70 protein-coding genes (1 of these 70 cut by a window edge) are annotated in these 53,189 nt (G+C 64.9%); 66 read left to right on the top strand and 4 right to left on the bottom strand.

Annotated elements, in window-relative coordinates:
- Positions 1–110 precede the first annotated feature (110 nt).
- From ABIB45_RS03610 to ABIB45_RS03430, 37 genes are all read left to right on the top strand, one after another.
- Positions 111–458, top strand: a complete 348-nt coding sequence (locus ABIB45_RS03610) for a hypothetical protein (protein WP_354214567.1) — start codon at positions 111–113, stop codon at positions 456–458.
- A complete protein-coding gene (locus ABIB45_RS03605) occupies positions 458–1,096 on the top strand; it encodes a hypothetical protein (protein ID WP_354214566.1) in 639 nt (212 codons plus the stop codon). The genes ABIB45_RS03610 and ABIB45_RS03605 overlap by 1 nt, the downstream gene beginning before the upstream one ends.
- Positions 1,093–1,851: a hypothetical protein gene (locus tag ABIB45_RS03600; protein WP_354214565.1), complete on the top strand. Its 759-nt coding sequence runs from the start codon at positions 1,093–1,095 to the stop codon at positions 1,849–1,851. The genes ABIB45_RS03605 and ABIB45_RS03600 overlap by 4 nt, the downstream gene beginning before the upstream one ends.
- A complete protein-coding gene (locus tag ABIB45_RS03595) occupies positions 1,848–2,306 on the top strand; it encodes a hypothetical protein (protein WP_354214564.1) in 459 nt (152 codons plus the stop codon). The genes ABIB45_RS03600 and ABIB45_RS03595 overlap by 4 nt, the downstream gene beginning before the upstream one ends.
- Positions 2,299–2,574, top strand: a complete 276-nt coding sequence (locus ABIB45_RS03590; RefSeq protein ID WP_354214563.1) for a hypothetical protein — start codon at positions 2,299–2,301, stop codon at positions 2,572–2,574. Before ABIB45_RS03595 ends, ABIB45_RS03590 begins: the two co-directional genes overlap by 8 nt.
- Entirely contained in the window at positions 2,571–3,473 is a 903-nt protein-coding gene (locus ABIB45_RS03585) for an AcrVA2 family anti-CRISPR protein (RefSeq protein WP_354214562.1), read from the top strand. The genes ABIB45_RS03590 and ABIB45_RS03585 overlap by 4 nt, the downstream gene beginning before the upstream one ends.
- A gap of 32 nt (positions 3,474–3,505) precedes the next feature.
- Entirely contained in the window at positions 3,506–4,138 is a 633-nt protein-coding gene (locus tag ABIB45_RS03580; protein WP_354214561.1) for a hypothetical protein, read from the top strand.
- On the top strand, positions 4,138–4,482 hold the full coding sequence (locus ABIB45_RS03575) for a hypothetical protein (RefSeq protein WP_354214560.1): 345 nt from the start codon (positions 4,138–4,140) through the stop codon (positions 4,480–4,482). Before ABIB45_RS03580 ends, ABIB45_RS03575 begins: the two co-directional genes overlap by 1 nt.
- A gap of 3 nt (positions 4,483–4,485) precedes the next feature.
- Positions 4,486–4,854 carry a hypothetical protein gene (locus tag ABIB45_RS03570; protein WP_354214559.1) on the top strand — a complete coding sequence of 123 codons (369 nt, stop codon included), beginning with the start codon at positions 4,486–4,488 and terminating at the stop codon, positions 4,852–4,854.
- Entirely contained in the window at positions 4,851–5,120 is a 270-nt protein-coding gene (locus tag ABIB45_RS03565; RefSeq protein ID WP_354214558.1) for a hypothetical protein, read from the top strand. The genes ABIB45_RS03570 and ABIB45_RS03565 overlap by 4 nt, the downstream gene beginning before the upstream one ends.
- Positions 5,117–5,458: a hypothetical protein gene (locus ABIB45_RS03560; RefSeq protein WP_354214557.1), complete on the top strand. Its 342-nt coding sequence runs from the start codon at positions 5,117–5,119 to the stop codon at positions 5,456–5,458. Before ABIB45_RS03565 ends, ABIB45_RS03560 begins: the two co-directional genes overlap by 4 nt.
- Positions 5,455–5,733, top strand: coding sequence for a hypothetical protein (locus ABIB45_RS03555; RefSeq protein WP_354214556.1), 279 nt, complete (start codon positions 5,455–5,457; stop codon positions 5,731–5,733). The genes ABIB45_RS03560 and ABIB45_RS03555 overlap by 4 nt, the downstream gene beginning before the upstream one ends.
- Positions 5,726–6,061 (top strand): hypothetical protein, encoded by a 336-nt coding sequence (locus ABIB45_RS03550; RefSeq protein ID WP_354214555.1) that lies wholly within the window; start codon positions 5,726–5,728, stop codon positions 6,059–6,061. Before ABIB45_RS03555 ends, ABIB45_RS03550 begins: the two co-directional genes overlap by 8 nt.
- A 10-nt stretch (positions 6,062–6,071) precedes the next feature.
- Positions 6,072–6,464, top strand: a complete 393-nt coding sequence (locus ABIB45_RS03545) for a hypothetical protein (protein WP_354214554.1) — start codon at positions 6,072–6,074, stop codon at positions 6,462–6,464.
- Positions 6,406–6,840 carry a hypothetical protein gene (locus ABIB45_RS03540; RefSeq protein WP_354214553.1) on the top strand — a complete coding sequence of 145 codons (435 nt, stop codon included), beginning with the start codon at positions 6,406–6,408 and terminating at the stop codon, positions 6,838–6,840. Before ABIB45_RS03545 ends, ABIB45_RS03540 begins: the two co-directional genes overlap by 59 nt.
- A gap of 106 nt (positions 6,841–6,946) precedes the next feature.
- Positions 6,947–7,294 carry a hypothetical protein gene (locus ABIB45_RS03535; protein ID WP_354214552.1) on the top strand — a complete coding sequence of 116 codons (348 nt, stop codon included), beginning with the start codon at positions 6,947–6,949 and terminating at the stop codon, positions 7,292–7,294.
- A 71-nt stretch (positions 7,295–7,365) separates the two neighbouring features.
- The gene (locus ABIB45_RS03530; protein WP_354214551.1) at positions 7,366–7,704 is read left to right on the top strand and encodes a hypothetical protein; all 339 of its coding nucleotides are present in this window, start codon (positions 7,366–7,368) and stop codon (positions 7,702–7,704) included.
- The gene (locus ABIB45_RS03525) at positions 7,704–8,081 is read left to right on the top strand and encodes a hypothetical protein (protein WP_354214550.1); all 378 of its coding nucleotides are present in this window, start codon (positions 7,704–7,706) and stop codon (positions 8,079–8,081) included. Before ABIB45_RS03530 ends, ABIB45_RS03525 begins: the two co-directional genes overlap by 1 nt.
- A 42-nt stretch (positions 8,082–8,123) precedes the next feature.
- A complete protein-coding gene (locus ABIB45_RS03520) occupies positions 8,124–8,462 on the top strand; it encodes a hypothetical protein (protein WP_354214549.1) in 339 nt (112 codons plus the stop codon).
- Positions 8,455–8,880, top strand: a complete 426-nt coding sequence (locus ABIB45_RS03515) for a hypothetical protein (RefSeq protein WP_354214548.1) — start codon at positions 8,455–8,457, stop codon at positions 8,878–8,880. Before ABIB45_RS03520 ends, ABIB45_RS03515 begins: the two co-directional genes overlap by 8 nt.
- Before the next feature lies 1 nt (position 8,881).
- A complete protein-coding gene (locus tag ABIB45_RS03510; RefSeq protein ID WP_354214547.1) occupies positions 8,882–9,289 on the top strand; it encodes a hypothetical protein in 408 nt (135 codons plus the stop codon).
- Between the two features lie 83 nt (positions 9,290–9,372).
- Complete coding sequence (locus tag ABIB45_RS03505) at positions 9,373–9,858, top strand: Clp protease N-terminal domain-containing protein (RefSeq protein WP_354214546.1); 486 nt, start codon at positions 9,373–9,375, stop codon at positions 9,856–9,858.
- Positions 9,859–9,879: 21 nt separating this feature from the next.
- A complete protein-coding gene (locus tag ABIB45_RS03500) occupies positions 9,880–10,110 on the top strand; it encodes a hypothetical protein (RefSeq protein WP_354214545.1) in 231 nt (76 codons plus the stop codon).
- Positions 10,103–10,921, top strand: a complete 819-nt coding sequence (locus tag ABIB45_RS03495; protein ID WP_354214544.1) for a Clp protease N-terminal domain-containing protein — start codon at positions 10,103–10,105, stop codon at positions 10,919–10,921. The genes ABIB45_RS03500 and ABIB45_RS03495 overlap by 8 nt, the downstream gene beginning before the upstream one ends.
- Entirely contained in the window at positions 10,918–11,334 is a 417-nt protein-coding gene (locus ABIB45_RS03490) for a hypothetical protein (RefSeq protein WP_354214543.1), read from the top strand. Before ABIB45_RS03495 ends, ABIB45_RS03490 begins: the two co-directional genes overlap by 4 nt.
- Before the next feature lie 50 nt (positions 11,335–11,384).
- Positions 11,385–12,122: a hypothetical protein gene (locus tag ABIB45_RS03485; RefSeq protein ID WP_354214542.1), complete on the top strand. Its 738-nt coding sequence runs from the start codon at positions 11,385–11,387 to the stop codon at positions 12,120–12,122.
- A complete protein-coding gene (locus tag ABIB45_RS03480) occupies positions 12,115–13,014 on the top strand; it encodes a Clp protease N-terminal domain-containing protein (RefSeq protein WP_354214541.1) in 900 nt (299 codons plus the stop codon). Before ABIB45_RS03485 ends, ABIB45_RS03480 begins: the two co-directional genes overlap by 8 nt.
- Before the next feature lie 127 nt (positions 13,015–13,141).
- Positions 13,142–13,489, top strand: coding sequence for a hypothetical protein (locus ABIB45_RS03475; RefSeq protein ID WP_354214540.1), 348 nt, complete (start codon positions 13,142–13,144; stop codon positions 13,487–13,489).
- A gap of 49 nt (positions 13,490–13,538) precedes the next feature.
- Positions 13,539–13,730 carry a hypothetical protein gene (locus tag ABIB45_RS03470; RefSeq protein ID WP_354214539.1) on the top strand — a complete coding sequence of 64 codons (192 nt, stop codon included), beginning with the start codon at positions 13,539–13,541 and terminating at the stop codon, positions 13,728–13,730.
- A 1,679-nt stretch (positions 13,731–15,409) separates the two neighbouring features.
- Positions 15,410–17,887 (top strand): type IV secretory system conjugative DNA transfer family protein, encoded by a 2,478-nt coding sequence (locus ABIB45_RS03465; protein ID WP_354214538.1) that lies wholly within the window; start codon positions 15,410–15,412, stop codon positions 17,885–17,887.
- Positions 17,881–19,281, top strand: a complete 1,401-nt coding sequence (locus ABIB45_RS03460) for a hypothetical protein (protein ID WP_354214537.1) — start codon at positions 17,881–17,883, stop codon at positions 19,279–19,281. Before ABIB45_RS03465 ends, ABIB45_RS03460 begins: the two co-directional genes overlap by 7 nt.
- Positions 19,282–19,422: 141 nt before the next feature.
- Positions 19,423–19,884 (top strand): hypothetical protein, encoded by a 462-nt coding sequence (locus tag ABIB45_RS03455; RefSeq protein ID WP_354214536.1) that lies wholly within the window; start codon positions 19,423–19,425, stop codon positions 19,882–19,884.
- A gap of 97 nt (positions 19,885–19,981) precedes the next feature.
- The gene (locus ABIB45_RS03450) at positions 19,982–20,872 is read left to right on the top strand and encodes a hypothetical protein (RefSeq protein ID WP_354214535.1); all 891 of its coding nucleotides are present in this window, start codon (positions 19,982–19,984) and stop codon (positions 20,870–20,872) included.
- A 79-nt stretch (positions 20,873–20,951) separates the two neighbouring features.
- Complete coding sequence (locus ABIB45_RS03445; RefSeq protein WP_354214534.1) at positions 20,952–21,107, top strand: hypothetical protein; 156 nt, start codon at positions 20,952–20,954, stop codon at positions 21,105–21,107.
- Complete coding sequence (locus ABIB45_RS03440; RefSeq protein WP_354214533.1) at positions 21,107–21,766, top strand: nuclease-related domain-containing protein; 660 nt, start codon at positions 21,107–21,109, stop codon at positions 21,764–21,766. The genes ABIB45_RS03445 and ABIB45_RS03440 overlap by 1 nt, the downstream gene beginning before the upstream one ends.
- A 12-nt stretch (positions 21,767–21,778) precedes the next feature.
- Entirely contained in the window at positions 21,779–22,480 is a 702-nt protein-coding gene (locus ABIB45_RS03435) for a hypothetical protein (RefSeq protein ID WP_354214532.1), read from the top strand.
- A gap of 33 nt (positions 22,481–22,513) precedes the next feature.
- On the top strand, positions 22,514–26,803 hold the full coding sequence (locus ABIB45_RS03430; RefSeq protein ID WP_354214531.1) for an FtsK/SpoIIIE domain-containing protein: 4,290 nt from the start codon (positions 22,514–22,516) through the stop codon (positions 26,801–26,803).
- Between the two features lie 8 nt (positions 26,804–26,811).
- On the opposite strand, the gene ABIB45_RS03425 is transcribed toward ABIB45_RS03430, so the two are convergent.
- Positions 26,812–27,876 carry a PASTA domain-containing protein gene (locus ABIB45_RS03425; protein ID WP_354214530.1) on the bottom strand — a complete coding sequence of 355 codons (1,065 nt, stop codon included), beginning with the start codon at positions 27,874–27,876 and terminating at the stop codon, positions 26,812–26,814.
- A 139-nt stretch (positions 27,877–28,015) separates the two neighbouring features.
- On the opposite strand from ABIB45_RS03425, the gene ABIB45_RS03420 reads away from it, so the two are divergent.
- From ABIB45_RS03420 to ABIB45_RS03410, 3 genes are all read left to right on the top strand, one after another.
- Positions 28,016–28,684: a hypothetical protein gene (locus ABIB45_RS03420; RefSeq protein ID WP_354214529.1), complete on the top strand. Its 669-nt coding sequence runs from the start codon at positions 28,016–28,018 to the stop codon at positions 28,682–28,684.
- 104 nt (positions 28,685–28,788) lie between these two features.
- Complete coding sequence (locus tag ABIB45_RS03415) at positions 28,789–29,469, top strand: DNA-binding protein (RefSeq protein WP_354214528.1); 681 nt, start codon at positions 28,789–28,791, stop codon at positions 29,467–29,469.
- Positions 29,462–30,283, top strand: coding sequence for a hypothetical protein (locus tag ABIB45_RS03410; RefSeq protein ID WP_354214527.1), 822 nt, complete (start codon positions 29,462–29,464; stop codon positions 30,281–30,283). Before ABIB45_RS03415 ends, ABIB45_RS03410 begins: the two co-directional genes overlap by 8 nt.
- Here the strand turns inward: ABIB45_RS03410 and ABIB45_RS03405 are convergent.
- Positions 30,270–30,440 (bottom strand): hypothetical protein, encoded by a 171-nt coding sequence (locus tag ABIB45_RS03405; protein ID WP_354214526.1) that lies wholly within the window; start codon positions 30,438–30,440, stop codon positions 30,270–30,272. The genes ABIB45_RS03410 and ABIB45_RS03405 overlap by 14 nt on opposite strands.
- A 9-nt stretch (positions 30,441–30,449) precedes the next feature.
- Here ABIB45_RS03405 and ABIB45_RS03400 point away from each other — a divergent pair, with 9 nt between their 5' ends.
- The 4 genes from ABIB45_RS03400 to ABIB45_RS03385 all read left to right on the top strand — a co-directional run bounded on the left by ABIB45_RS03400 (position 30,450) and on the right by ABIB45_RS03385 (position 33,131).
- Positions 30,450–30,746 carry a hypothetical protein gene (locus ABIB45_RS03400; protein ID WP_354214525.1) on the top strand — a complete coding sequence of 99 codons (297 nt, stop codon included), beginning with the start codon at positions 30,450–30,452 and terminating at the stop codon, positions 30,744–30,746.
- A 90-nt stretch (positions 30,747–30,836) separates the two neighbouring features.
- The gene (locus ABIB45_RS03395) at positions 30,837–31,715 is read left to right on the top strand and encodes a metal-dependent hydrolase (protein ID WP_354214524.1); all 879 of its coding nucleotides are present in this window, start codon (positions 30,837–30,839) and stop codon (positions 31,713–31,715) included.
- 87 nt (positions 31,716–31,802) lie between these two features.
- Positions 31,803–32,420: a hypothetical protein gene (locus ABIB45_RS03390; RefSeq protein ID WP_354214523.1), complete on the top strand. Its 618-nt coding sequence runs from the start codon at positions 31,803–31,805 to the stop codon at positions 32,418–32,420.
- A 117-nt stretch (positions 32,421–32,537) separates the two neighbouring features.
- A complete protein-coding gene (locus tag ABIB45_RS03385; protein WP_354214522.1) occupies positions 32,538–33,131 on the top strand; it encodes a DNA-binding protein in 594 nt (197 codons plus the stop codon).
- Here the strand turns inward: ABIB45_RS03385 and ABIB45_RS03380 are convergent.
- A complete protein-coding gene (locus ABIB45_RS03380; protein WP_354214521.1) occupies positions 33,115–34,551 on the bottom strand; it encodes a hypothetical protein in 1,437 nt (478 codons plus the stop codon). The two genes, ABIB45_RS03385 and ABIB45_RS03380, sit on opposite strands and share 17 nt — an antisense overlap.
- 86 nt (positions 34,552–34,637) lie before the next feature.
- Between ABIB45_RS03380 and ABIB45_RS03375 the strand changes: the two genes are divergently transcribed.
- Positions 34,638–35,237 (top strand): hypothetical protein, encoded by a 600-nt coding sequence (locus tag ABIB45_RS03375; protein ID WP_354214520.1) that lies wholly within the window; start codon positions 34,638–34,640, stop codon positions 35,235–35,237.
- 55 nt (positions 35,238–35,292) lie between these two features.
- Here ABIB45_RS03375 and ABIB45_RS03370 read toward each other — a convergent pair whose 3' ends face one another.
- Positions 35,293–35,778 carry a hypothetical protein gene (locus tag ABIB45_RS03370; protein ID WP_354214519.1) on the bottom strand — a complete coding sequence of 162 codons (486 nt, stop codon included), beginning with the start codon at positions 35,776–35,778 and terminating at the stop codon, positions 35,293–35,295.
- 131 nt (positions 35,779–35,909) lie between these two features.
- Here ABIB45_RS03370 and ABIB45_RS03365 point away from each other — a divergent pair, with 131 nt between their 5' ends.
- From ABIB45_RS03365 to ABIB45_RS03265, 21 genes are all read left to right on the top strand, one after another.
- A complete protein-coding gene (locus ABIB45_RS03365; protein ID WP_354214518.1) occupies positions 35,910–36,491 on the top strand; it encodes a 5' nucleotidase, NT5C type in 582 nt (193 codons plus the stop codon).
- Between the two features lie 110 nt (positions 36,492–36,601).
- Positions 36,602–37,030 (top strand): hypothetical protein, encoded by a 429-nt coding sequence (locus ABIB45_RS03360; RefSeq protein WP_354214517.1) that lies wholly within the window; start codon positions 36,602–36,604, stop codon positions 37,028–37,030.
- A gap of 587 nt (positions 37,031–37,617) precedes the next feature.
- Positions 37,618–38,499: a hypothetical protein gene (locus tag ABIB45_RS03355; protein ID WP_354214516.1), complete on the top strand. Its 882-nt coding sequence runs from the start codon at positions 37,618–37,620 to the stop codon at positions 38,497–38,499.
- Between the two features lie 102 nt (positions 38,500–38,601).
- Positions 38,602–39,144 carry a hypothetical protein gene (locus ABIB45_RS03350; RefSeq protein ID WP_354214515.1) on the top strand — a complete coding sequence of 181 codons (543 nt, stop codon included), beginning with the start codon at positions 38,602–38,604 and terminating at the stop codon, positions 39,142–39,144.
- Between the two features lie 56 nt (positions 39,145–39,200).
- Entirely contained in the window at positions 39,201–39,725 is a 525-nt protein-coding gene (locus ABIB45_RS03345) for a hypothetical protein (RefSeq protein ID WP_354214514.1), read from the top strand.
- 126 nt (positions 39,726–39,851) lie between these two features.
- Positions 39,852–40,802: a DUF7007 domain-containing protein gene (locus tag ABIB45_RS03340; RefSeq protein WP_354214513.1), complete on the top strand. Its 951-nt coding sequence runs from the start codon at positions 39,852–39,854 to the stop codon at positions 40,800–40,802.
- 1 nt (position 40,803) lies between these two features.
- Positions 40,804–41,772: a DUF7007 domain-containing protein gene (locus ABIB45_RS03335; protein WP_354214512.1), complete on the top strand. Its 969-nt coding sequence runs from the start codon at positions 40,804–40,806 to the stop codon at positions 41,770–41,772.
- 84 nt (positions 41,773–41,856) lie between these two features.
- A complete protein-coding gene (locus ABIB45_RS03330) occupies positions 41,857–42,588 on the top strand; it encodes a hypothetical protein (protein ID WP_354214511.1) in 732 nt (243 codons plus the stop codon).
- Positions 42,589–42,681: 93 nt separating this feature from the next.
- On the top strand, positions 42,682–43,704 hold the full coding sequence (locus ABIB45_RS03325; RefSeq protein ID WP_354214510.1) for a DUF2958 domain-containing protein: 1,023 nt from the start codon (positions 42,682–42,684) through the stop codon (positions 43,702–43,704).
- A gap of 26 nt (positions 43,705–43,730) precedes the next feature.
- A complete protein-coding gene (locus ABIB45_RS03320) occupies positions 43,731–44,933 on the top strand; it encodes a hypothetical protein (protein ID WP_354214509.1) in 1,203 nt (400 codons plus the stop codon).
- Positions 44,934–45,489: 556 nt separating this feature from the next.
- Entirely contained in the window at positions 45,490–45,879 is a 390-nt protein-coding gene (locus ABIB45_RS03315) for a hypothetical protein (protein WP_354214508.1), read from the top strand.
- Between the two features lie 96 nt (positions 45,880–45,975).
- Complete coding sequence (locus ABIB45_RS03310; protein WP_354214507.1) at positions 45,976–46,461, top strand: hypothetical protein; 486 nt, start codon at positions 45,976–45,978, stop codon at positions 46,459–46,461.
- Positions 46,458–47,417: a hypothetical protein gene (locus tag ABIB45_RS03305; RefSeq protein ID WP_354214506.1), complete on the top strand. Its 960-nt coding sequence runs from the start codon at positions 46,458–46,460 to the stop codon at positions 47,415–47,417. Before ABIB45_RS03310 ends, ABIB45_RS03305 begins: the two co-directional genes overlap by 4 nt.
- 44 nt (positions 47,418–47,461) lie before the next feature.
- Positions 47,462–48,307, top strand: coding sequence for an oxygenase MpaB family protein (locus ABIB45_RS03300; protein ID WP_354214505.1), 846 nt, complete (start codon positions 47,462–47,464; stop codon positions 48,305–48,307).
- Positions 48,308–48,350: 43 nt separating this feature from the next.
- Complete coding sequence (locus ABIB45_RS03295) at positions 48,351–48,680, top strand: hypothetical protein (protein WP_354214504.1); 330 nt, start codon at positions 48,351–48,353, stop codon at positions 48,678–48,680.
- Between the two features lie 50 nt (positions 48,681–48,730).
- Positions 48,731–49,708: a hypothetical protein gene (locus ABIB45_RS03290; protein ID WP_354214503.1), complete on the top strand. Its 978-nt coding sequence runs from the start codon at positions 48,731–48,733 to the stop codon at positions 49,706–49,708.
- The gene (locus ABIB45_RS03285) at positions 49,705–50,487 is read left to right on the top strand and encodes a hypothetical protein (RefSeq protein WP_354214502.1); all 783 of its coding nucleotides are present in this window, start codon (positions 49,705–49,707) and stop codon (positions 50,485–50,487) included. Before ABIB45_RS03290 ends, ABIB45_RS03285 begins: the two co-directional genes overlap by 4 nt.
- Positions 50,487–51,065 (top strand): hypothetical protein, encoded by a 579-nt coding sequence (locus tag ABIB45_RS03280; protein WP_354214501.1) that lies wholly within the window; start codon positions 50,487–50,489, stop codon positions 51,063–51,065. Before ABIB45_RS03285 ends, ABIB45_RS03280 begins: the two co-directional genes overlap by 1 nt.
- 6 nt (positions 51,066–51,071) lie before the next feature.
- A complete protein-coding gene (locus tag ABIB45_RS03275) occupies positions 51,072–51,911 on the top strand; it encodes a hypothetical protein (protein ID WP_354214500.1) in 840 nt (279 codons plus the stop codon).
- A 77-nt stretch (positions 51,912–51,988) separates the two neighbouring features.
- Positions 51,989–52,552 carry a hypothetical protein gene (locus tag ABIB45_RS03270; RefSeq protein WP_354214499.1) on the top strand — a complete coding sequence of 188 codons (564 nt, stop codon included), beginning with the start codon at positions 51,989–51,991 and terminating at the stop codon, positions 52,550–52,552.
- Positions 52,549–53,189, top strand: partial view of a hypothetical protein gene (locus ABIB45_RS03265; RefSeq protein ID WP_354214498.1) — the 5' portion only. 79 nt of this gene lie beyond the right edge of the window; only the first 641 of its 720 coding nucleotides appear in the window; its start codon is at positions 52,549–52,551; its stop codon lies beyond the right edge, outside the window. Before ABIB45_RS03270 ends, ABIB45_RS03265 begins: the two co-directional genes overlap by 4 nt.

Genomic DNA, 53,189 nt, shown 5'->3' with positions numbered 1-53,189 from the left:
GGATACTACGCCTCCGGTCAGTTATTGAGAACAGGGTGAGGGTGCCGGACGCCTCCGCACACATGATCCCAAAGACCACCGCCGTCCCTGATCTGAAGGATGATCCTCCGATGACTTCCGAGTACACACCCCGACAGCGTGCACTGGAGCGCATTTCCCGCTCCATCTCCGAACACCAAGCCGTCAAGCGTGAAGACGCTGTCGGCTCCACCTGCAGGAACCGGGGCTGCCAGGGCGTAATCTTCCTGAATCTCAACGACAGGTACAACCACCAGGCCGTCGTGATCGCCAACGACCTTCAAGCAGACCTGGACTGGTACCTCCAGATCCTCCGCGAAGACGCCGAAGAGGACGGCCGGGAAATAACCGACGAGGCACTGGCCAGCGCACGTGCCGAATACCTCGTCCTCGCCCCGGCCGCCGCATCCGATCCGGCCGAATCCGGAAAGGACAACTGATGACTACCGCCCTCCTCGCCGAAGCTCTCTACGAGCACTGGCGTTCCAGCAGATACGAACTCAAGCGCCAGCCGGTCTTCGCCGACCAGGCCACCGCCCTCGAGCCCGTCATCGACTCGACCGTGGAGCAGGCAGTGGCCGACGCCTTCATCTCGGCCGCCAATGGTGCCCGGTTCCGTGTTGACATCGGCAAGGAAGGCGGCCAGGAAGAGACTGAATACCTTCTGCTCTGTTCCCACTACGCCCCTGCGGGCGACTGGGACGAGAAAGCGCAGGCGTCCGCTCCACAGCCCCTGGCAAACTGCGACGCCCGGGTGGCTCCCGCCCTGGACGCGTTCCGCCTCGTCATGGACCGCGAAGGTGCGCTCACCTCGATCAAGCCTGTCCACATGGCCATGATCGAAGCTCTCACTGCGGCCGATGCAGTATCCATTCCCACGCGATCCGCCATGGAGGCTGCCGAAGCTGACTCCGACGCCTTCGCTGCGCGCCGTGAAACCATGTTGCACCGCCTGCGCGAACGATATTCACCTGTTCCTCCCAGCTCGTGGAGCACCGAACCGACAGAGGCCTCATCCGAGCCGCCCGAGGACCCCCACTTCACCCGGTTCCTCCCGGGCGCAAAGGAACCAAAATGACCGAGTTCATCGAAGCACGCGAAGGCATGCCGTTCCAGCTGGACGGCAAAGAGAGCACCATCACCCGTGGGCCCCGTGGCCTTTACCTTGATGTCACGAATGGGTTCTCGAAGGCCATCGCGCTTGGGGAGATCGTCGCGAAAGAGTGGGAGGTCGTCCGTCCCTACCCGACTGACGCCTTCAACGACGAGATCGATCCGGGCGTATCCGCTGTTCTCATCAAGCGTCCCACGCGCTACCGCACCGCACTGGCAGCCCGTGCGTTCATCAAGGGAAGAGACCTGCACGAGGAAGCCGGTCCCGTCGGCCTCCGGGCCCTGTTCCGCTCGTTCGGCGGCACGGTCATCCAGCCAGGTGGCCTCTCCGACCGCGACGCGGAACGCTTCCCTGGACGGACCGCCCGGATCCATGGCCCCGGCGACATTACGATCTTCCTCCAAGACGGTGAGGATCAGGCCTGCCGCAACGAACTCATGGCCCTGGTCATCGCTGTGCAGGAACTGCGCTGGGAAACGTACGAGGACTGCTACTACCAGGGCTCTCTCGACCTCTCACTCGGCGATGCCCGCAACACCCACCCGGTCGCGCATTTCTTCGCAGCCATGCTGCTCGTCCCACAGGACTATGCAGCCCGGGCGGTCGACATCCCCTCGGCGGAATCTGTGGGTGCCGAGCTGAAGGTCGAGCCGGCCACCGTCCAGGACGCACACCAACTCTGGAACGCGATCACCAACCCCGAGCAGCCGCGGTCATGAACGAGCGCACTGACGCCGCGGCCACTGACGGGAACCAGCCATCGGAAGGCACGGGAAAAGACGCCCCATGGGGTGATCTGGGGTTCCTTGCCGAACAGTTCACCGCCCGTGCCGCCGCCCATGACGGGGTCGCGGACCGATTGGCGACCGAGGACAGCGACCAGGCCCTGATTGATTCCGGAATCGCCGCCGGCTACCGCGGCGCCGCCGAGCTGGCCGCCAAGCATCAGGCTTCCACCGCAGCCACACTGACCGCCCGTGCCGCGGCCGTCAAGACCATCGCCTCGGTCCTGGACCAGTGGGAAAACGGTGCCCTGGTGAACAGAGGCGGATACACCGGCATCGTCTGGGTTGAACCGCTCTGGCCGCTCCCGCCGCGCGCGGAGGAGATCCGGGCTGCTCTCCAGGTTCTGCGGTCGGGACTGGCTTCCGGCAAAGAAGCCGACCGTGGCTAGATCCCCGCGGCTGACACGCAACGAACTGCTCATGCGGGTCAGCAGTGAAATGACCGTCCTTGCCGCCATCACGCCGACCAACCCGATGGACATGACGGCCCTGGTCCGGAACGCGAAAGATACCGAGGTCCGGCTCGGCCGGCTTGCCCATGTCGTCTCGGCCATGGTTCCCAGCCACAACTTCGGCGGCATCGAGGAAGCCAACAACCAGTACCGTGAATACCTGGCCGAGTTCCACCCGTCCGGCGACAAGGAGACGACCTCTTGAGGACCGCCGACTGGAGGGTCTCCGCGGTCCCAGAGATACGGTCCATCCTGATCGACGAGAAGATGGAAGCCCCTACTCAAACCCTGCGCAGAGTCTCCGACTTCCCGGAGCACGAGCAGGCATCAGCAGCCGCCAGTATCCGGGACACGATCGCCGTGGAGTCCCGGTTCTGCAAGGCGCTGGGAGCCGGCGACATGTTCTGGGTCTCGGAAGACATGGTCGCCCTTGCCCTGGACGCAGCAGCAGACCTCCCGGAATTCAACCCGGCTTTCGATTTGCCGTCCCGCTGCGGATTCATGGTCCTGGAAAAGCCGCTGCCGGGAGTAAGCACCTGGGTGTTCGACGAAAACTTCGACCAGGTCGAGACCGAGCTCGGAGTGGAGGTCATCACCTGGGTCGACCACGGAACAGAAATGCGCATCGAGTCCTACTGCCGCAGTACCGGAATCCCGAAGGCACAGGGGTTTCTGGAGCCGGTCTGGTACGAGAATGGTGTACCTGACGGCGTGTACGACTTCAGTGGCGCAGACGCCGAAGAAGGCACCGTCAAGCTGATGTCGTTCCTGGCTGCAGCGGCGCTGCTTATGTCCAGCCCTGGCGTAGCCGACCGCAGTACCGTGGCACCTAAGACGAAGGCCGCGCGCAAGGACGCCAAGAAAAGCCGCTCCGCTAACGTCACGGTCATCGACCTGCATACACCAAAGCACGTCTCTACCGGTGACGTCGACGAGACCGGCCGGACCTACACGCACCGGTGGATGGTCCGCGGCCACTGGAGGAATCAGCCCCATGGCCCAAACCGGTCAAAGCGCAGCGTCCGGTGGATACCCTTCTACATCAAGGGACCGGCCGGCCTGCCGCTGAAGGAGACCGAACGGGTGTGGGCCTGGCGCCGGTGAGCGTGCCGGGCTGCTCCGCACACATGAGGCGCATGGTTACCAAGAAGCGCAATGCCGAAGATCACGCCCTCAAGATGTTCAAGATCGACACCTCCGACCACATGATGGAGGTCCCCCTCGACCAGGGGCTCTACCGCCACTTGCGCTTCCGCAAACCCGGTACCGGCCTGTACTGGTACGACATCATCACTGCCCCGGGCCAGCTGACGTTCCGCGGCGACATGGGCACCTACGTGTTCTCCCGCAGCGAGGACATGCTCGCCTTCTTCGAAAACAGCGGCGGCCGCATCAATCCGACTTATTGGGCGGAAAAGCTTCAGGCCCAGGACGTCCACAGTCCCGCCCGTGAGTACTCCCGGGACGTTTTCGTCCGGTACGTGATCGAGGACTTCTGGAACAGCCGGGAGAACCTGGACAACGCCGTCGACGTCTGGCGTGAAATCCGCGAAGAGCTCCTCGACGAGTACGGCCCGTCCGGTGACAAGTCCCTGGCGATCAGCGCCGCCATGGAGTTTCGCCACGGCGGCTTCGAGTTCTACGACGTCACCGACTGGCGACTGACCGCCTTCAGCCACCACTTCCTCTACTCCCTGCACGCGATCGTGGACGGCATCCGCCAGTACCGCGAGCACGCCACGTCCCTCCAGCTTGCCGAGGCGGCGTGATGACACTCCGCACTGAGATCGAAGCCCTGCTCGCCGAGCTCGACCATTTCGCCTACCGAGGCGCCCCGCTGGACGTCGCCGTTGAAAAGCTCCAGGAAATCCTGGTCAAGACCGCGCCCCGCGTCCTGACCACGGTCGAGGAGCTCGACTCCGAGGAGGCTTCCAAAGCACTTGGCCTCGTCCCAGACGACGGCTCCGGCATGATCGCGTTCTATGGCCGCACACCGGACGGCCGCAACGAGTGGGCCGCCACGGGCACCACCGATTTCTACACGTCCTCCGAGCTGCTCGCCCGCTTCGCCAATCTCGGCGTCGAACCGCGTTTCACCGTGATCGAGGGCTGAGCCGTGGCTGACTTCATCACCTACCGGGAGATCCGCGATTACACCATCCGGCTGCCCCGCAACGACCACGAGGCCGACGAGATGTACGGCGAAGGTGACCGCCAGGACGTGAAGGTGATCTCCCGCGAGGAGGTCAACCGCCGGCACGAGCCCGACTACGCCTGGGACTGCGACCTGGACGCCGAGCTGTACTTCCTCCTGAAAGACGGTGACCGGATCTTCTCGAGCCGCAGCCACGACGCCGTCGTGGACCACGCGGCGTCCCTCGGCGAGGACGTATCCCAGGTCTTCCGGTTCCGGGACCTCGAGGATCCGGACAACTCCTGGCGGATCAAAGCAGCGAACATAGCCACACGGGGGCAGGGCGCATGAGTGCCGCCGATGCCAGCGAACCGGATCTGCCACGGGCCCGCCGTATGGTCGCCATCTTCTGGATCTTCACCGTCTTGTACGTCGCGCTCATCGTCGCCATCCTCGTGACCCGAGGCGTGTTTGGACTGATCTTCGTAGTCGTCCTGTTCTGGTCGTGGATCTTCCGAGGCTGGCCGGACACGAAACCACATTTCAAGGTGCTGCGCGAGGACCGCGAGGCACGCCGGTCACAGAACCAGCAAGCCGAACCGGAAGTAGCGAAATGACCACTGTGATGCCAAGCGAAGCCCTTGACGCCGCGAAAGAAGCGATGCGCGAAGTCACCGCGCCGCCCGGCGTGAGCAAAGCCGACTGGCTCGCCGAACACAGGACGTGGGCGCTGTTCGCCGGTGCCATCGCCGCGGCCGCCCCGCACATCGCAGCCCAGGCCCTCACTGACGCAGCTACCGACCTGCAGGAATCCGTCGACGTCATCCGGGTCCGTTCCCATGATGCAGGGATCGACAACAACGACACGCTTCACGCCATGACCACCGATGTGGGATGGCTCCGCCACCGCGCCGAAGCCATCCGAGACTCTTCGACGAGAATGAGGAACCCATGACCTACACCCCGATGCCCGCACACCTCGACCAGCAGCTGCAGGCCGTCGTCCGGGAGATTAGCAGCCCCCAGGCCGACGCCGGCAACACCGTCTTCGTGATCCGCGAGGCACTCGCCCAGGCATACGCCATCGGGCACAAGGACGCACACAACCAGGCGATGAGCCACCAGTGGATCACGAACAACCTCAAGGAAACCTTCGACGAGCGGAGCGTCGCGCTGAAAGACGCCCTGGCCGCGGCCACGACCCAGCCGAAGGAAACCCCCGATGCCTGAGCACATCACCGTCCGCGAAACCATCGAGTACACCGTCCAGCTTGAAGGCTGGGAGAACGGCCACTTCAGTCACCTCAGCCACCATGACGCGAACAACACCAAGACTGTCCTCCGGGAGATCATTGGCCTCCGGCACGAGCCTGACTACTTGATCGGTCTGGATGCCGAAAGGCAGGTGCACATCCTGTTCGCCGACGGCGCCGAGGTGTTCGCAAGCCGAAGTCATGACGAGGTCATCGCTCACTTCCGTGAACGATCCGGGTACACCGGGCACCTCGCACTGTTCGACGATCTGGTCGACACCGACAAATCCTGGGGTGACCTCTGAGATGAGGGAGGTGACCGACGCCTACCCCGACCTCATCGGCGCACGCCTCGACATGGCCGCACTCACCGGCCAACTCGAAAACTGCGCGTCGCCGCACGCCGGGGCGGCAGCGGACCTGAATGACTTGGTCAGGCACATCACCCAGGGTCACCTGCCGGACACCTTTATAGACTCGGCCCGGGCCGTCACCAGCGCGGGCGACGCAGACACCCGTGCGTTCTTCCTGTCCCTCGGTATCCGCGACGAACATGCCGGATCGGGGATGCCGGACCTGTTGTCGAGAGTGCGTGAGGTCCTGCCCATCCCCGGGCAGAGTGAGCCCCTGCTCCGCACACATCACCGGTATGGAAACCACCTACGGTCACGTCAACACCCTCGAGATGTTCTTCTCCTACGGACCTGACGGCAAGCTCAAGTTCGAGCCGTTCAACAACGCTTACGGCGCCGTCCACCCCGATGCCGGGCCGGGCACCGGCATCAACGACGTCGAACTCGTCCTCAACGACGGCGAGTTCTTCCAGGTTCACGGCTTCTACCGCGCCAGCGACAGCGGAAACTTCCTCAACTACCGCGACGCCTACCGGAAGGCCCGCGGCGGCGGGGAGCAAGGAAGTCTCGCCGACATCGTCATCGTCGCACCGGCCGAATCCACGAAAGTGACCGCAGTGGACGCTGACGGCACGGAAGTCGTCATGGGCTACAACACGCAATGGCGGACCATTTCCCTGTCCCGCCGGGTCCGCTTCCCCAACCGTCCGGCCACCAATCCGGACGCCTGAGCTGCCACCCGCGGTGACCCGAAACACGCGCCGTCCGCTGGGCGAGTCGATGGCCTGCACATAAGCTTTGGGGGTCGGGTTTCCGGCCGCACCCGAAGGAGAGCCCTTGACCGCCGCAGAAGTCACGACGCCCAGCCAGAGTGAAGTTCTCCAGGCCTGCGAGCTGGCCCTGGAACGGTACACCGCGGCCCGGCGGCAGTACACCCACCTGTACGTTGCCTCCCATGGCGGATCCGAGAACGCCGAGGCTATTGCAGCCGCTAGGCAAAAGGCGCTGGACCTGGCCGCCCGTCTTCGCCAAGCTGAAGACGGCGACCCCGTTGCGGTCCGACGCGAACTCGACGAGGAACGGGCCACTGAAGAGGAACGCGCACTCACCACCGACCGGTTCACGATCGCCGAACTCCACCGCGCGGCAGCTTCCCCGCCGACCACCTGGGGCTGGAAGCGCTAAACCGGCGCGGGTACAGTTACGGGGTTTCCGCACACATGAGGTGAAACCGGCCTCAATGACAAGGAACCCCCATGACCGCCAACATCATCGACCGATCCTTCGGCAAGCACCACCTGGACTGGCGCCTCACTGTCACCTCCCACGTACTCATCCCCGTCAGCGGCCAACCGGGACGCCCAAGCATTCTGCAGGCCGAGCTGGTGCACACCCCGCTGTCGAAGAACGCGGTGGCCCGTGTCAGCGTCCTCGCCGACGACTTCACGTGGACGGTCCTCCTGGACCTCCCCACTGAGTTGTGGTCTGCCGACCTGGACTCCTCCGCGGAGTGGAAAATCAACGAAGTCATGGATGCCTTCTCCACTGCCCTGCTGAACCGGGCCGAAGCGATCCTCAACCCGTGGGCATCCTGATGGCTGCACGCAAGCGACTCTTCGCCTGGAACGTCTACTCAGCTACAGCTCTCGCCATCGGACTGTCCGCCGCTGTTCACATAGCCATCGCGGGACCGTCGTCCTGGGTCTTCGTCACTCTGCTTGCCGCAGTCCTGTTCACCGACCTCGGGTTCACCCTCGCCGAACGCCGACGCAGGAAAGCAGCCGCCAAGTCGCCGGTGCCGACGATGATCCGCACCCCGCGAATTATCGAACTGGCCGCCGCTGAAGCACACCTCGCCGGTCTCCGGGCCTCGTACAAAGCCGGCCGCACCTCCGGGCACCCGGAGGACGCGCTATGGGACATTGAGGACGCCGAGAGGCGTGTCACCCGGCTCCGCGCCGGGACTGACTAGGGATCGGAGATCTTTGCGGCGCGGTCCGCACACATAAGGCGCATGAGAAACCCCCTCAACGTCCAGCCGCCCCGACCATCCGCAGATTTCGCCGTGCCGCTGCGCCACGGCGAATACTTCAGCGTCGAGGACACCCATGACCCGGACGACCCTGACCGCGAGGCCCCACGAAACTTCCTCATCTATCACCAGGCGTACCTCGCCGCGAAAGGCCTCGGCCCGAACGGCACCCTCGGCGACATTATCGTCATGGCCCCCGGCACGCCCCGGGAGGTCACCGCACTGAACAGCAACGGCTTTCCGGTCGTCATGGGCACCATCCCGACCTGGACCCCGGTGTCTTTGCTGGACCGCATTGTTCGGAAGGACGCCGATGGATAACCCGGCATTCTTCACAGTTCTCTGGCGCGCCGACGATCTGGACTGGGACCTCACCGACGCCGGCCTCTTCGGGTCCCTCCGGGCCGTGACCGACGAGGTCGAGAAGCGCCAGGCCAATACCGACGTTCCCGATCTGGAATTCGCCGCCGCCCTCGTCACCATGCTGGACCAGGACCCCTTCACCGGAACACCGCTGGGGCACCTCAACCCGCCCCGCGCCACCGGCTACTGCCTCGCGTCCCTCAGTGTGGCCGACTCCGAACGCCGGAGCCTCGACCACACGCTCCTGGATGACTTCGGTACGGCCCGCATGTTGGCCCAAGCTGCAAGGTCCCGGAACCGTGCCAGCGAGAACGACCGCGTCCTTGACGTCGTAGCGATCACCATTGTTGCAATCCAACCCGGTCAGGAGGCCTGACATGCTCTTCGCGATCCTCAGTACCGAAGCCATCGCCCATCGGATTCAGTTCCACCGCGACACAGTGACCCTTGAATCGGCCAAGGCCATCTACGCCCACCTCAGTGTCGACGCCCAAGCCGACGGACACGAAACCCTCTCATCACAGACACACGAGGTGGCAGCCACAATCCAGGAGCTCATCCACTGCCAAGAACCGCGAGGGCTGGTCGACTCCGGCCGGTTCATCGAGAGCATCGATGCCATCGTTGAGACAGCACGGGATCTCCGTGACTCCACCTCTGAGGCGTACGACCGCTACGACAAGCGCACTGCCCAGGCCGCCGAGGCGCTGGAGATCCTGCTCGCCTACAGCGACCTTCTGGGGACAGCCGACTTCGAACTCCGCACCGGGACCCGGGCCGCCTGACCCAGCCCCTGTCCGGGCAGGGCGGGAACCGCTGCCGCACACATGGCAGTCAACAAAGCCTCCGCCAGCTCAAAGGAACCGCCATGTTTGAACGCTTCGACAATTCCGCCCGCCGCGCCGTCGTCCTCGCCCAGGAAGAAGCCCGGTCGCTGAACCACAACTACGTCGGCACGGAGCATCTGCTGCTCGCCCTCACCATCGACCGGGGACTCGCCGGCCAGGCCCTCAACGAGCTCGGCGTCACCCACGACAAAGTCCGAGACCACATCCTGGAGCTCATCGGTGCCGGCACCGTCCCCGTCAACGGGCACATCGCGTTCACAGCCCAGTCCCGCGACGTACTGCTCCTGGCCGTCCGCGCCGCCCTCACGGCAAGTGATGACCGTGTGCACCCCGGCCACGTGCTGACCTCCCTGCTCGCCCATGACCGCTCCTCCGTTCCGGTTGCGGCCGTGACGATCGTCCAGTGCGGCGCCAGTGCCGAGACCATCCGTGAGCACCTCGCCGCCCTGACAGCCACCATCGAAACGGCGGACGGCCCCGAACCGATCTTCACGCTGTCGGCCTGACCCCTCTGAAAGGAAAGCAACATGAGTGATCTCCCGAAATCCATCAAGCGGTGGTGCTGCGACGCCTACAAATCCTGCGGCAACACCACCCTGTACCTGGCCGTGTTCGATGGTCCAGAAGGCTACCCCCAGCTCTACGACTACGTGCGCGGCAACGACAACAGCTACACCGGCGGCTGGCACAGCGAACAGTCCATCCGGGACTGGCTCGAAGCCACGAAAGACCACGTTCAGGGAGAACCCGATGTTTGAAAAATTCACGCAGGACGCCCGCAACATTGTCGTCCTCGCCCAGCGCGAATCCCGGGAACTCTCCCACAGCTACATCGGCTCAGAACATCTGCTCCTTGCTCTGGTCCTGGACCTCGGCGTCGTCGGTCGGGCCTTCGCCGACTTGAACATCACCTACGCGGCGGTCAACAACAAGATCATCGAGATCATCGGCCGCGGCAACGTCACCCCGGCCGGACACAGCCCGTTCACGCCCCGTGCCAGCAGCATCCTGAGACTGGCCAACGAAATCTCCGAGCAGTCCGGCCACGGCCACATCGGACCAGAGCACCTCGTCTTCGCTCTCCTGGAGGCTAAGGATTCCGTGGGCGCCCAGGCACTGGTAGCCCTCGGCGCCAAACCGTCCGCCGTCCGCCGGCTCGTTAGCGCATCGTTCGCACGGTCCTACACCGGCGGACAGATCTTCCAGGGCTTCACCGCCGCGGCCGTAGGTGGCCCGTACGATACGAACCCGCTTCGGGACACCGCCGAGGAAGCTGCCGCTGACGCGACCGTTGGGCAGGAGGTCCGCGAGATCCGGTTCGGCCTGGAACGCAGCGAGTACTTCATTGCGGTCAACGGCGGCGGGCTGCCCGTTGAGGAAGTCGGCCGGCACCTGGACTACAACCGGGCACGCACCGCGGCGGAGAACGCCGGCGCCCACGTCCACTTCGTCGTCCCTCAGGTAAAGGCCGTCACCGCACAGACAGCAGCCGGAATCGAAGTGGCCCTCGCCGAGACCATTGTCTGGGAGCCCGTCCGATTCGATACCAGGGTTGAGGTCCTGTCATGAGCACTGAACAGGCAGAAACTCACCCCATCCCTGGCCCTCTCACGTTCGACGCCTTCACCATCCAGAGAATCCCCCAGTCAGCTTCGCCGCTCAATCTCGTGTACCCCAGCCTCGAGCTGGCGGAGCAAGCAACACCGCGGCAAGGTCAGATCCGCCAGGCGACGTTCACGCTGGAACCCGGCGAGGCGCTGGCAGTGAGCACCCGAGGCGGAAACACTGACACCTTCCGATTGTTCCTCGGCTACGCCAGGGCTTACTCCGTGGCGCAAGAAGCAAGAGGGTATGTCGTGATTCTGACCCCGAGGCCCTGGCCCCTGGTTGCCGAAGCAGCCGACGGCACCGAGGTGGTCATCGGGCAGCGGACGGGATGGAAGCACGACTTCATCAACCGCCGGCTGGTGTTCACCGACTGACGTTCCCGGGCTGGGTGAGGGAGCCGGCGCTTTCCGCACACATAGGGAACATGAGCCGCACACCTGATCCACGCGCTAACGGAATTTCCACCAACGACTACTGCGCGCTGCTCCCCCGACGCCGCCACTCCTACCAGGGACGCGGGCTGGTCCTGCTGCTGCCTCGCACCGGCCTGGTTGTTGTCCCCTTTGAGGAGCTCAAAGGCGGCGGCTGGTACGTCGCCGTCGTTGAAGGCCACGGCTCCTATCCTGTCGGCGGCCACCACGTGTACGCCTCCGACGCGGAGATCGAAACGGCAGTTGAGCTCGGACTCGGCGAACCCGCCCCGGTCCGGTTCGTCAACCAGGACGAGGCCGAGGCACTGGAGGACGGAACTTACATCCTGACCCGTTCACACGGCGGCCTCTGCAAGACCACCGACGTGGACGGAACCCTGTGGACCCGGAGCATCATCAACAAGGTTGCTTTGCGCACCGATGAGATCGTCGACCAGTTCCCCGTGGTCATCCCCGGACCCTCCGCAGCAAAGACCGCTGACGTCGGGAGGTTGGACGCGCCGCACTTCGTGCACACGCCGGAGGAAGCCGAGGCGCTCCCTGACCGCGAATCGATCCTCACTCCGGGCGGCATCGTGTTCCGCAAATGGGACGGCTACTATCGCGCCGGCGAGGCCACCTGGTGCCGGTTCATGCACACCCCGATCACCACACATCTGCTCGACGTGAACGTGCACTTCCCGGCCAAGGTCCTCGGCACCGCACCCGCGAGGGAGTCCGCCAATGTTTGAGAAGTTCAATGACACTGCCCGCGCCACCATCCTCATGGCCAAAGACATCGCCGTCTACTACGGCCGGGACCACATCAGCACAGGCCACCTGCTGCTCGCCGTCATCGGCCACCCCGCTGCGGAGCCGCGATGGAGGAACTGGCAGGGTACGACCCCGAATACGGCCGCAGTGATCACCGCCCTGGGAACCACCCCGGAAGCCATCATCGACCAGACCGTTCCGGCGCTCACTTTCGGCACTGGGTCCAAGCCGGGCCACCTGCCTTTCACACCGAACATGAAGCAAGCCCTCGAGTTTGCGCTTCGCTCCTCCATGACCCTCGGGGACAACCACATCGGCCCCGAACACCTGCTCGCCGGCCTGGCCCGCACCGTGGACTTATCCGCCGGCATCATCCTGGCACGGCTCGGGATCACCGACCTCAAAGTCCACGCAGCCATCCAGGACTCAACACCGGCCCCGGCACCGACTGCCGCGAGGATCTGCAACGTCTACCTGCCGGTCGGGAAGTCCATCTTCAAGAACGGCGCCAAGATCTACCCCGACCTGGGCTCCGCACAGGCAGCCCATCCCGGCGTGGAGATCGCACCGTTTGCCTTCCAGCTGCACGATGGCGAATTCTTCGACGTCTGCACGCTATACCCGAAGCGTTCCTCCTGGGGGAAGTTCGCTTCCTACCCGGACGCCTTCGCCGCGGCCCTCGAACTCAAAGACACCGCGGGCAGCGGCCTCCAGATCCACATCATGGTTCCGACGGTGACCGAGATGACCGGCAAGAATTCCCGCGGTCACGACGTGGTCCTCGGCCGCTCCGCCGACTACACCAGCATCCGGATGATGACCCGGCTGCTGACCGACCACCCCGACGTTGAGAAGCTCGCCGCCAAATAAGACGGCACAAGCAGAAAGCCGCAGGCCCTCCCGGTCTGCGGCTTTCGCCGTCCTGGTGAGGCACGCTCCGGCGTCCGCACACATTGTCACGGGCAGGACCTTCCTGCGCAGGAGACCAAGGACTTCCATGACCCCATCCACTGCACGTTCCGGCACGCCCGACCTCACCGCCGCGCTCAAAGATCTCCGCGCGCTCGGCGGTGCACTGATCCGCACTTTCAGCCCCGGCCCTTTCCCGGCCTACACCCGGCTGTCCCGCAACATCTGCGCAGCACTCGCCAACCCGGCGGCCCCGCTCAATGACCGGATCCTCACCGCCGACATCATGCTGCGCCAGATCGACACGCTCCAGTCACAGGTCGCCGGCATTCCCGGCATCGGGGTCCTTCACGGTCACCGCCTCATCAAAGTCGCTGACACCCTCGCCGCTTACCGGACCTCAATGGAACCGGAAGCAGGAAGGTCGGCGGCCTGAGTATGCTGCCGTTCAGCTATCGTGGCATCACCGACGAGAGGACCCCGAAATGCCTGACCAGCTTCCGACGTTCGATGACATGCGCGCAAAAGCGTTCGCCATGCTCGGCGACGTCGAAGACGAGCTCCGATCCGACTGGCGCGAAGGAACCGGACCGGACACCGACCAGGCCGAGGCGTTGCGGGACGCACGCCGGGCAATAGCCCAAGCCAAGTCAGCGCTGGACCGGGCCGCCAGATAGCGACTACCCGCGTTCGATCCTGCCGCGCCGCCGTCAGGTGGTGCGCTGTGTTGGGCCGGCGATAGCCGCGGACCCGGTGTGGAAATCCGAACAGCCAGACTGGAAAAGTTTTGGTGGCAGCTGGCGGTTGGGCATATTAAGAGGACTCGGGGCTGCGCCCCTCGCCCCTTCGTTTCCCGTTTCGCTGACCTCATCGCTCTTCGTCTCGTTCTCCACGGAGTGGTTCTTCTTTTTGTTTCCTGGCCTGCGGCCGGCTGCTCGCGCGCTGCGCGCGCTCCGCGGCATGCTTTTCGCCGCGGCTGCTTCTTGGTTCCCGTTTTGGTGGTTCGTGCTTCGCTGCGCTCCGCGTCCGCGCTGCGCGCGGCCCGTCTCGTTTCCTTCCCGCCTTCCGACTCGTTCGTCGTCTTGTTTGACTGGCCGCTGCGCGGCCTTTTCCGTGGTGTCTCCGCTGCGCGGAGCTGCGCCATCCCCGGCTTCGCCGTCTTCTGTTCACCGCCTCGCTGTCTTTTCGTTTCTCTCAGGGCTCCGCCCTGGGACGGTGGGTTCTTCCGTCTCATTATTGGTTCACCGTTGGTGTCGCCTGCGGCGGGCGGTCAGTGCCTCGTCGCGTTGCGCGTGCTGGTTTACGGATCGTTTCTCTTCGTGTCCCGGAGGCTGCGCCTCCTGCTTTTCAATTCGTCGTCCGGGTCGTTCCTCGACATGTTCCCCTGTCCGGAGCTTTGCGCAGCAATGGTCCGGGGCAGACGTGGATTTATTCGCGTCTGGGGGATGCGCCCCGGGCCGGCGGGTTCGTCCGTCGGTGCCTGAGCTTGGGGCGGTGTCGCCTGCGGCGGGCCGTCAGCGTCTGGTCTTCCGCTGAGGTTCACGGAAAGTTTGTCTGCGGTCCGGAGCTTTGCGGAGCAACGGTCCGTGGCAGACGGGGATTTATTCACGTCTGGCTGCGCCGCCGTCTCGTGGACGGATCGTTCACGGGCAGGGCAACGAAGTGGACAACGGCGCTACGCGCTGGCGGCCTCCACCGTGAAGAATCAGGACAGCGTTGCAGATCGTCCACGCCAGCAACCATTGCGAAGCAATTCGTCCAGCGCATCGGTTCTGCATTCCGAAAAACGGTACGGTCCGACTCCCCGCGCCGCAGGCATCTCATTGGTTCCTCACCAACCAACCCTGCCGTCCACACCACCGGGGCGCAGCCCCCTCACCACGCATCAGAATTCCACCCACCCTCTATGTGCGCCGCACCCCCACCGCCGGCCGCAGGCCAAACCCCGCCACAACAAACGGCGTCCAACATCTACAACCCACGTGGCACCCACTGCCGGCCGCAGGCCATTAAAGGCCCGCTGCAAGCGACACCCAAGGCAACATGCGCCGAGCATGGGACCACCCAAAACTTTTTGGGGGAAAGTTCGGGAAAACGCCGTCGCTTCCGAAGGGCCGCCGCACACAGAAGAAGTAGCGAAGAAAGAGCCACGGGCCCCGTCTTGGGGACACCGGAACGCTTGCGCATGGCGGTCTGGCATGTTCGAAGCCGTACATATGTTCTATAGGCAAGAAGGGTCCGCGCGGGCCAATCCCGGCTTCGGGCGATTCGGGTATTTCTGCAGCCGATTCGGAGCTGTGAAAAGCCCTGAATCCGCCTAGCAGGGTTCGGGCTGCCGTACCTCGGGAAACTACGCATGTTTCCCGGTATGGAACAGCGGATATTTCGCCTGGCACGGGCCGGCGGCATCGACACAAACCCCACAACCTTCACACAGCGTGCCGGGACTTTCGCCTCGGCCGCCACCAACGCCGGCCAAGCCACCCTACTGACCCGGCGCGAGTCCAGCGGGCTGAACGGTTACCTGATTCTGCCGGCCTCCTCCCTCGGTACGAACGCTCCGTTGCACCTCGCCCACACCGTCGGCGCCCGCGCCGAGGAAGCAGTAATGCCGGAGGATCTCGGCGACACTCCGGCCATCGGTACGCTCACGTACCGGCCCTCCCCCGCGCTCCGCGAGACGCAGTCCGGGATTGATCCGACCGAGCTCCCGCGGATCCTGGCCAACGCGATGCCGGAAGGTTCCTGGGTGTCCGTCACGATGCGCAAGCCCTCCAACAAGGAGCGGAAGCACTACACGCCGTGGCTCGGGAACCGGCTGGGCACCGCAGTCCCGACGCACCACTCGACCTCCCCGACCGCGGTGGTCGTGTCGATCACCGCCGGCGGTTCCTCGAAGGAGGAAGTGACCTCGCTGCTCTCCCAGGTCACCGCGGGCCTGCCCGGTTTCGACCTGGACTCCGGTGTCCGGTTTGCCCCGACGAAGCACGCGCTGTTCTTCGGTCTGCCTGCCGGTCTGGCCCTGGCCGCGGCGACCCTGTTCGGGCTCCCGCTGCTGCCTGCCGAGTACGCCACCTACGTCCCCGCAGGCATCACACCGTTTCTCTACGCGATCGCCGGCGCCGCCGCCGTCCTGGGACTCGCCGCCCTCACCGGACGGATTTCCGCGCCGGACACGAAGCTGCGCAACCGGCTCGCCCAAGCGGTCTTCGCTTCACCCCCGGCACGCCGAGGCCGGCCCCGTCCGCCCCGAAAGGAGCAGACCATCCGCGGCACCAGGCGGGTCGGTGATGAGAAGGTCCCGTTCGAAAAGTACGTGCCGGCCTCCGACGGGGACTACCCGCTGGCCATGGACACGTTCATGGTCGGACCCAACGTGGTGGTCGGCATGGTTTCCCCTCACGCCGGTGCCGTCTCCGGTGCCGCAGCAACACGGGCCCGTTCCACCCCGCCTGTGATGCTGCAGAAGATCGGGCCGCTGCTGGGCACCAACGATGACGGGTCGGCCCACCTGTCAGCAGCCGCCATGTTGTTTGGCGTGGCGGTCGTCGGCAAGCCCGGCAGTGGTAAATCGCTTCTGGTCCGGTCCCTGTTCGGCTGGCACTGCCTGGAACGGGTCAACCCGACCGGCAAGCCCGGCTACCCCGGAACCAACAACACCCTCATCGCTTTCGAGTCCAAGGGCGACGGCGTCGCCAAGTATGTCGATTGGGCGCACAAGCTCGGCGACAAGGTTCTCACCATCGACGTGGCGGACCCGCGCACCCGCGGCATCGACCTGTTCGCCGTCCCGGGTGACAACGCGGCCAAGGCGCTGTTCTTCACCAACGCGATGAAGTACACGTTCGGTGCCGAAGCGATCGGGGTCCGGTCGTTCCCGACCATCGTGTCGGTTCTTACGGCGGCGATGTCCGTCGATGACCGCGTGCTGGACTCCATCGAAGACCGGGACGAGCGCATCCTCAAGCACGGCATGTCCCCGATCTACTACGCCTACCAGCTCCTCGCCGGCACCTCCGACAAGATCGCCGTCCAGCTCGCGCTCGGCATCAAAGCCCTGGGCGTCAAGCTGCGCGAACGCGGCACCCCCGACGAGACACTGGAGCAGGCATACATCGCCATCTCTTCGCTCTTCGAAGACCGCACCGAGTCAGCCCGCCGTCCGTTCTTGGAACCGCCGCGCAACAAGTTCGAGCAGCTCCTGCTCCTGGAAGACTGGTGGAGCCCGGAACGGAAGAAGGTCAGCTGGACCGCCATCCTCGAAGGTCACCGCTCCGTCGTCATCAACACCGGTTCCTCCCCGTCCGGCGTCCTCCTTGAAGACGAACAGAACCAGCAGATCTCCTCGCTGCTGATGTTCTCGCTGCAGAACGCACTCAAGCGCACCTGCTCCGGCTGGCTGGAAGCAGAGCGGTCCGTCTCGATCTTCGCCGACGAACTCTCCCTGCTGGCCGGCACCTCCCCGGAAGTGATCGCCTGGATCCGAGACCAGGGCCGGTCCTACGGCATCCGTGCCATCCTCGCGACCCAGCGTCCCGAGCAGCTCGGCGCCGCACTGCGCAACAACTTCCTCACCTACTCGACCCTGATCTCCTTCGCCCAGACGGACGTCAGCACTGCCGGAGAGGTCGCAGCGAACGTCGGCTCCAACGGCGAATGGACCACCGAAGACATCCAGCACCTGGAGCCGTACCACGTCGTCGTCCGCTCCGAAGTGGAGCAGCGCCGGCAGTCCGCGTTCATCGTCAAGCTCCCCAACTTCGAAGCCGACATCTCCACCTACGCAGCAGCGCAGGGTTACACCCACGAACCCGCAGGAGCTTTCCCTTGGTAGCAGTAAAACCAGAACGCCGGGCCGCCGCCGAGGGCATCCACGCCGAGATGATGCCCTCGGCCAACCCGGTCGAAGACCTGGCCATGTACAACCGCCGCGACCCGTACTGGGACCGGCTCTGGGCGCCGGGCTCCCAGGCCAACTGGGTAACCGGCCCGATGGCCAGGCACCACAAGAAGGAAGGCCTCAGCCCGGTCAACGCCAAGCTCCTCCTCGCGGAGGACGACGCGCTGCGCATCGCCACCTCCAACCGCGGCCGCACCGAACGGCTCGCCGCCTGGGGTGTGCTGGACTCATGGCGGACAGCCTCGGCAGAGCAGGTCGCCGCCTTTACCGGTTGCCGGTATTTTCTGGACCCCAACTATTCCTCGATGGCCGCGTCCTTCACCCTGGACCTGCTGGACATCGGCGTCTACGCGAACAAGCTGCGGCTCAACCCCGGCATGGACAGCAGCGTTGTTTTCCGGACCGCGAACTCCGAAGCCTTCAACAAGGTCATCGAGCCGACCCTCACCGGTCCTGAATGGCTGAGCGTCACCGCCGGCCAGCCCTGGTCAACCGGCGGCCAGTACGACCGGCACAATGTCATCTCCACCGAACTGGGCCTGCGAGCTGCGGAGTACCTGGACATCGGCGCGGTCATGGGCGAGAAGTTGTCCTCCGTCGACCTGCTCGCCGGTTCCGGGCTCGGGAAGAAGCTGACCAGGGCTGACGGCCGGCGCGCCGACGGTACCATCATTCGGCACGACGGCATGCGGATTGCCTTCGAACTGACGGCCACCGCGTCGACGTCCTTTGAGAGCAAGGTCCGACGCTGGGCGCAGGTCATTTCCGAACGCCCGCTGGAAACCTCCGGGCTGACCATCGTGTTCATCGCCGCACCGCACCCGGACCGTTCCACTCACACCGGCACCGACCCGCGGCACGAAATCTACCGGATCCTTTCCAAAGTGCTCCGTGAATTCCCCGGCCGCGGCCAGGACTCCCCCGCCGCGCGGATCGGCATCGCCCACTGGGAAGAGTGGTTCCCGGACCGGCATCTGATGAGCGAGGCGTTCTTCAACCTCGAGGCCGACTTCGCCATCAACGACGCCACGGGCCCGGAGCGGTGGGTGCGGCGCGGCATGCTCACCGACTACGACTTCACCCCGTGGCACACCTTCGACGCGACCGCTGTTTTGGAGAACTCCAAGCTGCTCGCGGCCACACCGCACTGGCTGCGGGAAGGCGACCACACAGCACTGATCGGCACACCTATGGAACGGGCCAACGTCGAGGTTCCGCACCCTGCGCCCGCCAAACCGCATCTGGTCAAGGGCAGGCCCCTCGGGGCAGCCATCGGCAACGGCGGCGACGCGAAACTCCCGCGCCGGCTCCGCATCGAATGGTCATGAGTCGATCAAGATTTGCGCAGGATCCCGTGCAGCCTTCGACCCGACGGCTACCCTGACACAAATGCCATCGACATACCGGGGGAAATCATGGGAGCACGTTCCGATCAGCGAGACGCGATTACACGAGTTCCTCGCGGATGGGTGAAGGCCCTTCCGGCAAGGGCTTGGACGCTGGCACTCCCCCTCGTGGTGATGGGGTTGGCTGGCTGCGGCGGCGCGTCCGATGCATCAACCCCCGAGCCCTCGGCCGCAACGTCGTCCGCGCCCGCGGAGCCCCTCATCAAGCAGGCACGTCAATCGTGCAAGCTCGACGACAGTGTCTTCAGTCCGTTCGCCACCCTCGGGGACGCCGGCTACTCGATCACCATGCAAGGCTCCCCGGAGGATCCCATGATGACCAACGTCCTCAAAGTCACCGGCGTCCCCGACGGTCTCATAGTGTGTGTCCTCAAGGCCGCGGCGGCGCCAGACAGCGTCGTGAGTCAGATCGATGCGACCCGCGCCTTGGACGGCATGCAGAAAGCTTCCTGGGACAAGATTTCGGCGACCTGGACGTACCATCCGAAACAGGGTCTCAAACTAATCCTGGCCGAGTCGAAGTAGCCTTCCGCCACGGACACGCGTCCTGGCTGCCCGCGGGCGGTGGCGCCGATCGGACGATCCTCTGGCGGGACCGCCGCCAGCGGCGCATACTTTCCCCATGTCAGGACCGATACAAGGAGACGGCAATCCCGAAGTTCTCCGGCCTGCCGACACGCCAGGAGCCCCGCCCCGTCCGCCGGGCCGCTCCTGGCGTTTTGATGTGGCATGGATCGGCGCCTTCGGGATCGGCCTGTATGTTCTGCTCCGCTTTCCGTTTGCGGTCTTCTACTCCGAGCTTGGGACAACACCTGAGGAAGCCGGCCTCACCTACAGCCAGACATTGGCACAGTCATCCCTGGCGGTCCTGGTCATCTTCGTCCTCGTCGTGCTCTCGACCTGGCTGCTTCTCACCTACCTCCGCCACACAGTCCGGGGTGCGATGGTCGGGCGGGGCCCTAACGCTTCACGAAGATACTTAGCCGGTCTGGACGAACCGGAATTTGAAAAGCATCTGGCCAAGCTCACGGAGTATTGGTCACGCAACCCGGCAGACCTCGCCACGTTCGAGCACGAAATGCCGCTGCGGTCGTGGCTGAGGGAATTCGACCGACTCAGGACAGTCGACAACCGCCAGCGCGCCGAGGCAAGGGCAGTGCTGCGAACGCTGTCTTCAGGGGACCACTTCACCCGACGGCCGGTAGTTTTTGTCGCGGTGACCGTGGCTTACGTCGCGGTGGTCCTGGTCGGCGTCGGCCCCATGCTCGCGCGCGACCAGGCAGACCGTCTCAAACACTGCGAGGACGGGCAGTCCTTTCCGGGCTTCCGGTTCGCCGGCCCGCACGTCCAGCTGTTCAAGACGGAGACGAACACGGAAGCCTACGCCGACCGGAAGCTGCTCCTGCTCGGAGGCGACTCCAGCAGGTACGTCCTCTACGACTGCAACAAAAAGACAATCCTCCGTGTGCCAAACTCCAGCTACATCGTCATCAACGCCGGCGACCGGCCCTGACTTTCCGAGCCTTCGGAACGAGAGATCAGCCTGGGTGAGGTGACCCCCGTGACCGCGTTGCCTACGCATGTTTCCGGGTATGAGCGAAAAGAATTTCAAAGACCGCGTCCTGGACAGCACCGCCAAGGACAAGAATGAAATTGAAGACTGGATGTACGGCCCCGGAGGCAAAGTCCTCGGCGCCATCCTGGTCCTCCTCGGCATCTGGACCGTCGTCCGGATCTTCTGGTCCTGATGAACGGCATCTACGGCCGCGCAGCCACCGGGCTGCAGGATTCCTCGTGGGCGGTGAACGAGAACGTCGCCAGGATCGGTGCCAAAGGTGAACAGAAAACCGAGGCGCTGCTGAACGGGTTCGGCAAGAAGGCAGCAGTCCTCCACGACCTGCGGATCCCGATCCCCGGCTTCAAAGCCAACATCGACCACGTCATCGTCTCGGGTAAGTCGGTGCTGCTGATCGACTCCAAGATGTGGAAGCCAGGCTTCTACTGGTCACTGCTCGGCTACCGCCGTGGATGGGAGAAGACACCCCACATCGGCAAATCCCAAGAGTACGTGTCCCGGGCGATGACCACGTTCCTGCAGGGAACCGGCGCTAAAATCCTCACCCCGCACCTGGTGGTCTGGTCCTCCCGCGACGGACAGCCACTGTCCACCTGGCTGTTGACCGTTCCGGGCGCCGACGTTATCAACGGCCTGCGCATCGTCCCGGCCGTGAAGTCCTTCGTCCGCGCAGGCTCCGCGGACCCTGCCATCGTCCGCAAGCTCCAGGAACTCCTCGTCGCCCCGGCCGCCACCAAGCCGGCACCGCACTGGTCCGACGCTGACCAGTTCAAAACCCCGGTCCGGCCGGCGCGCATCGACGTGTACGCCGACGACGACCCCTTCGCCTGAAAGGAAGGTTCTGTGGCATCCACGTCCTACATGCATCTCCCTCGCGACCAGCGTCTCACGAGCCACCGCAGGTTCATTGACCTCAACCTGGTGGCGATCTGCATAGCCATCTTCGGCGCGCTCATCGACAAAAGCCAGGGTGCCCAGGTCATGGCTATAGCCCTCGGAGCCATCGGTGTCATAGGCGTATTTCTCGGCGGCTTCGCTCTGCTGTACGAAAACAACCGCAGCGTCTTCGTCACCGAACTCAAGAGGCGAAGCGCCGGAACATCCACAGACCAATGGAAGTCCTTCGGTGATGTGAACCCTCCCGCGGCCGAGATCGCCGCCCGTACCGCCGGCCTCCTTGTGGGCTCCGACCACGTCTCGTCCGCTGTGGCGCTCCTCAATATGCAAGGTACCAAGGAGCCCTCCAGTGTCCACTTCTCCATCCAATACCCCGACGGCCGGCTGGAGCTCCGCGAGGCCCCGAAAGAGCTCTCAACCTGGGCGATGAGAAAGTTCCCGTCACCGATGGAGCTCGGTCGGGATTGGCGCCTGGCCCTCGTCTGCACCGCGCACGGCGTCACCACAGTGAGCATGCTCAACGAAGACCAATACACCGCGCTCATTTCATCTGCCGGACTGAACGCCGAGGTGCTGCGGCGCTTCCACCCACTGCCGTCGGCGACCGGCCCGCGCACTGCGACCGCCGCCGTGCCGGCAGACGCATAGAGAACCCAGAAGCTTCACCTAGGAAAGGCCATCATGGCGGCACCACGCAGGAATCAGGTACCAGGCAAACCGATCACCCCGCTGGTGATGCTCGGCGCCACCGCGGCGGCCGGCTACGCCATCTACCAGGGCTACCCCGGCATCGCCGCGATCTGGGCCGGGCTGCTCGTGTCCGCGTGGACGTACCCGCCGGCGATGTTCACCGGCAAGAAGGACGCCCGCGGCTACCCTTCACCCGCGCACCCGGGCGAGCAGGCCGCCATGAACAAGTACCGGCTCTGGGAGGACCTGAAGTTCAAGCTCGCCCTGCCCAACCCGGACTGGCTGCCCGGACTCAAGCCGCGCCTGTCGTTCCTGGTTGCGGTCTGGGCGGGCGCAGCCGCGTACCTGATCCCCGTCGTCGATGAGACCTACACCCAGGGCTACGGTCCGCTGATCAACGCAGCTGCCGCGTTCATCTCTGTCGCCCAGTTCAGCGCCTCCCGCCGCCGCACCCAGGTCGCCGACGATGAGAACCCCGGCGCACGGGTCGACGCCCTCATCGCCCTGGCCCGCAAGAACGTCGCCAAGGTCATTGGCCTGTTCATCGGCGGCATCGTTGTTGGCGGCACCGTCGGCACCATCGCAACCGTCCTGCTGCCCCTGGCCACCACCGCAGCCTCCGTCCCGGCCATCCCCGAGCCGGCCATCTGGGCGCTGTGCCTGACCGGCGGCCCGCTCGCGCTGCTTTCCCGCGCATGGATCACCGAGGCGCTGGAACACTGGCGGGTCGTTGTCGCCGCCCGCGAGGAATGGAAATCCCGCTGGGAGATGCTCAAGCAGGACCCGGCACCGCGGCTCATTGACCGGCAGGAAGTCGGCGCCGCCATCATCGACACCTTCGATGCCCCTGCCAGCACCGGCGCCATGCCGTACTGGGTGATGGCCGACAAGATCAGCCCGACCCTGGGCACCGGCGCCAAGTTCGCCGTCCTGGACGTCCCCAACCTGGACTCCAACAACTCCCCGGTCCCCGGCACCAAGCACCCGCTCCGCTTCGAGATCGTCCGCTGGCCCTCGGATCAGATGCCCGACATCACCGACCCGGCTACACCCAAGGACGTCGTCTACCAGCTGGTCCGCTGCGCAATTGCCTGGGCCGCCGACGGCGTCTACTCCCGGCCCGTCATCGACGACGTCCACCTGCTCACCGTCCCGCCGGCCCCGGCCGGAACAGCTGACGACGGCGCCGAAGAATCCGCTGCGCCCGCCCCGACGGGTAGCTCCGTCTGGGCGATCACCTGGTTCCTGCCGGATGGGCCGCCGGCCTCGTACATCCGGGCCAACGGACGCAATGAAATGGCCGAGGCCCTTCAGGCCCACGTCCTGGTCGATCACCGTGCCCAGAACGGCAACGGCTGCGCGTACGCCGGCGCACTCCTTGACGCCGACACCCAGTGGGATCCGAACTCCGGGCTGAGCACCAAAGACATGAAGAAGCTCGCCGACGAAGACCAGTGGAACAACCGCTGGGCCGAGGCTGCCCCGAAGCACAAGGCGAACCCGCCGGTGATGGAAGCCTCCACCGCCAACACCGCCCGGCTCAAGAACGGCGTCACCATCAACACGCTGTCCTTCATCACCCGCCAGGGCATGACCCCGCACGACTTCTTCCTGTTCGAACACGCACTGCCCTCCACCCTGAACGCCGCACCGTTTGTCGCGATGACCGGCTACCCCGGCTCAGGCCGCCGGCTCGGCGAACGGCACCCGCAGGCCTTCAGCGTCTACTGGGCCTCCGAAGCCGTCCCGGCCAAGCCGGATGATCTGGCCCCGGTCCGCGGCTCCGATGCTCCCCGCTGGGTCCTGGCCGGCCTCGTCAACCAGGCGTTCAAGGCAGCCAAACTCGCTGACCGCCCGGAAATCGCCGCCGCGACCTGCCTGACCAAGGACACCTCCCGCGGCCACATCTGGAAGATCGACCTCCGCCTGTACGGCGGGGTCACCCTCAACGACGTCCGCGGTATGGCCCAACGGATCAAGCAGCATTGGGCTGCCGAATGGCTGCGGGTCGCCGCGTCCCAGGACGGTTGCACCATCGTTGTCGGCACCAAGCCGAACAAGCCGGGCGTCCAGCTGGCCAGCCCTCGCCATGAGCAGTACCTCGAATCCCTGAACTGGGACCAGGTCTTCCTCGACTCCGGGATCTCCGGCATCGGCGGGCTCATGCCGGTCCTGACCAACGTGGATCACATGCCGCGGAACCAGCAGGTCTCCATCCTGGACTTCGAGCTGCCCACCGGTCTGGACTTCACCTCCTTCACCGGGGTCCGCACCAAGCTGGAGTCCAACTCCGGCAACTCTTTTGTCGAACCGCGCCGGGTCAAGAACCGGGCCAACGCCATCCAGCTGCTCGCCTGTGAGGTGAACCCGATGCCGGAACGTGCCGGCTATGACTGGGACTTCATCCTCGAATCCGAGGTCATCCCGTTCGCCACAGGTGTTGACGGTGAGCCCGTGGCATACAACTTCAAGGTCGACCCGCACCTACTGATCGCCGGCGCCTCCGGTGGCGGCAAGTCGGTGCTGCTGCAGTCACTCGCGTACGGTGCACTGATCCGCGGCTACGAGCTCTACGTCGCCGACCCCACCAAGGGTGGCGCCGACTTCAAGTTTGCCGAACCGTACGCCAAGGCGTTCACCGCGACCCCGTTCGAAGCCGCTGCCATGATGAAGGGCATCTATGCCGAGGTCCTGCGCCGCAAGAACCTCAACACCGGGCACGGCGTCGGTAACTACCGGGACCTGCCGGAAGAGATCCGTCCCAAGCACATCGTCATCCTCCTTGACGAGTTCACCTCGCTGATGGGCCAGGACCCGGTCCCGGCCGCCAGCGACGATCCGGACATGGACATCGAGCGGGACATGATCATCGCGACCAACCGGGCCAAGACCGAAATCGGCGTGTACACCGGAAAGATCGCCCGTGAAGCCCGGTCCGCCGGTGTCACACTGTTCCTGGCCACCCAGAAGCTCTCCGCGAAGATGCTCGACACCATCCCCGGCGCCGGAGACCTCAAGGTCAACCTGTCCCGGCTCCTGATGGGCAAGGCCACCTACGGCGACAAGCAGTCCGCACTGCGGGCACCCCAGGACGCCCCCGACCTCGGTGACGCCATCCCGCCCGGACGCGGCCTCTTCGAAACCACCGCCGGCGCCGCCATGGCCATCCAGGCCTGGTACGACCCTGCCGAGCAGGCTGTCCTGCGCGAGAAACTGGCTGCAGAGATCGACCCCCTCGACGAGGACGAGCTGCTGGACCTGACCCCGTTCATGATGAAGCTGCCGGAGGCTCCTGGTGAGATGCCTGCACCGGCAGTGACGGCTCAACGCCCCGCAGCGGCAGTCGTTGATTTGGGAGAAATCGAACTCGAGCTCGACGACCTGGACTGGTCCGACATGGACCTCGGGACCGAAGAAACTGCCGAGACGGTGGAAGGCGAGCCGGGAGCCGAACTCCTTCCGGGGGCCGCCTCCGAGGAAGAGCTGGTCTGGGACGAGGAGGACTCTACTGGCCCCGAAACAGATGTTGACTCCGAATCGGCACTCCTTCTGGACGTCGACGGGGTCATCGCACCGTTCACGCACCGTCAGGGCCTGGACCACCTGGCAGCCCCCGGGCACGGGACGGTCATGTTCGACCCGACCATCATCGCCCGTCTTGCCGGCGTCCCTGTCGCCCAGGCCTGGCTGACTTCCTGGGAGGATGACGCACCGGATAACTTCGGTCAGCTGTTCCCGCGGGCAACGGAAGTTCTCATCGCCGACACCGAGGAGACCGGCTGGTGGAAGATCGACGCCGCCCTGGACTGGATCAGGGAGAACCCGGCCATCCGCCGGTTCGTCTGGATCGATGACGAACTGGCCTCCGAAGACGTCATCCTCGGACTGTCTTACCGCGACATCGCCGCGGAAGCGTTCGAGACCGCCGGGGTCGACGCGCTCCTGGTGGTGCCCAACCCGGATCAGGGTGTCACCGATTCGGACCTGGACGAGATCGAGGCGTTCTTCGGTGTTGGCCGCGCACCGGCAGTTGTTCCCGTCGCAGTCGTTGCCGATGCACCGACTGAACCGGCTGCACCGGACGAGCTGGACTGGGCCGAGATGGAAGCTCCCGTAACTGCGCCCACACCGGTTCCGGACGACGATGACCCGTTCGCCGATGAAGTTCCGGCGGCGCCATCTAAAGCTGTCGTGCCGGACGAGCTCGCCGATCCGTTCGCCGATGAGGCGCCGATACGGAAGAAGCGCTTTGTCCCGGACGACGATGACCCGTTCGCCTGAGGGGGCGGTCAGCCGACCTTGGTCCAGCTGCCGCAACTCCTGCTGACGAACCCTTCACCCGGGTAAACAGTGACGACCGGTCCCTGGGGCGCGAACGAGATGAAGTCATTGGCAATCGTTCCGCCCTGGGGGCCGGTGCGTTCCCAGTAGCAGTCGTGGACTCCGTTGGCCCCGGACGGGACGCTCACCTGGAAGGAGCCGGCTGCGATGTCCCTGCCGACTACGAACGTTCCGTCCCCCATTGCGGTCTTCGGTGCCGGCGGTGTTCCGCCGGCGACCCGGGCCAACTCGCCAGCGAACGGGGCGTCGGGGCACATTGCCAGGGCCGCCTTCGCCTCGGACCTGATCTTCGGCCCGCCAGCGGGGTATTCGCCGTACTTCGTGTCCCACCCTTCCTCCGGCGGCAACGCGCAGAGCATCAGGACCGACCCGAAGGTCCCCGACGGCAGGCTGATGTCTCCACCGTCGGCGCCAACCTGCTGCACAATGGCGACCTCATCCGGTTCCAGGGTGAAACGGTCCCGGTACCAGGTGCCGCCGACCTTCAGATCGCAGGACTTGAGCTTCGGGAAGGAAGCCGACGCCCAGATCATCTGCGGCGAGCTGAACAGCTGATTGTCTTTCGCCGTGATGGCACTTCCCGAAGTGGAGCACCTGAAGTCGTACCGGATGGCCCGTTTCTTCGCCGCTTCCTTGGCGTCAGCGACAGCCTTGGCTTCACCCTGGGTGCTGTCGACCTTCAACGTCACCACCTCCGTTGCCTGAACGTCGCCGCCGGCGGCCGGATCCACGCTGATGACCTGGGCCGTATCCAAGGGACGGCCGGTGAACTTCACCCCGTCGGCACCGACAGCCTCGTACTTGAGGCCGGCCCCGACCAGGGTGTTGTGGGCTTCAGCGAAAGGCTTGCCCACCACGTCGGGAACGGTCTTCGGCGCCACCGAGGCAGTCGGGCTCGAAGTCGTCGTATCCGCCGCCGGCGTCCCGCATCCAGCCAGCAGCAATCCGACACACGCGGCAGCCACACCGATCATCCTGAACTTCACAACATCCCCCTTATTGCTGACCCCCATGTGGGCTCATCCTATGTGTCCGCGCGAGAACAGCCCTGTCCTGGCGCATTGTGTCATGGGAAGCCCTGACGGGAAGATTCATCAACGTCTCCGCACACATGGGTCGAAGACCAGCCGTTCCGACAGAGAGACCCAGGCCATGAGCAATTTGACCGCCACCGAGATCACCACCGCAGAAGACTGGGAATCGCAGCCCATCGGCACGCTCGCCCGGGTCGGATACATCGAGCATGATGACGACGGCGCCGACGTCGACGAGGGCAAGAAAATGACCATCCTCCGCGTTGAGGGTGACGTCCGCACTAACATCGGCGACTACATGCTCGCCGGCGGCAAGTACTGGGCCGAGGTGTGGGGCTGGGAGAACGGCGCCTACGCCATTGACTCTGCCTCGATCCCCGATGAGGAGGACTCCAGCCAGGCGTCCGATGCCGTGCAGAACGCTGTCGCAATTGTTGACGAAGCCATCCGCGTCCATGAGCAGCGCGTGCGAGACATCAACAACACTCCATACTCCGAGTATGTGAAGATCCCACAGGAGCTTCTGCCGCCCAAGTCCCCGGCACGCGCCGTGGTTGAGGCACTCTCCGCTGCCGGCTGGGCTCCCCCGGTCAAGTACCCGGAAGGCGTTCAGGTGTGGACGATTTCCGGGCTCCCTGACGGCGGCCGGTCCGACGGCACCCAGGTGTACCTGTCCCTGCCGAGCCGAAAGGACGAGCACCGATTCAAGTTCCAGGACCGCGGTGACATCTGGCTCGACAAGCCAACCGTCTCGGTGAACTTCGAGTTGCCCTATCGCGAGGTCTGACCCTTCGTGGGAGGACAGGCAGGCGAAGGAATGTTGGCACATACCGATACATATGTAACGGTTAGCGCATTGACACTATGCGTAACACATGTAACGGTTAGTGTATGGACCCTCTAACAGTAATGGCGGCTGCCGAGCGCTTGGGCCGGAGCAAAATGTCGGTTCACCGGCTCATCACCTCTGGGCAGCTTTCCGTCACCGGAAGAGCGGGTAAATCCCTTCTCATAGAACCCAATTCCGTTGAGCGACTGGCTTCAAGCGGGACGCGCCACGGACGGGCATGGACCGCCAAGACAGCCTGGGCTGCGCTGGCGCTGCTGTCCGGCCAGAACCCCACCTGGATCTCGGCGTCGGAGAAGTCGCGGCTGAAGAAACGACTCAGCACCCTGGATGCCAAGGCCGTGTGCGTCCTGGCACGGAACAAGGACCGCACCTTGCGCTACCGTGCAACACCCGACGCGCTGCTCGCTCTCAGCGACTACCTGATTTTCAGCGGTGCGACCGCCATGCGGGACGAGTCCACGGCCGAGACGTTCGGATTGACAGGCGGCAGCGGCATCGCCGAAGGCTACGTCATGGCCGGCGACGCACAGGCCCTTGCCAACTCCTTCGGCCTGGTTGAAGACCCGGAGGGCAACGCCATCATCCACGAGGTCGAACTGGAGGAACCCTTCACCGAAGGACGGGCACCCGTCGCCGCCGTGGCGGTCGACCTCATGGGTTCGCTGGCCACCCGTGAACGCAGCGCCGGCCAGCGCGTGATCAACGAACTCCTCCATGTCTGAGCACGAACTGGCCGCTGTGGCCGACGAGCCCGCCGACACCCGCGAAACCTGGGACGTCCCTGTCCCGCCCGGCGGGTGGGGCACGCCCTGGCCGCAGTGCGTCGAGCTGGCCAGGGCTCTGCCCTCGACCCAGTGGACGTTGGTGGGCGGGCTCATGGTCCAGCTCCATGCAGCCGCGGCCGGCCTGGCCGTCTCCCGTCCGACAGCAGACGTCGACATCGTGCTACACATCGAGACGGGTGCCGCGACGACGCGGTCGGTGTTGGCGGTCCTGAACAGGCTCGGCTACGTCTTGCAGAAGTCCATCGATCAGGACGCCCCGGCCCACCGCTTCGTGCGAGGTAAGCAGCAAATCGATGTGATGGTCGCGGACCATCTAACCCCTGCGAAAGTCCCCACCATCGGCGGCCGCAAGCCGTTCCAGATGGCCGGCGGTACCCAGGCGCTGCAGCGGACCGTCAACTGCCGGATGACTGCCGACGACGACGGCCCCGTGCTCATCAGCATCCCCAACGCACTCGGAGCCCTGGTCCTGAAAGGAGCTGCCTACCGGGAAGACTCCCGCGACAAGGGCCGCCACCTTGATGACGCCGTCGTCCTCTGCGCCACCATCAGGACGCCACTGGTGACCGCAGCGCAGATGAAAGGCAGCGACAAGTCCCGTGTCCTGAGCCTGCACAAGGTACTTTCCGACCCGGCGCACCGCTCCTGGCAACTGCTGGAGCCGGCCGACCGGATACCGGCGATGGATGCGCTCCGGATCCTCGCGGCCAACCACAGCCTGCCGCCGGTGAACCGGCTCAAGAAGGGCTGAGCAGCAGCAGCAGCAGCAGCAGCAGCGTCACGGTGGCCACCATGATGATGATGATGATGATGATGATGATGATGATGATGATGATGATGATGATGATGATGATGATGATGATGGCATCCCCATGGGTGTCCAGACGCGGCCGGCCGCAGCCGCACACAAGTCAGGTATGACGACATCCCAGCTCCGCGTATCCCGCGGCATCCCCGCCGGCGGCCAGTTCGCCGCGGACATCCACACTGAACCCACCATCAACCTCGCCCTCAGTGGCACGCCGGCGGAGAACCTCAGCCGGTCATTGGTCGAGATTCCCGAACTGACACCGGAACAGATCACGCGGCTGCGCAGTAGGAAGACCCCGATCCGGGACGCCATGGCCCGGCACGGATTGTCCGACATGCCCTCCATGAAGGAAACGGATGACCGGATCCGCGCCATCCGGGACAGGCTCAACGGCAGGTCCTGACCACCCGACGCAAAAGGGTCTTCGGAGTCACTCCGGGGACCCTTTGCCATGGGGCCGCACACATCAGGGGAAGAAACCGATTCTTCCGATGTGAAAGGACTGCCCGCCGCCATGATGGGAGCCCACCACGCAGCCTGCGGCGCCGCCGCCTGGGTTGCCCTGACGACCAATATCCACGTCAACACTTCAGCCCTCGCCGAGAAGGTTCCGTTCCTTCCGCATTACCTGGACATCGGTTTCGGCCTGTTCGACGTCAGCCCGGTCGGGATCGTCACCGGCGCCCTCGTTACCGCCGGAGCCGCAATGCTCCCGGACGCGGATCATCACAACGCCACCATCGCCCACTCCCTGCCGCCGCTCTCCAACGCCATGTGCGCAGGCATCGGCAAAGTCTCCGGCGGCCACCGCCACGGCACCCACTCTGTCGTCGGCATAGTCGTCTTCGTTCTCGTCGCCTTCCTGGCCGGGCTCTGGACGTACGAGCTGGAAGGCTTCGGCACCATCTACCCCGGCGCCGGCATCCTCTCGGTGCTTCTTGTCTCATTCGCCGCGAAGGCCCTGAAAATTATCCCGGACCGGATGCGGAAGTCCCCGTGGGCGGTCGGGCTTACCGTCGGCGCGTTCATCACCTTCTTCGCGCCTCAGGAGCAGAACTGGTTCCCGATCGCGATGGGCATCGGCGTCATCATCCACATCCTCGGAGACATGATGACCACCGAAGGCTGCAACCTGGCTTGGCCGTTCGCCATCAAGCCGCCGAAAGCGATCCGCAACCTGCCCGTCCTTAAGCAGTGCTGGCACTCCAACGGATACATGACCATCCCAGTCCTGGGCCACGCCGGATCTGTTCGGGAATGGCTGCTGTTGGTCCCCATCGGGGCGTACGCGATCTTCGGCGTCGGCTCCACCCTGGTTGGCATGGGCCAGTCCGGGCTCACCGACCTGGTCGCACTGGCCTCCGGGGGCTGATAGCCTGCCTCGGCGCGACATAACCGCAGGTCAGGGCGCTTTCAGCCACTCCGCCAGTTCGTTTCCACCACCCACAAAGGACTATTCATGAGCACACGACTCCGCACCGCCGCTGCATTGCTTGCCACTGCAGCGGAGCTGACTTCATGCACCGTCGGGAACCAGAACCCGCCAGCGACCGACACCGGTGTCAAAGGTAATGCCCCGACCGGCGCACCGGCAGTCACGCCCACCCCGACTCCGACCGCTGACGCATTCATGCCGGAAGTTGAGACGCCGCCATTGCCCGCGGCCCCCGGCGGTCGCGGCCAGGCCTCGGTGCCGCAGGGACTCGTCGGCGGTGAGTCGATTCCTGATGCGGAGCTTGCCGGCAGTCCCACGGCCAAGCACATGCGCTTCATCGCGAGCCGGCTCGACGACTACCTCGCAGCGAACGGGGTCCCTGCTAACTGGGCGCCACGCGTCCATGAAGGCAACGTCGAGCTGACCGAGGAAGAAGGCCAGGACTGCTGGTCGTACATCTCGGTGATTTACACCCAGGCCGAGCAGGACGCCTGGAACAACGACATCCAGACCCCGTACATGTGCTACCCGGACGGCAGCTACAAACTCAGCGGCTGGAGCAAGACCGGCACCGACCCGAAATTCTTCGACTTCAACTCCAGCCTCGAATACGGGTCCGGCAAGGGCTTCGTCACCGGCTAACCGCGTGCCCCGTGGCGGCCGCGTACCGCCGCTCCAGAAGCCGGTCACCCGCCCGGCGCGGCGGTAACGTTGGTAACGGGTAACGACGTTACGCTTGTTACCAAAGATCGGAGCATCATGGCCACAGAGCAGACCCCAGAAGAGCGCGCCGCCGCAGCAGCAGAGGCACTGGCCGCCGAAGGCGCCGCCGTCACGGCACGCTCAGTCCGTGACCGGTCCGGCGTCAGGATGGCGCTGGCCGCCGAAGCCGCCCGCGCGTGGAACGACCAGCAGTCCAAGGAAGCAACTGTGCCGGAACCGCCGGCCGCCGTCCAGGCCCGTTTCGCGGCGTTGTGGCGGGAAGCGGTGACGCTGGCGCGCGGTGAATTCGCCGAAGCGCGCACCGGCTGGGAAGCCAGGATCGCCAAGGCCGAGGAAGAACGTAACGGCACGGCAGAAGACCTCGGCAAAGTCGAAGACGAACGGGACAAGGCCCTGAAGGAAGCGACGAAAGCAGCCGAAGCCGTCACCACGCAGCGCTCCCGAGCCGACAAAGCTGAAGGCCGTACGGAAGCCATCGCCGCGGAACGTAACAGGCTCGTGGAAGAGCGGGACCGCCTCCTCGCTGACATCTCAGAGCTCCGGAACCAGGTCCGCGACCTGGAAGTCACGCGCGAAAACCAATCGACGACCGGGCCGCCGCTGCCGCCGCCGGCTAATCCTCCGGCATAGCCCCGGTGTACAGCAGGGCAATACCGTTCAGCCCGGCGATGGTTTCGTCAATGGTGTCGCGGACCATCTCATGCTCGATCAGTTCGGTCACATTCTCCGTTGCCCGCCGAAGGGCCAGGAAGTGGAGTGTTTCGTGCGTCCTGGCTTCCAGGACGCTTCCCGCCAAGTGCACCATCTGGTGAAGATGATCGATAGCATGCCGGATGTACTCTTGACCGGCTTCCGGAATCGTCGTCAGCAACTCCGGATACTCAGGGTCTACGTCATGGGCAGGGCCGGTCGCAGTCCCCACTGAGAGCCAGTGCTCCGGGACGTCCTGCTCGTCGTCCTGCTTCCAGTACACCTGGAGGTGGGTTGGATTCTTCGTGGCAGGGTCGCGGGTTGTTGCCCTGATGTTGAGATTCCCGAGCGGACTCTCCTCCAGCATCACCCCTGCCAGGAAGCCCAGCCGGCAGTGGCTGCCGAACAGGTCAGCCAGTTGATGCCATGGCCGCACATCCGGTCCGACATCTTTCAATGCACCGTTCATGGCCGCGTAGGCGACCGAGTTCAGTAAGTCGAATGCGAGGCCGAACTCCTCAGTGTTCAGCTCGTCAAAGATGGCGGAGGCGGCGTCGTGGATCTCCGCAAGCTGCTCAGTCAAAGCTGCGACCTCGTCGGCTTCTTCCTGGTCTTCCCCCGGGAACACGAGCTCCGGTGAGTCCATGCGCTGCACACTTCCGGCTACATCGACCCAGTTGAAACCGTCCTCGTCTGACCACACCGTCACCGTCAACTGGTCGCTTACGTCCAGGAAAGCTCGGGTGGCGAGCCGGTGCGCGCCGGATGGCCCGTACTGCCCGAACTCCACCGACTCAAGGTCACTCGCAGCACACAGATGCTCCATGTCGGACACCAGTTCGCTGTCCTCGTCGAACTTGGCACCGTCGGGGCCGGGACGTGACCCTGCGACACCCTCGTCAATGGCCTGGTTCAGCACACCAAAGGCCAGGTCCACGTCGGTCTGGCCGCGGTGCACCGGTGATCCGAGTTTCAGTAATGTGAGCATGGCGTCGATGCCGCTACGGAGAGCCTCATCGCCGCTGACTGCCTCATGGAGATCCGCGCCAAAGTCGGCCTTGTCTGGGTCCAGAGGCAGGATTCGGCCGGGCCCGTGGGGCATCTGAGAGATGTGCAGCCACAGCCCCTGTTTGAAGCCTTCATCCTCTACCAGGCCGTCGCTGTTGCCGCGCCAGAGCGTGAGCAGCATGTCCTCGTGGCCGGCAAGGTGTTCCCCGGACATAAGGCCCACCACAGAGACGATGCCGGGGTGCCGGTCGAACAGCGGCTCAAACCTGAGCTGGTCAAGGACACCTACGAGCTCTGCAGCGAGGTCGCGGATGAGCCAGTACGCCTTCGGGTCCTGCTGCTCGTCGGTCACAGGGGCTTCCTCCCATAGTCGGCATCTGCCGCCACCAGACTATTACAGCGTCGACACTCAACCGCTGCGCCGCACACATAGCGGGCATGGAGAACATCACAAACCGAGTCCCGGCCGGCATCACTACGGGCGGACAGTTCGCCCCCGCACCGCACAGCGAACCCGCATTGTCGCTCATCCCCGCGCCTGTAGACGGGCCCGACTTCGACTACGACTTTGAAGCAGACCGCGGACCGGGTCTTCGCAAGGAACTCGAATCGCTGCCGAAAATTCCGGTGCGGTTCGCCATCAACGCCTCTCGCGTCTCAGACCTCCTCCGTGACTCCTACTCGGTGTACTGGACAAACGGTGAAGCTCCCCAGACCAGGGCGGATGCCGTCCGAAGCTTGGAGGATGCACTCTCCTACCTGCCCCGGGACCAGCGGGAGCACCACCTGCAGCTGATCCGCTTCGCCGTCCACGAGGAAATGAAGCATTGGGCTGACCGCGGCCACGTCCTGAATCCCGAGCACAAGTACGAGCTGCTCATCGACGAATCAGACTACCGGGATGAGGATGACCTGCTCGAGAACGGCCAGGAGGAGAACCGGGAACGCTGGGAGCTGCTGGCCAACACCGCAGCCTTCCACGCCGTCGCCGCCCACAACGTCTCACCTGTTCACCGGCAGGTCCCGGCTGTCGCCTGACACGACAAAGGCCGCTCCCCCATTCTCGCGGGGAGCGGCCTTTTTGTGGAGCGGATCAGGCCTTCCTGGCGTTGCCCCGGACAATCACCAGGACAGCAAGGACCGTGACGGCCAATGCCACCGGCAGGATGATGGTGAAGGCGCCGGGGAGGCCCGAGTCCCGGCCGCCCAGGAAGCCGAGACAGGCAATGACGGCCAGCGCGGCAAAGGAGGCCACCAGCCAGGGTGTTGCTCCTCCGCGCTTGCGCTGCTTGGCCATGATGACGATCCCGGTGACCAGGCAGCCGATGGAGCCGACGATGAGGAAGAAGTTCATCCACCCATTCAGTGGTGAGCTGGCGCCGCTGTGCCGGGAAAACAGGAACATGCCGGCGGTGAAGATTCCGAAGACGAAGAGGACGAGTGCGACGACGCCGGTGGCGATGCGCAGACCTGACGCCGGAGGTTTCGGCTGCCAGTTCGCCGGCGGCCCGTACTGACCGGACGGGTAGGGGTAGGGCTGCTGGGCCGGCGGCTGGCCGCCGGGCTGTTGCGTGCTCAAGTGTTCTCCTGCGCTTGGTGGATATTCGGCGGGGGATGCCGCCCCCATTCGAGCAGACAGAAGGACCCCCAAAGGGTCAGTGTATGCCGGGCCCGGGGAGCATCTACGCATGTTCCCCACACATGAGACATATGAGAGAAAGTTTCGATAAGCCCATCGCCCTCATCGACATGGACGGGAACTGGCTTCAGTGGGGCGTGCGCCTCAACCAAATCCTGCTCCGTCTGGACCCGTCCTTCCCGATCGTCGATGACGACAAGCGCACCGGCTGGGATGACCTGGCCGGCCCGGGCGGCGACCCTACGGTCCTGAAAGCTGCCATGAACCACCCCGACCTGTACCACGATCTGGAGCCGGTTCCATACTCGGTGGAGTCCATCCTGGAGATGGCCGACGAGGGATTTGATGTGTTCCACTGCTCCACGCCGACGTGGACGAACCCGGGGTGCGTTCCGGGGAAGCTAGCCGCCATCGATCGGTATTTCGGGCCGAAGGCGGTGGACCGGCTCATCCTCACCCACGACAAAACCATGGTCCAAGGCGATGTCCTTATCGATGACAAAGGCATCATTACCGGCGCCGCGGTGCCGTCCTGGAAGCACCTGATCCACGACCAGTCCCACAACCGGTCCGTAACCGGGGTACCACGAATGTCCGACTGGCGGGAATGGCGCGGACACGTCTACCCGCTGCTGGACCGTATTTCCGTCTAGGGCCCGTCGCCTCCTGAAAGGGTCGCACACGCTTCGGCGTTGCGGCCCTTTCCTGCGTTTCCGGCGGCCCCCGCCGTGGTTCACTGAAGCATCTGAGGAGGGGGACGGCGATGTCAGGGAAAGCACTCTTGTGGGCCGGCGCGGGCCTTGCTGTTTTGGTCGCCGGCGCCGTGGCACAGCTCGTCGCAGGAGGTTCCGACAACGAAGAGCCTCCGTCCAGGACCGTCCTGGTGGAGTTCCGGGCGCCCGGGAATTCGACGGCGGCGACGGTGTCATGGAGTGCCCCCGACGGCACCCGAACGTACACCGGAGAGCTGCCGCTGATGAACACCAACGGGACCCAGGGAGTGTCCTACGTGATGCCCCGGGGCACACCGGTGAGGATCACTGTGACAAATGAGGGCGGCATGGGATCGACGACTTTGGGGTTCGCCGGCACTGTTGGCTGCCATATTTGGGTGGACGGACGGCTGATTGCGAACGAAAGCGCCAAAGGGTTCCACTCCTCGGTGACCTGCAGAGTGTCGGCTGACTGGTGAAACCGTCTTTGCGAACGCAGTTTTGGGGACCGCCGGATGCCATCCTGATCGGCACAAAGAATTTCCCGGAAACAAGAAATGGCCCCCATTTGGGAGCCATGTGATAACCATCGTCTCTAAAGCGGAAAATCTTTCCTCAGGTTATCACATGAGTTAAAATCGGCATCTCTCACGCTCGACCGCTTCTGGTCGTTCACACGTTCGGGAAACGACCGCCGGTAGGGTGACTCAACGGCCCTGCATCCCAATGCTGGCGCGGAAGTTGCGACCCAAGGCGCCCTCACTCGACCAAAACGACCGCGGAGGATAGGACATCTATGAGAGGGAAGTGTATTAACTAAGAAAGGAGGGGCCTCTATAGAGAGAACAAGGGGCCCCCTTATATATATCTCTATTTTTGGTCGTTTAAGTAGAGTAGTAGTAGTAGGGGCCCTATATTCCCCGCCATTCCGGGGATTTTCCCACTCGACCAAGTGGTCGAGCGGTGGTCGTTCGGTGGGAGTGGCCGGTAGAGCGCCGAATTCGGTGAAAACCGGGACCGGTGGCCGGCGGCGACGTTTACGGATCGGGCCGCACACATACCGGACATGACGACACCACAGAACCGGCAGCCCAAGGGGATCAACACCGGCGGACAGTTCGCCGCTGACACCCACGCAGAGTCCACCCTCCTGCTGGACCCGGCGCACCGCGAGGTCATCCTCTCCCCCGGCGACGGTGACACCTTCCCGGAACTGGCCGACGGTGACGTCATTGAGACCCTGAACGTGTCCCGCTCCGAGGACGGCTCCGGCTATTTCGTCTCCCCGGCCAAGACGGTGAACATCAAAGACCTCATCGCCGACTCGGACCCCCGCCTGCACGGGGAGACCCTGGACTCCTGGCTCGAGACGAACAGCCCCGTCATCGAGGACTTCCTCGCCGAGCGGTACCAGGCCAACCTCACCACCGACGAGGGCTGGGAGGAGATCGGCGTCGAATGCACCGCCCAGCTTCCGGAAGGGCCCCTCAGCGAAGCCCGGGTCGTGGACGCAGCGTGGAACGGCACCAAAATCGTCCAGCTGCACAACGAGTCCGACCACGGCTCCTTCGGTTCGGAGAATCTGGGCCGGCTCATCATCGAACGCGTCAACGGCTCTACCGTCCTGGTTGACCCGTATGCCGCCCGCGCTGCCGGCCTCCGCATCGACCCTGCTGAGCTGGACACGACCCTCACCACAGGCAGTCCGGTCTCCGACGCGTCCGCCGTCGCGATCGCCAAACAGCTGGGCAACCTGCGCAACACCCGCGGCGTCATCGCCTACCCCGCCGTCGGCCGTCTGGCCACCCGAGGCTACGTCGACACCACAGCGGTTGACCTGGAACTGGGGCGGATCCAGACCGCCAACGACCAGGCCATCCACCCGGACCCGCAGCTAAAACGTCGGGTCGAAGCCATGCAGTCCTGGATTCACGGGCATACGGCCTGACAGCCTGGAGCAGGTAAGTGGCCGCGTCCCCATTAAGCCCCGCGCCCCGCGTGGGGGATCGGGGCTTCAGTGTTTCCGGCCATGCCCGCACACAAAGCGGGTATGAGCTTCACTGCCACAGCCCACCCGCGCGGAGCCGCCGGCCGCTTCGTTCCCGCCTCCCATGCAGAACCCGACACCTCCCTCACCTCCAAATTTGCTCCAAACTCCGGCTTGGACTTGGAGCAAACGCGGGAAACCGTTCAGGACCGCCGGCTTGCCAGTGCCCGCGATGTCCTCGCCGAGTACCCCGACCTGGAGATCACGGACCACTCCCCTGTCCGCCAGGACACCGTCCGGCTGGAGGAGCTCGGCGATCCGCGCCTGGCGCTGGGCAACTGCTGGGCCGCCACGAACGAAGTCATCGACCAGGTGGGCGCAGCCGAATTCAATGCCGAATGGCTGGATGAGATCACCCTCTGCCGGGCCCGCCTGGGCGGGCAGCACGTCGCCATCCTTGCCGGTGACCGGGACGGGCACTACGTCATCGACTACACCGCCCGCCAGTTTCATCCGGAACTACCATTCCCGTTCGTTACAGGCGTCGAGGAGTGGAAAGCCGCCGTGGAACGCGCTTCCGGCCAGCGATGGGAGATGGACGACTGAGGTTCCCCGGGGACGGTGCCTGCGCAATCTGAAGCCCGGCCGCACACGTTGAAGGTATGCCACTTCCAAAGAAGCCACTGCAGAGTATCGACCGCCAGCCTCAGGGTGTCCCGGTCGGCGGCCAGTTCGCCGCCACCACCCACTCCGAACCCGACGTCACGCTAACCGCCGGAACGCCAGTCTTAGGCGGCAGCGGCGGAGACGGAGGTCTTCCTCCCATCGGCGGGTCAGGTCGCCCCGGTGATGACGAGGAGCGCACGGCCAGCCAGAACATCGTGTTCACCGCCGCAAGCAAGCACAAGCAGCTCAGGCTAGCCCGAACCATCAGCCTCTCATCCGACCACCGGGGTAACCTCCGCGTCGACGATGTTGCCGGCCCGGACGGGAAGTCCATCCAGCTTGACTACCGCAATGCACCTCTTGCCGGATCACTGCAATTGGAAATCAACGCCAACGTCCCCGGCGGCCGCGGGCTCCCGGCCCACCACATCATCGGTGACCAGAAGTCCGTATCGATCGACGCGCCCGCGTTGCTCAAGAACGAAATCAAGATCGTCGGCCTCGGGAAGCGCCAACCCTAGCCACCGCCACGAACACCTGACCACCAGAACTTGCCCGCGCTGGGCCTCTCAGCGCGGGCAAGACGCATTTCAGGGCGTTTCACGCCGGCCTGCGCCGATCCTTGCGCCGCCGCACACAGACAGGGCATGACCGATAACGTTTCCCGCCAGCCAAAGGGAATTCCCGTCGGCGGCCAGTTCGCCGCCACCGCCCATTCCGAACCCGAACTCGTTCTGGGCCTACCCGAACATGACGTCCACTTCGATCCCGACGGCACTGAATGGGATTGGCGCGACCCGGAAGCGACCATCCTTGAGGCCGGCTCCGTGAACGAGGTCGGCATCTGGATCCACACCGATACGGCAGCTCAGGGTGTCTTCAACTACGACATTGTCGACTACCGCAACAACGCCGTGGTCGGGCGCGGCAGCGCCGGCACCTTGCACGACGCGAAGGAAGCGGCCAAGGATGACCGCTACAAGATGGCCAAGTACGCATCGCGATTCAGCATCCACGAAGGGTCCCGGACGCCCTGGGGCAAAGCCGACGGGGTCATCCACCTCGCCCCCGGTATCGCCACAGTCTTCACGCCCGGCCACGGCGGTGTGAAACTCTCCCCCGCACGGAACAAGGAGGTCGACCCGGTGTGGCGTAGCTCCAACTCCTGGTACGAGGAGGATTGCGAGTGGGCGATCACCGCGATCACACACCGAGAGGCCTACTCCGAGGAACACCAGAAGTACGCGCACCAATCGGCCCGCCGCTGGTACCCGGATGAATACGAAGCGGTCGTCGGCAAGGACCCGGCCCGCTACGGCGTCACGGACTACCAGCCGATCGCGCCGGGCGAATCCAGCATCCGGGACGAGAAGGTCTTCTTCGCTGCCAACGCCGACAAGGTCCAGCGCGCCTTCTCCGCGTCCTACTCCAAGGACCGCCCCGGCATGACCGAGGTAGTCGTCTCCGACGTGACCTCCACCGGCGCCCGGACGGGCGAGCCCCGGACCGTGGTGATGCCCAACGACGAATACAACGCCCTGGGCAACTTCCGCACCATCCCCAAGGACGCCGCCTACGAAACACTCAAGGAGAACTGATATGACCATCACCCCGAGCCGCCAGCCGGCCGGCGTCCCCGTCGGCGGACAGTTCGCCGCGATCACCCATTCGGAACCCGAGTTGGCTCTGCCGGCGAAAGTGACGCCGTTCCACGACGCGGACGGAACGGACTGGGAGTTCGGCGGCGACGAATACACCGACATCTACACTTCGTTCACGGATGGCATTGAAGCCCACGTTTCCGTCGACATCCGTGAGGGCGGCGCCCGGGCCAAGGTCATCGACCGTCGTGGCCCACTGCCCCGGATGCTCGCCAACCAGCAGCACTTCGATTCCCTGGACGAGGCCAAAGCCCACGCGAAGTCGGTCCGCAGCCGGGCCGTCACCTACGGGACCAATGGGCTCTCCGTCGGCGGCGACTCCCCCTGGGGCGAGATCCAAGAAATCGAGGCAATGGCCCCGGGCATGGATGTGGCCTACACGGCCGGGCACGGCGGGCTCAAGCTGACCCCGGAACGGAACGCTGAAGTCGACCCTGCATGGCGCGAAGGCTCCTGGTACGAAGAAGACTGCGCCTGGTCCAAGGCCGTCCTCACCCATCACGCGGACCTCCCCGAGGACTACGTCACCTCCGCGCACGAGACCGCCCGCCGTTGGTACCCGGACGAGTACGAGGCAGTCGTGGGCAAGGACCCGGCAAAGTACGGCCTCCAGGAGTACCGACCGATCACCGCATCGGAATCCCACATCATTGCGGACCGGCACTTCTTCGCCGCACGGGCCTCCACCCACGACAAGGTCCAGGACGTCCAGCGGGACATCGAAGGCCACCCCGGCAAGATCGCCGTCACACTCTCCGACATCCCGGCCGACGGCCGCGAAACCGGGGACGACCAGGCCAACGTCCGGACCATCCTGGTGCCCGAAGCGGAATGGAACCTCGCGCACACCGAGAAGCTCACCTTCCCGAAGACCGACAAGTACGAGACGCTCCCACCTGGCGCGTAGCTGCACCTTCAACACCGACGCCGCCCTGATCCCGCACCTGGGCGGCTTCGGTGTTTCCGCTGGCCGGCCGCACACAAACAGGGCATGACCACTGATAACGCAGCACGCCAGCCGAAAGGCATCCCGGTGGGCGGCCAGTTCGCCGTCACCGCACATGCAGAGCCCGAGCTCAGCCTCACCGCCCCCAAAGTCACCTCCCGAGGCCGGACCACGAACGTCACCCTCCCGGACGGGACGGTCGCGACCCGCACATCCAAATCCAAGGAATACAGCCACGCCATCGTTCTCAGCCCGGAGATCCCCGAACTGGTCATCGCCAACCGTGAAGCCCAGATCGCCGGTGCTCAGGCGGCTATTACCGCCCGCGAGGAGGCCCTGAAGGATCCGAAGTTCACCAAGAAGCGGCGTTTCAATGACGACCGCGACCCGGACCTCGACTACAAGGGCGAACAGGTCTACTACGGCTTCGAATACAACCTCAAGTCCGCCGACGGCAAGACGATCTTGGAAACGATGCGGGGCAACTCCAAGGGCGACACTCAGGGCTGCTACGACCCCGAAACCTTCGACTACGACGTCAAGAAGCTCGGTCGTGTCGTCCCGCAACTGAAACTCCACACCCTGGAGCTCATCAACCAGGCCAAGGAGACCATCGCTGCAGCGGAGAAAGACATCGAGGCCGTGAAGAACGGTACCTACAAGCTCGGTGGCTACGGCGTCCCGGCATGGTCCTCACGCCTGGACCTGGCACAAAAAGCCGCCAACCAGTACGCCGGCTGGACCCGCCGCGCAACCGTCACACCGGTCGACCAGTAGCCACTGGCAGGGGGTCGGGGTCCCGACCCCCTGCGCGCGCCGCAGGACCCGGGTTCCTGCGTCGATTCGCTGGCCGCCGCACACAAACAGGTTATGAGCACAGAGACCACCGCCCGCCAGCCACGAGGCATTCCCGTCGGCGGCCAGTTCGCCGCGACCACCCACTCCGACTACGTCGTAGAACTGAAGCGTCCCGTCATCGAGGACATGTCCTTCGACCACGCCGACAGCCCCTTCGACATTGAACGCGACGGCGTCGGCATGTACACGATCTATGCCGTGGACGACGAAGGCACCGAGATCTCGTCCTTCACCTACTACGGTGACCCTTCCGACCGGACCGGGCTTGAGGCTGCGGCGATCACCGCTCTCAACAACCAGCACGAACGCCTGGCGCCCGTGTCCGCACCGGGAGCACACGTGCTCTGGACCGACCCGGACGGCGGAAAGGTCCACCAGGGCAAGGTTCTCACCTCCAAGGGTGAAATCATCACTGTGGCCCTCACCTCCGGAGGCGAGGCCGAAGTCTTTGGCAGCGAACTCTCCGTGGATGAAGCCGCCACACAGGTCCACCGGGATGCCATCTCAATGATCGACACCCCGCTCATCTGGACTGACCCGGCGACCGGAGAGAAGATCCTCGGCCGTTCCCTCGGGGAGATCGGCGGCGACAAGATTGCCCTCCAGGTGCCGGCGGTGGGCGGCTTCACCGTCGCCAAGGCCACGGACCTGGAACTGGCACCGCCCGCGCCGCCGGCACCCCCGGTGAAGCTCGCCGAGACAAACCGGCGGATCCGCGGCCACAACTTCTACGCCCCCAAGACCATCCTGTCTAAGGTCCCGGCGCTCGGCGCCACCAGCGATGTCCCGCTGGAGGAGAAGAAATTCCACCTGCACTACTTCACCGGCGGCGCGGCCAACTGGTACATCGCCGAATTCGACCCGGCCACCGGTAGGGCCTTCGGACTCATGGACCCTTCCGGCCGCGGCGACGGGTCCTGGGGCTATGTTTCGCTGCCCGAACTGGAAACCTTCAATCCGTCCGGCTACCGCGTGATCGAGCGCGACTGCTATTTCTCCCAGGGCAACCTCACCCACATCAACCGCAACAACTAACCCGAGCCCGCCAGGAGAGATTCACCTTGAGTACAGACCGCACCCGCCAGCCGAAAGGCGTTCCCGTCGGCGGCCAGTTCGCCGCGACCAGCCACGACGAAGCCGGGGTCACCCTGACCGCGCGGGCACCTGCATTGCCCGGGCTCGCCCCCTACGGCGAGGTGCCGGCGCCACTGGAAACCCAGACCCTGGCCGACGGTTCGCCGGCCGGAGCGACCTTCGAAGAGTCGTACCGCACCTTCTTCCGCGACCTGGACGACCATGAAGCAGCCCACGGATCCTACGAACCGCAGAAGCCGATCTCAGAGGCCGACATCCTCGACCTCGCCGGCATCGGCGACGCCAACCTGGGTCGTCACCGCGGCACCTACCTGGAACGTGACGACACCGGCGACCCGGTCATCGTCGTCCATACCCGCAACGGTGGCGGAAACCGGGAGTGCTACGAGGATGACTGTGACGGCAACTGCACCGGCTGCATCCAGACCGACTCCATCCCGGCGCTGCCGACCTACCTGCGTGACGAGGACGACGACGGGGACTTCACCTACGCCAACAATTACTTCCGCCCGCTCGACCCCGCGGCTGGCCTGGCAGCCATTGAAGCCGAAGAGCGGCTGGCGCACCTGAACCGGCTGGACTACTACCGCACAGCGATCACCGATGGTACCCAGCCGCCGTGGGTGGTGCTCTCCCCGGTGCGGCCCAAGGAGGATCGCGACAAGGTCTACGACCGGCTGGCCCAGGCACGCCGGGATTCCGGCCAGCACGCCAGCCGCCGCCGGGTTGCCGATAATGTCATGGCTGCAATCGAGGCTGGCCAGAAGCTTCCGGCCCTGAATATGATGCGGATCCCGAACGAAAAGTTCTCCTATGACCGGGCCGTTGCCAGCCGCGACCAGGTTGCACTGGACGCCGCCGAGGCGCGCACTGCCTGCGATGTCCTGGGTGCCGACCTGAAACACTCGCTCCCGCCCACAACAGCGGCCCTGGTCCAGCGTGAGCACGCCAGGCTCCAGGAGGACGCTTTCCGCCGCGAGGCTCAGGTCACCGAGAACGAGGCGAAGATCCAGCACGCCGGCGGTGTCATGCGGAGCTGGGCCTGGACAATGAGGGAGCAGGCGGACAAGGCGGATGCGGCAGTCACGGCCGCCGAGGAGGAGCTGAAGGACTTTGACTGGTCGGCAAGCTGGCCGGGAGCCGTCGATGACTGCCCGCAGCGGCCTTAAAAAGTGAAACCTGCCCGGGCATCCCCCCAAGAGAATGATGCCCGGACAGGTTGATCTAGGCGGCCTGCTGACTGCGTCCGGTGCGATGGTCAGAGTTCTGGACGCAACGCGGACTGGCAGATGCGGAACAGGTCGGGCACAGGGTGAGATCCGCCAAATCCCACCCCGCCCTGCATGCCAGGCGCATACTCGCACTCACATGAAAGTCGGTGCTGAACCTGGCGTTGGACGGACACTCCTGAGCCTCGCCGTCACATGAGATGACGACTCGCTGAGACGTTAAGACCCCCATTGCTGCCTTTCCGGATACGCACCACACTGCTGCGGTCAGCCCGGCCCCCTGCCGGGAATGAAAATTGGACATGTCCAATTTCTCTGCCCTTGAAGAGTAAGCGAAGAGAATTGAACATGTCCAATCTGGTATTGTCGTATCCGAAATCTGTATGGGGGAGCAGTACCGGCCAAGGCCGGGTGAACAAGGAGCAACACTATGACGGCTGATAAACCGACAGGTCTATCGCCCAGCGAAAATTTAGCCCGGAAGATCAATCTTCTGATGGACACCGCGGAAGCAGAAGGCCGAAAAATAGCCTTCAACGACGTCCGTGACGCCATGAACGCCGCAGGCACCAAGATTTCCCGGGGCCGCTGGCACTACATGCGCGCCGGGACGGGACCGGTCGTAAAAAACGTCGAACTGCTCCAAAACCTCGCCAAGTTCTTCGGGGTCAACGAGGGGTACCTTCTTGATTCGGACGAAGCGCTGCCAGCCCGTGTCGAAGCGCAGCTGGACCTCCTGACCACGATGCGCGCCAAGAAGGTCCGGAACTTCGCCGCGCGCCAACTGGACGGCCTGTCACCTGAAACGTTGCTCCAGATCAGGGACCTGATCGACAAGCAACTCGCTGCGTCCCCGCAGGTGCCAGCTACCTCCGGGACCGATTGATTTACCCTCTTCCCCGCATCTCAGACTGGTACCCTGAAGCGTCGGGACTGGTGGCGGGTCCCGGGTCTCACTTCTGCTAAACAAGGAATGCTTTTCATGGACTATGGTGCTGCGCGGGAACGGGCCAAATCCGCAGAACTTCAACTGAATCTCCGGGAACCGGTGACTCTGCAGTCCACCCACCGACATCTGGAAAAGATGCGCGGCCGTCAAATCCTTGTCCAGCCGATGGACAACCCGGACGACAAGGTCTGCGGACTCTGGTTCGGACTGGACGACGTCGACGTGATCTTCCATGCACACGCCGCCTCCGAAGTGCACCGCCAGCAGATCGTGCTGCACGAATTTGCCCACATGATCCTCCGCCACGAGCAGGAGGAGATCTCACCCGAGGTGGTCCGCAACTTCTTTCCCGACCTGGATCACGACCGTGTCATCAAGGCGTTGAAGCGCACTGACTTCCTCGACGAGTTCGAGGTGACGGCGGAGCTGCTCGCAGACCGGCTCGCGGCCAGGATCCGTCAATCCCAGCGGCGCAGCGCGGGCGGCCAGCCCGGTGCGTTCGGGACCATCTTCGGATGATTCAACTGCTCATGGCTGCCGCCCTGGCTATTCTGGCCGCGGCGCGGCTTCCGGTGCTGATCCGCAACCGGCAGGACACCGTGTTCGGCGCCGCCGTCCTCGCCGGCTGCTCGGCACTGCTGACCAACACCACCGCCTACTCGTTCGTGGACCTCCTGCTCGGCGGCATCAACCTTGCCCGGCTCCTGATGCAGATGCTGATGGTCCTGGGTCTTTGGGCACTGCGGAAAGCTGTCCTGGATGCCGTCGCACCGACCCGACGAAGACGTGCTCTCGTACGCGGAATCCCCCTGTTCCTTGCACTGGGCCTGCAGACCACCTTCTTCCTACTCCTCGGACCAACCACTACGACCACCACCTGGGGCGACGACCACGAAGGCTCCGTCATCGGAGCACTGTTCTCCGTCGTCGGCATCGCCTTCATCTCCTGGGTCTGCGGCGAGATCGCCGTCGTATGCTTCAAAGTCATCCCCGGCATGAGGGGCGTCTTCAGGCCCGGATTCACCATGGTCGCCGTCGGCTGCGCCATCGGTTCGATCACCATGGCCTCCATGACGGCAGGGGTAATCTCCGCCGCATATCCGCCGCTGGCCGCGTTCAACTGGAAGAGCCCCGACGGCTACCGGGCCCTGGAACTGCTCAGCATCGCCCTGGTCGGCATCGGCCTGACACTCACTGCCGTCACCGGACACCGGCGCCGGGTCCGGATCGCACGCTGGGAGCGTGAAGCGTTCGCCTCCGTCGAACCCATCAGGGAGGATGCGCTCCGTAAGGCAGGGCTGCAGCGGACCCTTGAATCAGACTCCACCGCGCCGCTGCAGGACCGCCTGCACCGGATGATCGTGGAAATCTGGGACGCCGACCTCGCCTTCGGGGAGCGGTCCCTGCTCACCGCGGAACAGAGGGCATATCTCCTTCAGGTGGAACAGAAACTCGAGCTCGAACATGCCGGCTGACCTCGCCGCCAGTAACTCCAATCTTTCTCGCTGAACGGAACCCCTTGATACTCACCCACCCCAGCCGGACGGCCGCACGCAACACCACCGACGCGTTCGACCTCTACCGGGACATGGTCCTTTACACGTTCAAGACGGAGATCAGGGCAGGGTTCTTCGTCGCGTATTACCGCAACTTCGCCGTTCCCTCCATCGCCAAGACACTCTTCGACCGCGGCGAAACCACCGCCCGCCCCATGAAACGCTCGTACGACACCGGCATCGTCATCCACGAGATCATCGTCAACGGCTTCGGCAGTGAACGCGGAGACCGGATGGTCGAACTGCTCCGGCGCGTTCACAAGGGTGTCCCGGGCAGCGCCGAGGATTTCCGGTACGTCCTCATGACGCTGCTGGTCATCCCGCTGCGCTGGATTGACGCGCACGGGTGGAGGAAACTCACCGACGCTGAGCGGGACGCCGCCATGGCGTTCTACACGGAGCTGGGCCGGCGCATGGGCCTGGAACCGGCGCCTGTGACCTTCGCTGCGGCCGCCGCCTTCCTGGACGACTACGAATCCCGCCACCTCGCCCCGAGCCCGGAGGGCGCCGCACTGCTGGACGCCACCGCCGAAGCCCTCTCCGTACGCCTCCCCGGCCCGCTCAAGGACCGCACCAGGGCCGTCATCGCCCTGCTGATGGACAAGCCGGAGGTCGTCCCGGCGCTGGGCCTGAAACCGGCACCGCGCTGGCTGAAATTGGTCTTCGACCGCCTCCTGCAAGTCAATGCGCTCCTTACCAGGGCCCGGCCCATCGCCGCGGAGCCGTCCTTCACCCCCGGCAAGTCCGGTAGGTCCGTCTACCCGGGCGGCTACCAGCTGGATCAGATCGGCCCCCACTCCCCGGAGTAAGCCCCTCCCCGTGTCCTGGCCGCGGGGGTGTTGTAATTGCTGGATGACGGACTACTTCTCTGGACCCAGCACCGCACAGATGCGCCTGACGATGCTCCTCATCGGAGCGGCGGCGCTGGTTGCAGCTATCTTCAGCGCCACCCACATCATCGAGGCCAGCGCCGTGGCTCCGCACGGCAACCTCGTGACAACACAGTGCGGCAGCGCCTATGCCCCACAGCCAGCGAGTAGTTTCTTCCCCGATCTGGCCGCTTCCTGCGCGGCAGCCATCGGGATGTGGCCCTTCGCGGCCACGGCCCTGTTCGCCGTCGCTGCCGTCGTCCTGGTCCGTTTTCTTTACATGATGATCGGGCCCAAGACGCAGGCGGCCTAAGCTCGCGGGCGGGCTTCCCGGTTTGGGGTCCAGCCGCACACAGATAGGGCATGACCGAAAACATCACCCGTCAGCCCAAGGGGATCCCTGCCGGCGGCCAGTTCTCCGCGACCGCCCACACCGAACCGGTCACCGCCCTCGCCGGAGCCGATGACCAGGCTGTCCTGGCAGAGATGGGTGCCGCGGCACGCGCCGGCTTCCCCCACTCCTCGGCGGCACACATCGCCGCGCTGCTGAAGAAGAGCCCCGAAGCGGTGTACGACGAGAACGTCGCCACGCTGGCCGCCGCTAATGCCTGCACCTACGAGGACATCCACGGCATCAACCAGGTCTTCAACCACGGCGAACGGCCGCTGCGCGTCACCGGCACCGGCGACGGACTCCCTGACGAACTCGCCGCGGCCGGCCTGACCGGGGAACTCTCCCCGTACACCGGCAACAACCCCGACATCGCCGAGGGCGCCTGGGCCTACAAGTCCCCCACCGACCGGGAGCTCGTACTCAGCCGCACCCAGGGCGGCGGCTTCATCGTCTGGCATGAAGACCGCTACGACGAGGGCTCCTTTCACCTGGAGACCGAGCCCGAAGATGTCACCCCAGAATCGAATGTCGAGTCCGTCAAAAGTGCCCTGTGGGACCTTGCTGTCACCGACGCGAACTACGGCTCGCCCACGCCGCTGCAGACTGGTGACTTCTACGAACTGCGGGACGTCCGTCTGGAACGGGACACCTCCGGCCAGCTTTACGCCGAAATCATCACCAGCAACGACGACGCCATGTGGACAACGGTCAGCCGCAACTTCGCTACCGGCACCCTCACTGTGGACCGTGACGGTGTCTTGCTGACCGGACCGGCAGCGGACCTCGAGATGGCAGCCGTCTTCGAGGGGCTCGGTAGTGAGCCGGACAACGGCGACTTCGGCTCCCACGCCACCAAGGTCTTCGGCAACCTTCTCAACCAGGCCGCCGTGGACCCTGACGCCCCGCGCTGGGCCGCCCAGCTCGCCGCGAAGGAGACTGCACGATGACCGAGACGCGCCAACCGAAAGGCATTCCGTCCGGCGGACAGTTCGCACCCGGTACCCGAACCGAGCCTGATGTGAGGATCCGCTACCCGCACGGGACCACCAGCGAACAGCTCGAGACGGTCACCGCCTTGCTTACCGTGGACGAGGCCCGCTGGGAAGAACAGAAGGCACAGCGGGCCAGCCAGTCCGAGGCGAGGACCACCCGCCGGCGCCGGCTCTCCGGCGTCCGGGCTGCAGCGCAACTGATTGCCGAGTTCCCGGATGCCGCGTACGTGGACTACACGCGGGACCCGATCAACGGCATCACGACGCTGGAGAGCATCGAAGACAGCGAGGGGTACACCCTCTATGACGCCAAAGACATGGACGGGCCCGTCTTCGCCGGCAACGACCGGGACAGCCGCCGCCGGATCGCAGCCCGCCAGGGAGTCGGCAAACTCCGGGGTGTCAACCCGCCACCGAACCACACCGACCAGGGCATTTCCGTCCGGGAAGGCGACACGGAACGGATCCACCTGCCCACCGCACTGGAGGACGGTCTTGTCCTGCTCGAAGCCGAGCAACTGAGCCCGCAGCAACTGTCCGAGCAGCGCGTCACCGAAGCCATGACCAACTGGTCTGACACGGACGAAGAACCGCAGACCATGGTGCGGGACATGCTCACCGACCTGCGGCACTACGCCGCGGCCAACAACATCGACCTGGGCCAAGCCCTGGACGGCTCCTACCAGGTGTTCCTCGAAGAGCACCACGACCCCGCATTCAAGGAAGGCTTCTAATGACCATCGCCCGCCAACCCCAAGGCATCCCCGTCGGCGGTCAGTTCGCCGCCACCACCCATGCAGAGCCGGAGAGCGCGTCCCTGATCGGTGTCCGCATCGGCGAGCCCCGCGAGATGACCCGCGAGGAGCTCGTCATCACTGGCCAGGATGTTGAGGGCAACCCGTCCCTGTCCGAAGTGACCCGGCAGGTCCACCACAGCCGCCGGCAACTCGCCGAGGCAGTCAAGGCGATGGATCAGACCATGCTGAACGCCACCGTCGTGCACGTACGCCAGATCCTCCCCGGCGCCAAGGAACTCCGCATGCGGTCCACCCGCCTCGGTGACCAGCAGATGGTCCCGACCTTCGTCCGGACCGCCGACGACAACTTCCTGGGTGCGAACTACGACAAGGGACCGAACGGTGACTGGGCGCACCGCAGCGTCGAAGGTGCCGACCCTGGATCCGTCACGGAGGCGCTGGCCGGCATCACCGCGCACAGTGACATCTGGGACACCGATCCCCGCTGCGATTACGACCCGCAAACCGAAGAGCACATCATCTACCTTGACGGCCGCCGCCGCCATGAAAGCTGAGGACCAATGACCACCGCACGCCAGCCTCAGGGCATCCCGGTCGGCGGGCAGTTCGCCGCCACCACTCACGCCGAACCAGCACTCACCCTCGACCCCGCCGACGACAAAACCCACACCGCACCCCTCAGCGGCACCATCGAACTGCGGAACGCCAGCTTCGACCAGCTGCCAGACTGGCCCGCCGGCATGCCGGAGCCGACGGTGTCCTTCGACTTCAACGACGGCAAATGCGAAACCAACATCACCGTCGACAACAAGATGATGTGTTTCTGGGACTCGGACGGCGACGGCACCATCAACGACACCGACAACGGCGACAACCCGTGGGAAGACTTTGACGAGGAAGACCAGGAGATGGCCCTCGAATGGGGCAAGAGGGTCCATCAGCGGATCGACTCTTCCACCTACGGAATCATGATCGAAGCCTCAACCACCACTGCGGTCCGCGACATCATCCTCGCCCACGGACTCGGCAAGGAACCGGCCCCGACGGCTCAGCCCGTCCCGGACCTGACCAACGAGCGGGCCCGCAACGTCTACCTCGTCGGTGCCGAGGCACGCCTGGCAGCCATCCAGGAAGAAGTCCAGAGCGTCTATATGATCGGCGCCGCCAAGGAGCTGCACAAAGAATGTCCCGCCATCGACTCGTTCCAGCTGACAGCCGACGACAAGGGCCTGGAGATCGCTGAAGCCTGGGACGAGGACGGCAACCCCGTCGACGGCGAAGACCTTTATGCGGCCAGCCGGGAAGTGTTCCACTACCGCAACGAGGACGACTTCAACATCTTCCTGGACGGACGAACCATCACTGTCCAGGATGCGATCAACTTCCGCCCAGCCGGCTAAACCGGCACAACACAACAGGGTCCTGCCGCGGCGGGGCCCTGTTGTCGTATCCGCGCCCGGCCGCACACAAAAAGGGCATGACCATCAGCGCCGCACGTCAGCCCAGGGGAATCCCGACCGGAGGGCAGTTCAGCTCCTTCCCTCACCTTGAACCCAGCCTTACCCTGATCCCGCCAGGGTTGAAGGCCGCGGCCGCCTACGCCGCCGATGAGGCCGTGGCGCTGGCCCGGCGCAAGGAATTCCTTTTAGATCAACTCGCGATGGTGACCGCCCAGCAGCGGTCGGTCGCCTGCGCGGCTGCCGCCCACCGGGTCCTGGCTCAGCATCCCGACGCCACCGAATTGGTCCTCGCCGTCAAAGACGGGAACGCGGTCGGTGTGGCCGGTGTAATTGATGGTGACGGCAGGATCCTGCCGGCCCGGCGTGCAGGGGAATGGGCAGACAGCGTCCTTGCCGGCCTTCGGCAAGAAACCGCAGCATCGCTCAGCGGCGCCCACGGGGTCCGGGCCGACGGCTCCTCTCTCCGCCTCGATCTGAGTGCCGTCCTCAGCGTTCTGGGACGTCCCCTTCAGGAGACCACGCGGCCGCCCGGGCATGAGGGCGCCGAAAGTGCTGCGTGGCCGCACACAAACATTGCATGAGCACATCCACAGCACGCCAGCCGAAAGGCATCCCGGTGGGCGGCCAGTTCGCCGCCACCGCCCATGCCGAGCCTTCCCTCAGCCTCGGAACGACCGACCCCGAGGTCTCGCCCACGAAACCGTGGCGGCCTTACGAGCTGACCGACAACCGAGACGGCACGTTCACGTACGCCGAGGACGGCGCTGAACGGATCCTTGAGCACAAGGAGCCTGTGACCCGCACCGACATTCGCCGCGCGCTCCGCTGCCCGCGCAGCCAGGGCCGTGTCGTGGATCTGGGCCAGGTCCCCGGCCGCCGGAACTCGCCACGGGATGACATTTACGAAGTCGCCGGCCCCGAGTCCGGCGCCCCGCTGATCATCCGGGTCCAGGACGGTTTCCATGCCCTGCACGTCAAGTCCGGAAACGTCCAGGTGGAGGTGCTTGGCGGTTTCAGGAGCATCCCCGGCCGCACAGTCATCGAGGACGGCGCCCGCGCCGGCGTGGTGGTGGACGGGGACAACAAGTACACCGTGGAGACCCGCGGCTCTGCGAACGCACGGGTGGCACTCTCCACCACATCCAACGTCGATGTCCGGGTGACCGGCAAGGGAGCTGTGTACGTTACCGGCGGTGGCCGCGACTGCGAAATCAACGC

Origin of the sequence: Arthrobacter sp. UYCo732 (assembly GCF_040547265.1) — a bacterium.
Lineage (GTDB): Bacteria > Actinomycetota > Actinomycetes > Actinomycetales > Micrococcaceae > Arthrobacter.
The sequence above is the reverse complement of the archived record's forward strand: the minus strand, read 5'-3'. Positions and strand labels throughout refer to the sequence as shown.

Coding starts and splice junctions, on each gene's coding strand:
- ABIB45_RS03335 (WP_354214512.1), top strand. CDS start 40,804: ATGACCATCACCCCGAGCCGCCAGCCGGCCGGCGTCCCCGTCGGCGGA.
- ABIB45_RS03425 (WP_354214530.1), bottom strand. CDS start 27,876: ATGGGGGTCAGCAATAAGGGGGATGTTGTGAAGTTCAGGATGATCGGT.
- ABIB45_RS03315 (WP_354214508.1), top strand. CDS start 45,490: ATGGACACCGCGGAAGCAGAAGGCCGAAAAATAGCCTTCAACGACGTC.
- ABIB45_RS03360 (WP_354214517.1), top strand. CDS start 36,602: ATGTCAGGGAAAGCACTCTTGTGGGCCGGCGCGGGCCTTGCTGTTTTG.
- ABIB45_RS03555 (WP_354214556.1), top strand. CDS start 5,455: ATGACCTACACCCCGATGCCCGCACACCTCGACCAGCAGCTGCAGGCC.
- ABIB45_RS03525 (WP_354214550.1), top strand. CDS start 7,704: ATGGCTGCACGCAAGCGACTCTTCGCCTGGAACGTCTACTCAGCTACA.
- ABIB45_RS03295 (WP_354214504.1), top strand. CDS start 48,351: ATGACGGACTACTTCTCTGGACCCAGCACCGCACAGATGCGCCTGACG.
- ABIB45_RS03450 (WP_354214535.1), top strand. CDS start 19,982: ATGTCAGGACCGATACAAGGAGACGGCAATCCCGAAGTTCTCCGGCCT.
- ABIB45_RS03440 (WP_354214533.1), top strand. CDS start 21,107: ATGAACGGCATCTACGGCCGCGCAGCCACCGGGCTGCAGGATTCCTCG.
- ABIB45_RS03475 (WP_354214540.1), top strand. CDS start 13,142: ATGACCCCATCCACTGCACGTTCCGGCACGCCCGACCTCACCGCCGCG.
- ABIB45_RS03270 (WP_354214499.1), top strand. CDS start 51,989: ATGACCATCAGCGCCGCACGTCAGCCCAGGGGAATCCCGACCGGAGGG.
- ABIB45_RS03410 (WP_354214527.1), top strand. CDS start 29,462: ATGTCTGAGCACGAACTGGCCGCTGTGGCCGACGAGCCCGCCGACACC.
- ABIB45_RS03490 (WP_354214543.1), top strand. CDS start 10,918: ATGAGCACTGAACAGGCAGAAACTCACCCCATCCCTGGCCCTCTCACG.
- ABIB45_RS03465 (WP_354214538.1), top strand. CDS start 15,410: ATGTTTCCCGGTATGGAACAGCGGATATTTCGCCTGGCACGGGCCGGC.
- ABIB45_RS03550 (WP_354214555.1), top strand. CDS start 5,726: ATGCCTGAGCACATCACCGTCCGCGAAACCATCGAGTACACCGTCCAG.
- ABIB45_RS03580 (WP_354214561.1), top strand. CDS start 3,506: ATGGTTACCAAGAAGCGCAATGCCGAAGATCACGCCCTCAAGATGTTC.
- ABIB45_RS03420 (WP_354214529.1), top strand. CDS start 28,016: ATGAGCAATTTGACCGCCACCGAGATCACCACCGCAGAAGACTGGGAA.
- ABIB45_RS03505 (WP_354214546.1), top strand. CDS start 9,373: ATGTTTGAACGCTTCGACAATTCCGCCCGCCGCGCCGTCGTCCTCGCC.
- ABIB45_RS03340 (WP_354214513.1), top strand. CDS start 39,852: ATGACCGATAACGTTTCCCGCCAGCCAAAGGGAATTCCCGTCGGCGGC.
- ABIB45_RS03595 (WP_354214564.1), top strand. CDS start 1,848: ATGAACGAGCGCACTGACGCCGCGGCCACTGACGGGAACCAGCCATCG.
- ABIB45_RS03375 (WP_354214520.1), top strand. CDS start 34,638: ATGGAGAACATCACAAACCGAGTCCCGGCCGGCATCACTACGGGCGGA.
- ABIB45_RS03350 (WP_354214515.1), top strand. CDS start 38,602: ATGAGCTTCACTGCCACAGCCCACCCGCGCGGAGCCGCCGGCCGCTTC.
- ABIB45_RS03485 (WP_354214542.1), top strand. CDS start 11,385: ATGAGCCGCACACCTGATCCACGCGCTAACGGAATTTCCACCAACGAC.
- ABIB45_RS03600 (WP_354214565.1), top strand. CDS start 1,093: ATGACCGAGTTCATCGAAGCACGCGAAGGCATGCCGTTCCAGCTGGAC.
- ABIB45_RS03345 (WP_354214514.1), top strand. CDS start 39,201: ATGCCACTTCCAAAGAAGCCACTGCAGAGTATCGACCGCCAGCCTCAG.
- ABIB45_RS03520 (WP_354214549.1), top strand. CDS start 8,124: ATGAGAAACCCCCTCAACGTCCAGCCGCCCCGACCATCCGCAGATTTC.
- ABIB45_RS03480 (WP_354214541.1), top strand. CDS start 12,115: ATGTTTGAGAAGTTCAATGACACTGCCCGCGCCACCATCCTCATGGCC.
- ABIB45_RS03500 (WP_354214545.1), top strand. CDS start 9,880: ATGAGTGATCTCCCGAAATCCATCAAGCGGTGGTGCTGCGACGCCTAC.
- ABIB45_RS03575 (WP_354214560.1), top strand. CDS start 4,138: ATGACACTCCGCACTGAGATCGAAGCCCTGCTCGCCGAGCTCGACCAT.
- ABIB45_RS03385 (WP_354214522.1), top strand. CDS start 32,538: ATGGCCACAGAGCAGACCCCAGAAGAGCGCGCCGCCGCAGCAGCAGAG.
- ABIB45_RS03515 (WP_354214548.1), top strand. CDS start 8,455: ATGGATAACCCGGCATTCTTCACAGTTCTCTGGCGCGCCGACGATCTG.
- ABIB45_RS03445 (WP_354214534.1), top strand. CDS start 20,952: ATGAGCGAAAAGAATTTCAAAGACCGCGTCCTGGACAGCACCGCCAAG.
- ABIB45_RS03495 (WP_354214544.1), top strand. CDS start 10,103: ATGTTTGAAAAATTCACGCAGGACGCCCGCAACATTGTCGTCCTCGCC.
- ABIB45_RS03610 (WP_354214567.1), top strand. CDS start 111: ATGACTTCCGAGTACACACCCCGACAGCGTGCACTGGAGCGCATTTCC.
- ABIB45_RS03605 (WP_354214566.1), top strand. CDS start 458: ATGACTACCGCCCTCCTCGCCGAAGCTCTCTACGAGCACTGGCGTTCC.
- ABIB45_RS03275 (WP_354214500.1), top strand. CDS start 51,072: ATGACCACCGCACGCCAGCCTCAGGGCATCCCGGTCGGCGGGCAGTTC.
- ABIB45_RS03310 (WP_354214507.1), top strand. CDS start 45,976: ATGGACTATGGTGCTGCGCGGGAACGGGCCAAATCCGCAGAACTTCAA.
- ABIB45_RS03560 (WP_354214557.1), top strand. CDS start 5,117: ATGACCACTGTGATGCCAAGCGAAGCCCTTGACGCCGCGAAAGAAGCG.
- ABIB45_RS03325 (WP_354214510.1), top strand. CDS start 42,682: ATGAGCACAGAGACCACCGCCCGCCAGCCACGAGGCATTCCCGTCGGC.
- ABIB45_RS03415 (WP_354214528.1), top strand. CDS start 28,789: ATGGACCCTCTAACAGTAATGGCGGCTGCCGAGCGCTTGGGCCGGAGC.
- ABIB45_RS03365 (WP_354214518.1), top strand. CDS start 35,910: ATGAGAGAAAGTTTCGATAAGCCCATCGCCCTCATCGACATGGACGGG.
- ABIB45_RS03355 (WP_354214516.1), top strand. CDS start 37,618: ATGACGACACCACAGAACCGGCAGCCCAAGGGGATCAACACCGGCGGA.
- ABIB45_RS03390 (WP_354214523.1), top strand. CDS start 31,803: ATGAGCACACGACTCCGCACCGCCGCTGCATTGCTTGCCACTGCAGCG.
- ABIB45_RS03305 (WP_354214506.1), top strand. CDS start 46,458: ATGATTCAACTGCTCATGGCTGCCGCCCTGGCTATTCTGGCCGCGGCG.
- ABIB45_RS03565 (WP_354214558.1), top strand. CDS start 4,851: ATGAGTGCCGCCGATGCCAGCGAACCGGATCTGCCACGGGCCCGCCGT.
- ABIB45_RS03540 (WP_354214553.1), top strand. CDS start 6,406: ATGGAAACCACCTACGGTCACGTCAACACCCTCGAGATGTTCTTCTCC.
- ABIB45_RS03510 (WP_354214547.1), top strand. CDS start 8,882: ATGCTCTTCGCGATCCTCAGTACCGAAGCCATCGCCCATCGGATTCAG.
- ABIB45_RS03430 (WP_354214531.1), top strand. CDS start 22,514: ATGGCGGCACCACGCAGGAATCAGGTACCAGGCAAACCGATCACCCCG.
- ABIB45_RS03530 (WP_354214551.1), top strand. CDS start 7,366: ATGACCGCCAACATCATCGACCGATCCTTCGGCAAGCACCACCTGGAC.
- ABIB45_RS03470 (WP_354214539.1), top strand. CDS start 13,539: ATGCCTGACCAGCTTCCGACGTTCGATGACATGCGCGCAAAAGCGTTC.
- ABIB45_RS03280 (WP_354214501.1), top strand. CDS start 50,487: ATGACCATCGCCCGCCAACCCCAAGGCATCCCCGTCGGCGGTCAGTTC.
- ABIB45_RS03290 (WP_354214503.1), top strand. CDS start 48,731: ATGACCGAAAACATCACCCGTCAGCCCAAGGGGATCCCTGCCGGCGGC.
- ABIB45_RS03400 (WP_354214525.1), top strand. CDS start 30,450: ATGACGACATCCCAGCTCCGCGTATCCCGCGGCATCCCCGCCGGCGGC.
- ABIB45_RS03285 (WP_354214502.1), top strand. CDS start 49,705: ATGACCGAGACGCGCCAACCGAAAGGCATTCCGTCCGGCGGACAGTTC.
- ABIB45_RS03330 (WP_354214511.1), top strand. CDS start 41,857: ATGACCACTGATAACGCAGCACGCCAGCCGAAAGGCATCCCGGTGGGC.